Source organism: Hanstruepera ponticola, from assembly GCF_012931685.1.
Classification (GTDB): domain Bacteria; phylum Bacteroidota; class Bacteroidia; order Flavobacteriales; family Flavobacteriaceae; genus Hanstruepera; species Hanstruepera ponticola.
Genome location: NZ_JABANC010000008.1, coordinates 1 through 57,671, shown reverse-complemented (window position 1 = coordinate 57,671; position 57,671 = coordinate 1). Strand labels below are relative to the sequence as shown.

The following is a 57,671-nucleotide window of genomic DNA, read 5'->3' as shown; positions in this document are numbered from 1 at the left end:
ATTGGAATGACATCATGTCGCAGTTTGTTTCTAAAATATTTAGTTGATGCATTACTACTGTCCTCTCGCCAAACAAGATTATTACTTTCGGCATATTCTAGAATCATTTCACGCGAAAAAGGTAATAACGGACGTACAATATGATCATTTGTTTCAGGAATGCCTGTCAAGCCTTCCAAACCTGTTCCTCGTGTAAGGTTTATCAAAAAGGTTTCCAAGTTATCATCGGCGTGATGGGCTGTTAAAACGTAATCAAAATGCAGTTGAGTTGCCAATTCCAAAAACCATTGATAACGTAACTCACGAGCCGCCATTTGAATAGATAACTTGTTTTCATTAGCATAATTTTCAGTATCAAAGCTTTCAACAAAAACTTCTAAATTTAAATCTTCAGCCAAATTCAACACAAAATCTTCATCGGCATCACTTTCTTTGCCTCTTAAATTAAAATTACAATGAGCCAGACTGATTTGAAGTTTCAATTGATGACAAAGTTGTGTAAGTACCACACTATCCAATCCACCAGAAATAGCAATCAACAATTTGCTTTTTTTTAGAAAAGGAAGGTTTTTATTAATATGATCTTTAAGCGAATTAATCATGCTCAAAAATAGGGTTTAATTTTCTAAAACGTCACGCATTGCTCTTGCTTTTACCAAGCACTCTTCATACTCCTTAAGCGGATCACTTTTGGCGGTTATTGCACTCCCAACAGAATAACTGACGTACTGATTAGTTTTATTGTACAAAATACTTCTAATTACCACATTAAAATCAAAGTCACCAGTAGGCGAAAAGTAACCAACAGCTCCAGAATAAACACCTCGTTTAGTTTCCTCAAGGTCTTCTATAATTTGCATAGCCGAAACTTTTGGTGCACCAGTCATGCTTCCCATAGGGAAAGTTGATTGAATCACATCAACAGGATTTGTGCCTTCTTCAACCATTGAAGTTACAGTTGAAATCATTTGATGCACTTGCGGAAAGGTATATACTTTGCACAATTCTGTAACCTTGACACTGCCTTTAATAGCCGTTCTAGACAAATCATTTCGAACCAAATCTACAATCATAATATTTTCAGAACGTTCTTTATGGTCAATTGATAGATTATCACGCAGTTGATTGTCCTCTTCAATGTTTTCAGATCGTTTGGCTGTTCCTTTTATAGGCTGGGAAATAATTTTGCTTCCTACTTTTTTCAAATAGCGTTCGGGAGAGGCAGACAATAAATACTTATCATGTAGTTTAATAAAAGTGGCGAAAGGTGGTTTTGAAATGGCATTCAGATTTTGATAGGCCAATAACGGATTTATTGATGAGGATTCAGCATAAAATTCTTGACAAAAATTAGCTTCATAAATATCACCTCGATGAATATGGGCTAGCATTTCAGCTAACTTTTTAAAATAATCATCCTTATGAATTCGCAATTTTATTTTTATTGGTTGAATCTCATAATCTTCAACATTTAAGGATGTTTTTTTGATAGCATCAATATCATCATCCAATTCATCATCTACGCAATTCAAATAGTGAATTTCTAATACATTACCATTAATAAAAAAGAGCTTTTTAGGTTGAAAAAAATACAAGTCGGGAAACTGCAAGCCGTCAAAATTATTAGATTCTAACGCTTCAATATCATTTTTTAAATCATAAGAAAGATAACCAAAAATCCAATCTTTTGTAGTGCTTTGGTAGTCTTTTAACTTTGAAAATCCATCATGAAAATCTGTTTGAATACTTGTAAAAGCATCAACGGCAAGAACAGCATCAAAACTTGAATAATCCTCGGAATAGTTATTGGAATCCATCCATGTAACTTCAGAAAACTGCTGACTCCAATTCAACAATTTTTGTTTATATTGTTCTACATTTTTAAGCTGTAGTTTTCTGAAAGTTCGCAAATTATTTTGTTTTATAATTTTCAAATTTATTAAGAAACTATGTAACTTGAATACTTTTATATAATTATCTACATCAAATTACTCATCCATTTATGCCTTACAAATACTCCAGTAAAACAAAGAGCAGCCTGCTAGTATGCCTTTTACTTTTTTTTATTGCTTTTGGTTTTTCACAAGATCGATCCAGTTATAATTTACTTTGGAAAATAGAAGGTAAAAATCTAACAAAACCTTCTTACATATTTGGTACTATGCATGTTGATGATATTAGGGCGTTTAAATTTAGTGATGCCGTAATGCCAGCTATTGAAGAAACAGAAATGTTTGCCTTGGAAGTAAATCCAGACTCGCTTGTAATTGCTATGACGAACAAGGTAATAGATAGAGACCCAAAAGATGTTTTTAGAGACGTATTATCTGACGAAGAATATCAACTTTTAGTTGATCGTTTTGAAGAAATAAACACCTACTCGTTTGAAGATTCAGAATTAAGAGATCCCAATACCATTTTAGCATTATTGATGCCAGAGACAGAAAAAGATGATGACCAATCCACTTTTGTTGATTTATATTTATACAATCAGGCTAGAACTATGCAAAAATCAATAACTGGTCTTGAGGATATGTACGAGCAACTTAACTATTTTGAAAATTTACCGCCAAAATATCAACGCTTATATATTTTAGATCAGTTGGAAGATGACGTTGAAACTCTAAATAACGACCTAGAAAAATTGACTAAAATTTATTATACAGGTAATATTCAAGCTATTGATTCAATGATTCAAACCTACCATGGATATGATTCAGAATTAATATCGCGTAATCAAGTTATGGTTAATAGTATTATGAAAATTACCCGAGATAATAGTCTGTTTTCTGCAGTTGGAGCGGCTCATTTGCCTGGAGAGAATGGCATCATAGCACTGTTGCAAAAAGAAGGTTATGATGTTACACCAGTTGAAGCAACTTTTAAAGGTGTTGCTGATACATATGTTGTAGACGAATCAAAAATGCTGTGGTATATTTTCAAAGATGAGGAATTAGGATACAGCATAGAAGTGCCAAACAAGCCCAATTATAGTGAAGACTTCCCTGGTTTTACAATTCATATGTATCAGGGTCTTAATGATAACAACCTGTATTTATTTAGCGGAATTAATGTTTCTTTCTATGATGACGACATGGATTTCAAAGCTTTAATTGAAAACTTCGTTAACACACTTACTGAAAGCTATGAAGGGGAATTAAGAAGCCTAACTGAAGTAGATATTTCAGATGGCATTAAATACATTGCAAAAATTGACATGCCAGATAATAACCTTATGCAATTACATGTTTTGGTTAAAGATAAGATGTTGTATTACCAAGGTGTTCAATCGGAGGATGATGATATTGAAAATAACAAATCTGTGATTAGATTTTTCAACTCATTAAAAACCAGCAAACCAGAAGCCATAGAGAATAAAGCTTGGATACATCATCATGATAATGTTGGCGCGTTTTCAATTGAATTACCTGACGAACCAAAGAACGTGTCACGAGAGCAGCCAAATCCATATGAAACTGATAGTGAACCATATATTCTCAATATGTTTATGGCAACTGATTATGCCAATGACAACAACTATATAGTACGTTACAATGATCATCCTACAGGATATTATATGGAAGATATCCAAGTTGGTTTTGATGAAATCAAAAAAAGCTTTGAAACTAAAGCCATCATTCTTAACAACGAGAAAACTATTTACCTTAGCGGTTATGAAGGTAGAGAGTATGAATTGCTGTTACAAGAAAAATATCATACCATCTGTAGAGTATATTATAGGGGTAATCGCATGTATTTACTTATGCTTCAAAAGTTGAACGAAACTGAAAAGGCTGATCCTGAAAGCCCCTTTTTAACTAGTTTTAAGTTTGAAGATTATGAAAGCCCCAGCACTTTAACCGCATTAAAACCGAAAGACAGCAATTTTGAAGTACAGTTTTTTGAAAAAAATAGACTGATTATTGATACCGTTGACTATGATGATTCTCATATAAAAAACTCTCACGATTATTATACAAAAAATCCAAAATCTGGAGGTGTCTATCAATTTGGATATAGTGATTTACAGGATTATTTTAAAATAAAATCATACGCCGAATTTTACGAGTTAAACAAGAACCATCTCCTTGGGTGGAATGACAGCCTTGTTAAGCAAGACACTGTAAAAGTTGCAAATGGTACTGGCCTTGATTTTTACATTTTGAATAAAAATAACAACCTAAAAACCAGATACCGTATTTGGCTACAAGACAAGCAATTCTTTATGGTTTCTGCTTTTGTTGCGGAAGAAGAACTAAATAATGATGTTACCAATCGTATTTTTAATTCTTTTGAAGTCAAGAAACAAAACCCTAAACCCTTTGATGTATTTTCATCAAAATCAGAACAGATTTTCAAGGATTTGAAATCTAAAGACAGTATTATTTACAAAAGAGCTTTTGGATCACTAACTTATTACGATTTTGAAGAATCTGATATCGAAAGCATTCATAAAGCCTTTTCCACAACTTATTCTGATAGCTTAAAAAATAATCAAATAAAAAATAGTTTAGTTACTATTTTATCTAATTTAAATAATGAAAGCACTTTGAAGGTACTGCAAAATGAATATGAGAAATCAACTACGTCTGATGCATTAAAAACCTCAATTCTTGTAGCCATTCCTGATTTAGCAAATACAGAGGCTATTGCAGTTTACACTGATTTATTATTCAAAAAACCTCCTAAAGATAGTGATAGCTACAATTGGGGCACGTTATCACTTTTTAAGGATTCACTGGCTTACGCCAACTCGCATTATAACAAACTATTATCACTTCTAGACCATACTAAATTCCGTCGTGATGTTCTTAATATTTCCACTGGAATACTCAAGGATTCTACTCTAAACAATCAAGTTGTGAAAGACGGATTTGATTCAATAACCAAATGGACTATGACCGATTTGGCTACTTATATCAAAAATAGCGAAACCGAAGATTATGATTACACCTACAATTCACTTATGTATGCTTACACTGGTTTATTTCATGAAACACAGGATGATAAGCAAGTAATCAAAGATTTTACCCAAGACATCATTTCAAAAGATTCGAATGAATGGATGATTTCTGAAGCTATTGAAATTCGTATTAAACATAATTTACATGTAGAAGACACTTTAATCAACAACTATTTAAAGAGTAAAAACCATAGGCTTGATATTATTAGAGCTTTTCATGACGCTAATAAGTTTCATGAAATACCTGATAACTATTTGGATGAAGCTTCACTTTCAGAAATTATTTTATACAATTATACCAGTGACGATTACGACGTTGATAACATCACCAATCTTGGTATTGTGACGCACGAAAATAAGGATTATTATATTTACTCATTCAACCATATCGTTGAAGAAGGAGAATCATCAGAAGATTATATCGGCATTGTAGGACCTATATCGCCTATTTCGCAAGATTCGCCATTGAATTTTCCAGATGCCTATAGCAATTGGGACTCAATTGAGGATGATTGGCAGTCCCAAGGCCTTAAATTAATTCCAGATTTAATTGAATATGGTTATTAATTCGCATTAATAAACATATTTTTGCATCATGGAACAGCCAACAACTTTTCAAGATTTAAAGCTCAACACACCTCTATACAATGCGTTAGATGATTTAGGTTTTGTACAGCCTACACCTATACAAGAACAAGCATTTAATATTGTTGCTTCTGGGAAAGATGTTGTTGGTATTGCTCAAACAGGAACAGGTAAAACCTTTGCCTATATGCTACCTGTACTACGAAATTTAAAATTCTCAAAGCAAGACAACCCACGTGTTTTAGTATTAGTTCCTACAAGAGAATTGGTAGTTCAAGTTGAGGAGGAAATTGAAAAATTGGCTAAATATATTAACGTACGTGTGCTTGGAGTTTATGGTGGTGTTAATATTAATACCCAAAAACAAGCAGTTGCGCAAGGGTTAGATATTGTTGTCGCTACACCAGGACGCTTGTATGATTTAGCTGTTAGCCGTGTACTGCAATTAAAATCCATTCAAAAGCTCATAATAGATGAAGTTGATGTCATGCTTGATTTAGGTTTTAGACACCAATTAATTAATATTTTTGACATACTACCTGAACGCAGACAAAACATAATGTTTTCGGCTACTATGACAGAAGATGTGGATGACTTAATTAATGATTTTTTTATCGCGCCTCAACGGGTTTCAATTGCGGTTTCTGGAACACCATTGGAGAATATAGCACAAACAAAATATGCCGTACCTAATTTTTACACAAAGTTAAATTTACTTAAACATCTACTTCAAGAGTCTGAAACCTATAATAGGGTTTTGGTTTTTGTAGCATACAAAAAAATGGCAGATCGCCTTTTTGATGCTTTGGAAGCATACTTTCCTAATGAAACCTGTGTAATACATTCTAACAAAACTCAAAACTACCGCTTGAGAAGTATTGAACAATTTCAAGACGGTGAACACCGTATTTTGGTGGCGACAGATGTTATGGCACGTGGTTTGGACATTAATGATATTTCACATGTTATCAATTTTGATACGCCTAATTTTCCTGAAAACTACATGCATCGCATAGGTAGAACAGGTCGTGCTGAACGTGAAGGTAATGCCTTGTTGTTTTATACTGACAATGAAATGGAGTCCATGCAAAAAATTGAAGAATTAATGCAAATGACTATCCCAAAATTACCAATTCCTGATAACGTTATTATCTCAACAGAACTTCTTGAAGAAGAACGACCACAAATAAAAGAGCGCAACAATCCCTTGAAACGTAAAGATGACGATGAAGTTGGACCTGCTTTTCATGAGAAAAAAGAGAAAAACCAGAAAGAAAATTTAGGTGGTTCTTATAAATTTAAGATTGCCAAAAAGTATAAAAAGCCTAAAACTAGAGGCGATAAAAACTACAATAAGCGTAATAAACGGAAATAGTGCTTATTCAGCTATTTTCTGTAGCATATTCTTAAAAATCAATCCATGAAAAGGCCATACGCTATACCAATACAATCGTCCATAAATTCCTAAAGGTCTAAAAGTAGCTGTTTGTATTATTTTATTGTCTTTAACCTTAAATTCCAACCAAGCCTCACCAGGTAATTTCATTTCAGCTAAAAGCAATAAGCGTCCCTCTTCCTTATTTGCATACAATACGCGCCAAAAATCAAGAGCATCACCAACATGCAATGTGTTGATATTAGTGCGACCTCGTCTTAACCCAACTCCACCTACCATTTTGTCTAAATACCCTCTAATTTGCCACAACCAATTTCCAAAGTACCATCCTGTTTGTCCTCCTATACTCCATATTTTATTAATTGTTGCTTCACGATTATTGAAGTCCATTTCACGTTTATCAATAAAACAACCATAAGTTGGCACTTGTATGAAATGTGAAATCTTATTATTCATGCCACTACTTACATATGCATCTTTCCAACTAGAAACAATTTCATTATTTTCAATTTTACTAAAGGCACGTTTCAGACACTCTGTATATCCCAGCGGCTTTAAATTCAGTAGTCTGTTTAAGTCATCATTTCTACAAATAACTTCAACTTTCATGCTGTCAACCAAAGCAACAGCCAACCTATATGACGTAGATGTTACAAAATACAACCAATATGATGATAATCTCGGTGTCATTACTGGTACAGTATAAATAAAACGCTTTAAACCTCTAACCCTTCCAAACTCTAAAAGCATTTCCTTATAGGTTAAAATATCTGGACCTCCAATGTCATAATTGCTATTATAAGTAGCTTTATGAAATAGTGTTTTAGATAGAAATTTAATGACATCAGAGATTCCAATAGGCTGGCAACTTGTATTCAACCATTTAGGCGTTATCATTACGGGTAGTTTTTCAACCAAATCCCTAATTATTTCAAATGAAGCACTACCTGACCCAATAATGATTCCTGCTCGTAGTGCAGTGAAATTGAATTTACCACTGCTCAATATATCCTCTACTTTTTTTCGTGAGGTTAGATGTTTTGACAGTTCATCTTCATTGATGATTCCCGTTAAATAAATAACATGATCAATGTTTGTTTTTGAAACCGCCTGCATAAAATTATTCGCTGAATCGGCTTCCAGTTTTTCATAATCAGCCGAAGATGACATAGAATGCACCAAATAGAATGCACCATCAATATCATTTGGAACATTGGCTAATGTCTCTTTTTTTAGCAAATCCAATTGAATAACGGATATTTGCTTTCTTAAATATTCTGGTGGACTAAACCTACTTTCATCACGCACACAACAAACTACGTCATAACCTAAATCACAAAGCACAGGTAATAAGCGTTTTCCAATGTATCCCGTTGCGCCAGTAAGAAGTACTTTCATTATTAAATTTTAAGAAGTGTAAAGATACGGCTTAAAAAAAAGACTTAAATAACTGCTTAAGAAAGAAAAAATCCCTCGCCTAGCGGCAAGGGATTCGCAAATAACCTCGTTTGTATTCAAAACCTTCCTAACAATAACTTATTACCATACATAAGTTCGCTCTGAATGTCAACTTGATTATTCGCAGCTGCACTATTAATCAGTGTCTAATATCTTTAAATTTTATTAGACACCAAAATTTAATTAAACCTATATAAAAAAGATTTGAACACATCTATTAACATCTTGTAAAACAGACAGGTATAAAAAAAACGACCATTTTAGTCGTTTTTTGTTTTTCAAAAATTGTTTGTTTTACAACTTTTTTAATTTTTCAAGTCTTTCTTTATGATAATCCGAACCGCTTATTTCAAATGCCTTTGAAACGCATCTTAAAGCATTAGCATAATCCTTTTGAGATTCATAATAATCTGCCATAGAGTCATATACATTGGCACTTTCAGGATAATACTGTATAGCTTTTTCGAAGTACATTTTAGATTTATCGGGTTGCCCCATTTCCATATTCATATAACCAGACATATTTAAAAGATCTTCAGGATATGGTGCTACTGAATAACCAAAATGAGCTTTTAATTTCGCTTCTCGATTTTCAATTATTCTTATTAATTCACTAACTGATGTTTCTGGGTTATTAATAGCATCAGTATTTTCCATTTGGTACCACTGAAAAAGTGATATCAAACCATCTTTAATTGAAGGTTGCGGAATAGTTCCATGTAAATCGTTAGCATAGAATTGCCATTCGTAATTAAGTCCGATTGATTCGTTTTTATCAATAAATTGGGCTAATTCAATATTAGAACGTGCAAACAAAGTATATTCAGAAGAATCTTGCATGACGTTGTCTATAGTTATACCAGAATCTTGCATGTGCAATTGTCCTCCTAAAGACATAAATAAGCCTTTTCCATTGAAATTCTTATTCAAAAAATCTGATTTAGCTTGTTTCATAATTTTTTGATCATCCCAATCTAAACTAGGATCGATACTTATATAATTTGCAAATAAATCTGGCTGATTTAGCATAGTATATATAGCAAATAATCCAGCATAAGAGTGCCCAATTAATGTTCTGTAATTGGTAACTGGGTATTTGCCCTCTATGTACGGAATGAGTTCGGTTTTTATAAAAGATAAGAAATGTTTTGCCTCACCATGTTCTTCATTATAAGGCATTCCGCGTCTTGATGTGATTTTTGAAGTCGTTAAATCTCTAGTTCTGTTTACAGCATTAGAAATACCTACGATAATCATTTCTGGCATAAAACCGCCACTATAAAAATCGTGAATATTAACAACTGTTGGCAGTAGTACATCGCCATCTAAAATATAAATAACAGGGTACTTTTCATTTGAATTTGCATTATAACTATATGGCAGTTGAACATAAATATCTCTAGATTCATTAAGGATATTAGAATAGACGCTATCTTTTTTTCCTATTTGATACAAATAGTCCGATTGGGCGCAGATAGTTTGTTGTAAAACAAGGCCAATAATTACATATAAAACTGTTCGCATTTTGATTTATTTGATTTTGTAGATTAGTCTTTTTGTAAGCCTCTTAAGATTAGGATACCTACTCGAGCAATAATAAAGGTTAATAAGCCATATACTGCCGTTAGTAAAGATACTTTTAATCCACCTGCAAAAATAGATGGGTCAGGATCACCCATGGCTTCAACAGAATCAAAGGCCGTAATTAATCCTATTACAGAAGCAAAAAAACCAATAACTAAACCCAGCAAACTACTATCTATAGCTAGTGCTAACATTTTTTTTGATTGATTGATATTCGTTTTTGCACTTAAAAATCCTTTGATTAAAAATACAATAGATAAGATTAAGCAAATGGTTATTAACGACATCATTAACGGACCACCTTCATTAAATCTATCAATAAAAGGATTTAAGAGAATCGCAACTTTAGGAAACAAAACGTAAAAATTCATAGTTGATGTTTTTAAATTAGAGTATGGTCAAATTTATACAAGTTAACGTGTTTACATTTTTAAATGCGATGAACAACCAAATTAGTTCTTGTATTAACCTTTCTGTTGAAACAAGACTAAAATCCGTTATTCATCTACAATTTATAATATCATATTAAAAACATCGTATTATTGTATTCAAAATATTTTGCGTGACAACCCAGAAAGTTATCTTGAAATTTATTACTCGAGCATTTTTACATGCTATATTTTGGTGTGCTGTACTGGTTTTTTTTACCTATTTTTTTGGAGCAGACAGTAAAAATTTTAATGATACACTACAATTTTCACTCTTCTTAATGCCTATTACAATAGCTACCACCTATGTCTCTATTTATAAACTTATTCCAGATTACTTAATAAAGAAACGGTATTTGAGTTTTGGTGTCTATAGTTTGTACACACTTATTATTTCGGGATACCTGATAATGGTTTCTATTTTCTTTAGTTTGATATATCTGGCTAATTTTGAATACAAGGATATGAATCCGCTTACCAGAAACATGCTGTTTGTAGGAACTGGTGTTTATCTGGTAGTTATTATTGTTAGCGCTTTTAAATTGCTAAAATTGAATCTAAAAAACACAGAAAAAACAAAACAGTTAGAGACTAAAATCCTAGAAACCCAACTAAAGCTTAAAGAACAAGAGCTTAACTATTTAAAAATGCAAATACATCCGCATTTCTTATTTAATACCTTGAATACGCTATATGGTTTTGCTCTAAAAAAAGCCGACGAAACACCTGAAATGATTTTAAAGCTTTCAAACCTTTTGGATTATTTACTCTATCAAATCAACAAACCTTTTGTATTATTAACCGATGAAATAAACCATATAGAAGATTATATTGAGTTAGAAAAAATGCGTTTTAATAACACGCTCAATACTAGTTTTATATATCACTCAATAAGCGAAACAACAAAAATTGCACCTATGCTCCTACTGCCTTTTGTTGAAAATAGCTTTAAACACGGAAGCCTCGTTGAAGGTGTTCTGACATTAGATATTACATTAACAACTCATGATGATACCATTGAGTTCAACATTACTAATAGTAGTTTGAGTGAAGCTTCTGATTTAGAAAATGGAATTGGACTACAAAACATTAAAAAGCGTTTAGATATATTGTATCATACTAAGTACCAACTTGACATTTCACAAGATAATTCGTTATTTCATGTCAAACTTATTTTAAAAACCGAATAATTGTCAGTAAAAACAAACATTAATTGTCTTATTGTTGATGACGAAGCTATCGCTCGCGAAGTTATTGCCACACATCTTTCTAAAATTGATGCTATTACTGTTGTAGCTAGTTGCAGTCATGCCATGGAAGCCTTTAATATTATTAGTACGCATGACATCAACCTCGTTTTTTTAGATATTAATATGCCAGAAATTAGTGGTATTTCCTTTGCAAAATCTATCAATAAGGATATAAGAATCATTTTCACAACAGCTTACCGTGATTATGCTGTGGAAGGGTTTGAGCTTCAAGCGGTAGATTATTTATTAAAACCCATTTCTTTTGATCGCTTACTAAAAGCCGTGAATACCTATTTTGATATCTATGCTACTTCAAACCAATCTGTTTTACCACAACCAGAAGCAAACCCATTTATGTTTGTTCGTGCAGACAGACGTATGATTAAAGTTGATTTTGATTCTGTAATTTACATTGAAAGTTACAGCGATTATATTAAAATACACTTACCAAACGAAACCATAGTAACACGAGAAACCATAACGGCTATTGAAGCCAAATTACCAGCAAAATATTTTTTACGCATTCACCGGTCGTTTATTGTTTCTATTGCCAATATTACCTCATTTACCAATGAGCATGTTGTGGTTGGAAACCAAGCCTTAACCATTAGCAGAAGTTATAAAAAAGAGGTGTTAAAGGTTTTGGAGCAGTATTAAGATGCAAAATATGGGATTCGCTTATAGGTGTTGTATAAGAATAGTTGCGTGTAACTAATCACATACTTTTCCGACTAAAATACCGTTAATAAAGATGCAATACAAACTTGTTTGGCAAAGAATTAGCTATTTTTTATATACGTTGTTAGCCATAGTTATTTATATTTGTTAAATATTTTGTAAATTGAATTTATAAAACCGTTAGCCAAAATGGAATGTTTATCTCCTAAATCAGCGATTGTTGATACTTTTTCTAGTGTGAGAAGCTTTTCTTTCGAAGAGAAAAAAGCTCCATTGTTAGATGAAGAAAAAGTAAATTCTCTTTTGGATGCTATACTTGATTTTAAAAGTAATTTAAAAGATAAAACTCAAAAAATCTACGATATTAATCAGAGAATTGAAAGTATTACTTGGCTTAATGATTTAGATGAAGAATGTTTAATGGTTTTGAATGACATAATTTCTTCCGCTAAAGATTTAAGGACTTCTTTGATTCGACAATACATTTCAATGAATTATTTGAGAAGAAAAGGTATTGCAAAAGAAGAAGTTAAAGATTTTAAAAATTCCATTGATGAATTGAAAGAATCTTATGAGGATTTAGAATCTGTATTCTTCTTTCTACCTGAAATGCCAGATTTTATTGAAACTACTCAAAAATTGTCTCTTGTTTAAAAATGGAATTATATTGTTTAGAGGACTTTAAGGTTGAATTTGAAAAACTAAAATCTAAAAAGTCGTATCGAACAATAGAACAGGAAATAATCAATTATTTTTTTGATAAAACATTAGAACAACTTCGTTCGGGAACAAGACTTAACCATAGTGATGAAATCCCTTATATTAAAAAAAGACTTGGTGGTCGTGGTGGATTCAGAATTTATTTTTTGTTAGTAATCAAAAAGGAATCACTTTACTTAATGTTTGTTCATCCTAAAACAGGCTCTCAAGGTTCAGATAACATTACAGACGAGTCAAAGGCATATTTATATAAAAAAGTTTTAGAGTGTATTCAGTCAGAGGATTTATATAAATTGTCCTTAAATGAGTCCAATAAGAAAATCATATTCGACAAATTAGTTAGCGTTCAGTCATAATTATGGCTAACGACTTGATATGAAATCGTTTTAATGTTTTATATCCTATGATAAGCGAAGTTAGCTTTTTCAAAATTTATAATCAACAACATGCTTTTAAGAATTAAAAATAGTTATAAAGAAAAAAAGCAACCCAATAGGTTGCTTTTCAATATTTTGAGACACTTCGACAAGCTCAGTGTGACAATGCTTTTGTTAAATATGCAATGCTCTATCTTCAGTAGCAGCTAAAGCGGCTTCCTTAATGGCTTCGGTAAATGTAGGGTGTGCATGAGACATTCTGGAAACATCTTCTGCAGATGCTCTGTATTCCATAGCTACTACAGCTTCAGCAATCATATCCGCAGCTCGTGCGCCAATCATGTGAACACCTAAAATTTCATCGGTAGTTTTATCTGCCAATATCTTTACAAAACCATCTAAATCCATGCTGGCTCTACTTCTACCTAAAGCACGCATTGGAAATTGACCAACTTTATAATCCACACCAGCCTCTTTTAATTCTTCTTCTGTTTTACCAACAGCAGCAACTTCTGGCCATGTGTAAACAACACCTGGAATTAAGTTATAATCAATATGTGGTTTTTGTCCTGCTATAGTTTCAGCTACAAAAACACCTTCTTCTTCGGCTTTATGGGCTAGCATGGCACCTTTTATAACATCGCCAATGGCGTAAATATTTGATGCTGATGTTTGTAAATGCTCATTAACCTCAACTTGTCCTCTATCATTTAGCTTCACACCTGCTGCTTCAGCATTTAAGCCATCGGTATATGGACGACGTCCTACAGACACTAAACAGTAGTCTCCTTTTATTTCAACTTCTTCACCTTTCTTGTTATCAGCTTTAACGATAACTTCATCACCTTTTCGCTCAACCGATTTTACTTTGTGAGAAACATTCATGGTGAATTTGGCTTTCTTAAAAACTTTATTCAATTCTTTTGATAAACCAGAATCCATGGTTGGAATGATACGATCCATATATTCTACCACAGTAACTTCAGCACCTAAACGTCTGTAAACTTGTCCTAATTCTAAACCAATAACACCACCACCAATAACGATTAAATGCTTTGGAACTTCTTTAAGTTTTAAAGCTTCTGTTGAGGTTATAATGCGCTCTTTATCAATGTCTATGAATGGTAAATTTGAAGGCTTACTTCCAGTAGCTATAATAATATTTTTAGCTTCAATTTCTTCATCTTTTTCACCTTTAATCGTGATATGAGTATCATCCTTAAAGCTACCTAAACCTTGGTAAACATCAACCTTATTCTTCTTCATTAAAAAATCAATTCCTCCAGTAGTTTGATCTACAACTGACTGCTTACGTGCAATCATTTGCTTTAAATTCACCTTAACTTCACCAGGAATATCAATACCATGCTCTTCAAAATGCTTGACGGCATCTTCGTAATGGTGCGAAGAATCTAAAAGTGCTTTACTTGGAATACAACCTACATTTAGACAGGTTCCGCCTAACGTGGCATATTTCTCAATTAAAGCTGTTTTCATGCCTAATTGCGCACAACGAATAGCCGCAACATATCCTCCAGGTCCCGAGCCAATAATGGCTACATCATATGAATTCATATAAAAATAGTTATCAAGTTGATTAAAAAACGTTCCTGTTTTTACAGGAATGACAATTTACAATGGTGTTTACAAAAAATGTAAACCCTTTTTTGCGAGTACAAAAATACAAATGTTTTATGGGAAGACCATAAGAATTACACGTGAAGATAAGGTTAATTTTAATACTTAATTAATGAGCTTTTCCGCTTCCTGAATAACTCTTATCTTTTTCGATGTCCATTAAAATCCAATCCAATTCAGGATCCACATCATTTATCCTATCCTGTTGTGTAGGAACAATAAACACATCTGGCCTTACACCATAACCATCGGGTTTTGTTTTGTAAGGCGCATCAATATGCATTAATCCAATACGTACTTTTATTAAACTATTTGGCAAGGTATAGTACTTATAAATACCCGCAACGGTACCGTTGTAAGCACCTCCCGTTTCTTCACCTACAAAAACAGCACGATTTGTAGCTTGTAAATTAGTTGATAAAATAGATGACGCTGAAAAAGAGTTTCCATTAATTAGCACATAAACCTTTCCTTGATAGTTGTTTTCTTTGGGCTCCTTTAACTTGCTATACTTAAATTTATAATAGATTTTATCATCAACTTTTTTAGTTTTTAATAGGTTATGCGTGACTATTAGTGGTGATAATAAAATTGAAACAACCTTTAACCCAAACGGACTACCATTTGCCATAGCAAAAGTCATAAATGGCACACGACTATTAACCTCGCTTTCGTTGATAAACTGAAAATCATCTTGAGCTAAATAAGCATATAAATAGGCTATCTCCGAAATACGCCCTCCTCCATTATCTCTTAAATCAATTACTAAATATGGCGTTTTTAAAGAATCGAGCTTCTCAAAACTTTCATCATAATACGTTTTGAATTTTCCATTGGTAAAGCTGCGTATTTTCATGTAAGCGACCTCATTGTCCGAATCCAAGAAACTGAAATTTCTTGTGTATTCCTTCCTTGATGGTATATAGCCTAATTTTTTATTTTGTCGGCGCTTTTCCTTTGCTGCTAACTTTTTGGCGCGTTTTTCTGCTTTAGAAAGTTCAGCAACAACCGTAGTATCTTTTGGCTTATTGATGGAATCTGTCTTTTTGTTTTTGTCAACCAATCGTAATACTTTGGTAAATACTGAATCTTTGAGTTTAAAGGTCATTGGTAAACTATCCAGAAACCCTTTGTCTCTGTAATACATCCTAGTAAATCCTTTACTCATAGCTCTATCATAAAGCGTGGTGTTATAACCATCAGAAGCAATTTGCGTTTTATATTTTTTAATTAAATCATTTGGGTCCTCGTTGCCAATTTTTAAAACTTGACTTCCAATTAATGCAGAATCTTTTCTTGCGCCTTCAACCCAAAGTGTATTATCTAAATATTCAAAATCTAACTTATAAAACTCGAATTCCTTTTTTTGTAATGCTTTGCGTTCTTTCTTGGTAAATTTTTCTTTTGGCGGCACTACTGATATATGACCTTGTCGTACTTCCTTGATTACAGGAGCAATTTTTTCATAAAATTCTTGACTCGTTATTGGTTTCGTTATGGTAGTCTTTAAACTGTCAAATTTAAAATCTAAAACCTCCTTTGAGGTGTATTGATAGAGATGCGGATGATGTTTTTGCAACTGCTTATAAACAGCATCAACATCAGCTTTTAATGATTCAATACTGTGCAAACTAGTAACTTGCTGATTATATTTATCAACTGACTTACAAGAAGCAAATAACAATACTAAAAATATTAAAAAGATGTACCGCATAGGTTTAGTCCAGAAAATTTAGAATACGAATAAACTCTAATTTTATGAATTATTAAAATGCAACATCTTAAAAGTTTAATAAATTACGCTGGAAAGCCTAACATATCACCCATCCCAACTGTAAATAGCCAACAGCCATAAATAGCATGTTCAATACTCACTAAAAATGTAGATTTTGATGTTTTATAGGTGATTGCAAAAAGAATACCACCAATAAAAGTTAATAGTAAAACTAGTGTGTTTCTAAAAAAGATATGCGCCAATGAAAAAACTATAGCATTGATAAAAATTAATATGGCTTCAGATTTGAAAAGCACTTGATAACGCTTGAAGAAAAAAGTCCGATAAATTAATTCTTGTGGATATACTGAAAACAACGTGTAAACAAATAAAATACCCAGCCATAAAAGTGGTTTGTTTATTACAACCGCAAAGAGATTTTCTCTATCTACCAAAAACACATAAGGTATTGTGAGTGTTGTAATTATTAAAAATTTAACAGCCGTTTCTTTTAAAAATTTACTCCAATTTAAATTGGAACGTATGCCAAAATGAAGCTTCTCTATTTTAAGAAGTACAATTACAATGTAAACAAAACCGATTACACCCAATATTATTTTAATTGCAATACAGTAATCAAGCACCAAGGATAATGGAAAAACAATAAACAAAGTAAAAAACTCTGCTAATCTGTAATTTAATGACTGCATTTAAGATACGTTTATAGCTGTGGTGTGTTTAACTTCATTGATAACGAACATACTGTGCGTACTACCAATATGACTAATGGATGTTAACTTATTAACCATAAACTCTCTGAAATCCTCCATGTCTGATACCATCACTTTCAATAAATAATCATAATCACCACTTACATGATAACATTCCAAAACCTCGTCCAAATTGGTTACTTCGCGTTCAAATTTTACAACATAATCTTGAGAATGCTGGACTAATTTTATATGGCAGAATGCTACAAAATTTTTGTCAACTTTTTCCTTATTCAACAAAGCCACATAACGATCAATAACACCTTCACGCTCAAGCTTTCTAATACGCTCGTAAACAGCGGTAACTGATAGATTCAGCTTATTAGATAATTCTTTATTGGTTTGCTTGGAGTCTGCTTGTAAATAACTCAAAAGCTGCAGATCAATAGTATCAAATAACATAAATGAAAAATTTTCGCTTGAATCACAAATTTAAGACATTTTAATTACAATAATTAGCCTATTCATGAAGTATATAGTTTTTTTATCTAATTAATTACACATGTATTGATAATTAATCTAATTATTCGGATTTTTACAACATTATAAACTAAAACATTATCATTATGGCATTCAAACCAGCAAACAACATACAAGATTTACAATATTTTGGAGAATTTGGAGGTGTTAATCCATCCATTTCCGATTCATCAACCTATACGTTTTTATCAGCAAAAACGATGTTTGACACCTTTGAGGGCAATGCTGATGGATGTTATTTATATTCACGTCACTCCTCCCCATCTAATTTGTATTTAGGTGAAGCATTAGCTGCAATGGAGGGTACAGAAACAGCTAATGTTACGGCTTCAGGAATGGGAGCCATTACACCAGTTATTATGCAACTTTGTGACGCTGGCGACCATGTTGTTTCAAGTAGAACAATTTATGGCGGAACTTACGCCTTTCTTAAAAATTTCACACCTCGATTTAATATAGAAACTAGTTTTGTAGATATTACAAAATTAGATGTAGTAGAAGCTGCAATTAAACCAAATACTAAAATTCTTTACTGCGAATCAGTAAGCAACCCTTTGTTAGAAGTTGCAGATATAGCAGGATTAGCAAAATTGGCAAAAAAATACAATCTAAAATTAGTTGTTGACAATACGTTCTCGCCATTATCTATTTCACCAGCTAAATTAGGAGCTGATGTGGTAATACATAGTTTAACAAAATTCATTAATGGTAGCAGTGACACTGTTGCTGGTGTAGTGTGTGGAACTCAAGAATTTATAAACGACTTAAGGAATGTGAACGATGGCGCTTGTATGTTATTAGGCTCCACTATGGACAGTTTGCGTTCTGCTTCGGTTTTAAAAAATTTGAGAACCTTGCATATTAGAATGCAACAGCATAGTCACAATGCAAGCTATTTAGCTAGCAAATTTGAAGCTGATGGCTTGAAAACGGTTTATCCTGGATTAGCATCTCATCCATCGCATGAATTATTTAAAAGTATGATGAATGACAAATATGGTTTTGGTGGCATGCTGACTATTGATGTAGAATCTATTGATAAGGCCAATGCACTAATGGAAATGATGCAACATAAAAATCTTGGTTATTTAGCTGTAAGCCTTGGTTTTTACAAAACTTTATTTTCGGCTCCAGGAAGCTCTACCTCCTCTGAAATACCTGAAGATGAGCAAAAGGAAATGGGATTAAGTGATGGTTTGATTCGTTTTTCAATTGGTTTAGATGCTGATATTGAAAGAACTTATAACGTGATGCGAAGTTGTATGGAAGAACTATCAATTTTGGATAAAAGAAAACAAACAGAATTAGCATAAAAGAATTGAAGTAGCGCTTTATTTAATTATAAGGCGCTATTTTTTTCCTTTCATTCTTTCCCATAACTCCTTTACAGCTTGAGATACATTTTCATCATCTCTCACAAAAGGCTTCATATTCAAAGCGCCATCATCGTGAAAAAGAATAAAACTAAATACTGATGAATTTGGATTGTTCTTATCTGATAACGGATACCGTAAATCATTATATTGATACCTATTGTCGCCAATTCTATAAATACTAAAGTAATCATTACTAAACCAGGCCAGTTTATTGAGTCGTTTAAAATCTTCTGAAGATATATCTCTTACTTTAGGAATTTCAAACCAATCAGAAAAGCGATCACCTTCATCTAACAATGAATAATAACCAACACGATAAGTTGTTTCTGATTCTAATACACCATACCAGAGTATATTATTAAATATGGTTGGTTGTGTAAAATATCTTTGATAGCCGATATTTTCTTCTTTTAATGACGTCTTAAAAACAGAATCAATATATATTTTGTTCCCTAATGTAAAAAGCATGTAAGCCGAACTAATACCAAGTCCGAGTTGTAGCCAGAGTTTTCTAGAAGGATTGTTTCGTTTAAAAAACATCATAACAATTAAACAAAGTAAAAAAGGTACTGTATAAATAGGGTCAACTACTGCTATATTATTAAATGCAACTCGGTAATTACTAAAAGGTGCGAATAATTGCGTGCCATATGGTGTAAAGGCATCTAAAATTGGGTGTGTAAACAATGATAGAAAAAAGAGCCATATCCAATCTTTTACGTTAGTGGTATATTTTCTTTTTCCTGAATCATACATTTTAAAAAATAGCAAACCAAACAGAAAAGCTCCCATAATTGAAAACAAAATAGAATGCATAAAACCTCTATGAAACAGCATAGCATCTATCTCATTTCCATAAAGCCAACTTCCAACAAATACATCTAAATCAGGAATAGTACCACCAATAGAACCAAAAAGCAAGGCCTTGTTGCCAATTTTTTTACCAAGTGCTGCTTCGCCACATGCAGCTCCCAATACAATTTGAGTGAGTGAATCCATATGGATACAAACATACCAACAAAAGGATTAATTAAGATAAAAATCCTTAATCTTTATTCAGGAACCTTTTGATTTCATCAATCTGATGCTGTTGCTTTTCTAATTTTTCTTTTAGCAAATCATTTTCTTTTTTTAATTCTATGATGTACAAATAGGCTTCTTCAATTTTTTCTAGGTTTGTTACTGTCATCTCTCCAACATCTATGGTCATTCTATTATCTTTAACTTCTTGATAAGACTTTACATTAGGAAGATGACCATTTTCTTTTATAAAAGTTTCAACTTCAGCTAGAGTTTTAAACGTATAATCAGTATTCAGTTTAGAATATCCTTGAAAATAGGATTCAAAAACATAATCTGGATAGGTAGTTGTATCCGATTCGAAATTGACGGCTCGAGCCGTTCCATAAACTCGTAAAGGATAACCTCCAGCAAGATCTATCTCTACGCGCTCTTGAGTAGAAGATTTAAAGATGAAACTATCTGTAGCATCCTCATACTCCAATCCCCAGGCAGGAAAAGCTGGTGAATGCGACAACACCATTCTATCTACATTTCCAGCACCTTGAAACATATACATCATAGAGCTTGGTGTACCATTGGTGTTTGGAAATATAATACTGGTTTGATCACTTGTAAAACTAATATCGTCAGCAGCAGTAGCAACATCTAAAGTATTCCCTGTTCGTGACCAATATGAAACGGATGGGTTGTTAACCCAGCTTACATTTCCAATACCATCTGTTTGCATGATTTGTCCGTTTGTACCTCTTGAAGCTGGTAATATATAATTGTTTCCTGTTGTAGTTCCAATTGATACATTTCCTAAAAAGTAACCTGCATAACTTCCTGCTTTTAACACATTGGAATAAACACCATAGTGCGTACCGCCTGCTGAATTTGCAATAGTATTGAAAGACCCGTATTTAGTACCACTTCCACTACCACTTATTTGAGAGTAAACACCATATTTATTACCATTACCATTATTTGAAATAGTTGAATACATCCCATAATGAGACCCTTCACCTTGGCTATAAATCTCATTAAATAAACCATATTGAGGGTTTGAAGCACCATTATTAAAAAAATAATTCTTTACACCATATTGAGGTCCATTTCCTGTTCCAGAAAAATTATTATCTAAGCTTATATGATTACCATTACCTGAATTAGAAATGTTTGCTCTAAAACCTGTTTGATCTCCAGTACCTGTTCCTGATAGCGAGATCACAGAGCCATAGTGGACTCCAGAGCCACTTCCATTTAAAACAATAAATTCTCCCCAATGATTACTATTTCCTGAATTATCAATATAAATATAATCACCTATTTGTAATCCCGTACCTGTACCTTGTAATCGAATCCAATCTCCATAATGTGGACCACTTCCCGTACCAGACAAGACATTGTAAGAGCCATAATGATCACCATTACCGGTATTATTTATATAATTGTAAGCACCTATTTGATTCCCAGTACCAGCACCTTCTAATCGCACCCAGTTTCCATAGTGTGAACCTGATCCTGTTCCGGTCAAGGCACTGTAAGATCCAAAATGATTTGCATTACCACTATTATCTATTTCATTGTAAACACCATATTGTCTTCCTGTCCCAGAGCCGCCTAAAGTATTGTATAATCCATAATGAATTCCAGAACCAACTCCTTCTAAATCAACATACCCTCCATAATGTATAGCATTGCCAGTATTTATGATGTTTACATAGTTGCCATATTGCTCTCCAGTACCAGTACCTTGTAGTCTTGTCCAATTTCCGTAATGCAAACCACTGCCCGTATTATCAATAAAATTAATAGTTCCATACTGAATACCTGTACCTGTTCCAGACAAGAAATTATATGAACCATAATGATTGTCAGATCCTGAATTATTAATTAGATTATAAATTCCGTACTGCCTGCCATTTCCTGATCCTGAAAGAGAATTATAAGTACCATAATGAAAATCATTTCCATTATTAGTTACTCTATTTCTTACGCCATATTGCTCTCCAGAACCTGAACCACTAATTAGATTATCAACACCATAATGATTACCACTTCCACTATTGTTTATTGCAGTTCTAACACCAACTTGTGTTCCATTTCCTGTACCTTGCAGTTGAGCATATAAACCTCCATGTTCACCTGCACCTCCTCCGTTCAAACCTGTATTTATACCATATTGCCTTCCGTTTCCTGAATTTGTGATTAAAGAATATATACCTGTTCTATTTGAATCATCAATACCGCCTAAAGATAGATAAGTACCAATATTCGCATCATTATCAAGAATGTCTAACGGATAGTCTGCTGTATTTTTACCAATGGCTAAATGGCCCATTGTAAATAGATCATCATTAATATCATCTGGTGCTGTTGTGGTACCCTCTTCATAGAAATCATGGTCGTCTCCTTGACTTTGTTGAATAGGCGTCCATTGCGTTCCGTTAAAGAAGTAAAACCCAACACCATTTCCGCCTGTGGTACCAGCGTTTGTATTCCAAACTAACAAACCGGTTGCAGGTGAAGCAACTGGCGCTGTTGTATTTGTAACATCGGTTAAATTAACTCTGGGAACAAGTACTCCTTTGTCTGAAGCCGTAATATCTAAAATTGATGAAGCATCAGGATTAGTCGTCCCTATTCCAACTTGAGCCACAATATTGATAGTAAAACAGTAATAACAGAATAGAAATAGGACTTTGAATTTCATTTTAGTTGGTTTATGATAATGACCATGCTCAAAATTGCAATTTTATTATATAAACACACCTAACCCTATGGGTTAGTTTTAAAAACATAAATGCCAACTAATTGTTTTTAAGATATTTAACGTAGTAGCCAATGAAGTATTATAAAAATTTCATTCCCTATTAACTAACTATTTAGCTTGTTTATTTTTTAATAATTGATGAGTAGATTAGACCGGAAATTAATAAAAAAATGAGTAGATTAATTATATGGATTTAAGCATATACTTGAATGCTTCTTTTCTATTGTTAACACCTAACTTGCTGTAGGCATTTCTTAAATGAAATTTGATAGTACTCACCGACACAAATAATTCACCTGCAATCTCTGAATTTGTTTTCCCTGCTATACAAAGTTTAAGTGCTTCAAACTCTCTGTCTGTTAAAGGTGTTTCCAGTTTTTGGTTCAATTCTTGCATTTTTAAATCAACCGATAATTCAGCTGGACTACTATGCAATTCTATAAATCGCTTTTGAAGAGCCTCTACCTGTAATGACTGTGCAATACGCTCTGCTTTTTCTTTTTTATGCTTCGAAACGAAAAATATGATAATTATTAAAATAACTGCAAAACCGCTAACGGCAATTATTAATTGTTTATTTCTAGCCTTTTCCAAATAGGCTTTATTTAGTTGACTTTCAAAAGTTAATTTTTGTATTTCTTTTTCTTTTTTTGCCGTTTCATATTGAGTTTCAAGAGCAGCAACTCGTGCTTTCACTTCAACACTACTTAAAGAATCAGCTAACTTAATATAAGCGTTTCTAAAGTTTAATGCTTCATTTGGTTTTCCTTTTTTCAAAGCTATTTGATATAATAAATCATAGGCTTGCTGTTCACTATTTGAAAAACCATTTTTTTTGGCAACAAACAGGGCTTTTTGGGCATAATCTGTAGCCTTATTAAGCATATCCTGTTCCAGTTTCACGCTAGACATAGCGAGTAATGTGGTAATGTATTCTTCTTGTTCACCGAGAGTTTTGGCATATTTGTGAGCTTCTTGATAATGAACAAAAGCACTATCTAAATTTTGTTTTTTCTTAAACACCTTACCCAAATTACTTTCAGCATATACAAGCATAGTTGCATTATTTAGATTCTTGAAAAAAGTCCGGGCTTTATTTAGGTGTTCTATACCATTATCCAATTGGTTCATATCATTATAAACCATTGCAAGCCGTAAATGATTGAGTGCAATATCGGTTGTGTCATTTATAGTTTGAGAGAGTGTTAAGCATTTTTTAGTGGTTTCCAACGCTTTGTCCATTTGTCCTAACTGATAGTAAACACCACCTAAATTACCATAGGTTTTACTCAACACATCATTAAGCCGCTTATCATTTTTCCCTTCAGCTAGTCTCATCACTTCTTGATAAGCAGATAAAGAAGATTCATATTCTGCCTTACCCATGTAAACCAATCCACGAGTATTATTGATCATTGCCAATAAAAAATTAGATGGAATTTGATTGGCTATTTTTTCAGATTTATCTAAAAAATAAAAGGATGAATCGGCATGGTTAATTTGACCATAAGCAATACCCAAATTCAAATAAAAATGCCCTTTTAACGAGTCATTTACTTGCTCGACAACGACTTGATGTTTCAGTAAATCTTGAATACCTTCTCTAGGGTTTTCTGTAGTCATAAACTGTTCTATGGCATCACTTACTTTGCGCTCGCTTGTTTGACAATACATGACAGCTGGAAAAATTAAAGCAATAAATAACTTGATACTATTGTTTGAAGTTTTTAGCTTATAAATCATTGTTAATTATGGTTTTAACTCTCAATGTTTAAATATACCAAAATGATTTAACTGAAATGTCTTAAAACAAAAGATTTAAAACTAGCCTTTCCATTTTTGCATAGATTCGCATAAAATTGTAACATTACAAATCAAAAAAACAAACTAACTACAATAAATAAATGGAAAGCCAAGATATAAAACCCAGACAACCACAAGACGAAAATATTGTAACAAACAAAGAATTGAATATATGGGAAGCATTAATTCCTGTTTTGGCATTGGTTGGAATGCTTGCCTTTAACGTATTGATCTATGGTGATGATGCTGTGAGCGGCAGTAATCAATTTATATTACTATTGGGAGCAGCAGTAGCTGCAATTGTTGGGTTTTATAATAAAGTTACTTTTAACCAAATGCTTGATGAAGTTGCCGAAAATGTTAAATCGACGACTGGTGCCATATTAATACTTTTGATGGTAGGCGCCTTGGCAGGAACATGGTTAATAAGTGGTATAATTCCCGCAATGATATATTATGGTTTGCAAATCTTAAATCCAACAATATTTTTAGCAGCTTGTGTTATAATATGTGCTATAATATCAATAGCTACTGGTAGCTCTTGGACAACTTCTGCAACGGTTGGTATAGCGCTAATTGGTATTGGAGAAGCTCTTGGAGTTTCTTTAGGAATGACAGCAGGAGCCGTATTGTCTGGGGCTTATTTTGGGGATAAAATGTCTCCGTTAAGTGATACCACAAATTTAGCTCCTGCCATGGCTGGAGCAGAATTGTTTGACCATATAAAATATATGGCACTTACAACAGTTCCTACAATCACAATTACACTTATAGTTTTTATCTTTTTAGGGTTTATGCAAGATTCATCTGGTGTTACCGACACATCTTTATTACTTAATGATATTAACAACACTTTTAACATTAATGGTTGGCTGTTTTTAGTTCCAGTAGCAGTTATTATATTAATTATAAAAAAAACACCACCATTAATTGCGCTTCTTGTAGGAACACTTTTAGGTGGGATTTTCGCATTAATATTCCAGCCCAACATTGTTGCCCAAATCACTGGAGCTGACTCATTAACTTTAACATCAGCTTACAAAGGCATAATGAATGCTATTACAGTAAAAACTACAATTATTACAGAAAATGAAACTCTACAAGAGTTATTTTCGGCATCTGGCAAAGGCATGTATGGAATGTTAACCACTATCTGGCTTATCATTTGCGCTATGGTTTTTGGCGGTGTTATGGATGCTATTGGTGCGCTATCACGAATTAGCGCTGCTTTATTAAGTTTAGCATCATCTACCTTTGGTTTATTTGCTAGTACTGTTGCCAGCTGTTTAGCTTTAAACGTAACAGCTTCCGATCAATATCTAGCAATTGTAGTTCCTGGAAAAATGTTTAAGAAAGCTTATGAAGAAAAAGGTCTAGCACCAGAAAATTTAAGTAGAACATTGGAAGATTCAGGAACAGTAACTTCAGTACTTGTGCCTTGGAATACTTGTGGAGCATATCAAAGCGGTGTTCTTGGCGTTCCAGTTATCGATTATTTCTTCTTCGCTATATTCAACTGGTTAAGCCCGTTTATGACTTTGTTATTTGCCGCTTTCAATATTAAAATAAAGCAGTTAAGAGGTAAATTGGCATAAACTATCGCTTTATAAATTTTTAAAATATTAATGCATGGTTAAGGTATGAGTAATATGTATCTTTGCAGCTGAAAATTAATTTTTAACACAAAAAGTAAATTAAAAAATGGCTGTATTAGTAGGAAAAAAAGCACCTCAATTTAATGCACAAGCAGTGGTCAATGGTGGCGAATTTGTTTCAGATTTTTCATTAGAACAATTCATTGGAAAAAAGCACGTCGTATTATTCTTTTACCCAAAAGATTTTACGTTTGTTTGTCCAACTGAACTACATGCGTTTCAAGAAAAATTAGCAGAATTTGAATCTAAAAATACTGCTGTAGTGGGTGTTTCAACAGATACTGAACAATCACATTGGGGTTGGTTACAATTAGATAAAAATAATGGAGGTATTAAAGGTGTAAAATATCCTTTAGTAGCAGATACCAATAAAACTATTTCTAAAAACTATGATGTTTTAGCTGGTGATTATTTTTATGATGAAAATGATATGTTACAAGCTGATGGTGAATTAATCGCTTACAGAGGTTTATTCCTAATTGACAAAGAAGGTATTGTACGTCATCAAATTGTTAACGATCTACCATTAGGTAGAAATGTTGATGAAGCGTTACGTATGGTTGATGCTCTACAATTCGTAGAAGAAAATGGTGAGGTTTGCCCAGCTAACTGGAATAAAGGAAAAACTGGTATGCAAGCAACTCACGAAGGTGTTGCAGAATTTTTAGAAAAGCACGTTAACTAAATTATTGATTAGTTCAATAAATAAAAAAGTCTGCTCAATGGAGCAGACTTTTTTATTACTCTACTTTCTATTTTAAATCAAAGCGATCTAAATTCATCACTTTGGTCCATGCAGCTATAAAGTCCTTAACAAATTTTTCTTGCCCATCACTAGCACCATAAACTTCACAAACTGCTCTTAGTTCCGTGTTTGATCCAAAAATCAAATCGGCTCTAGTTCCTGAAAATTTCATAGCACCAGTCTTACGGTCGCGACCAATAAATTCTTTTTCTTCAGAATTTACAGCCTTCCAAGTGATTGAAAAGTCTAATAGGTTTGTAAAAAAATCATTAGTTAAACTACCAACGGCATCTGTAAAAACACCATGTTTAGAACCGTCATAATTAGCTCCTAAAACACGTAACCCACCAACAAGCACAGTCATTTCAGGGATGGAAAGTGTAAGCAAATTGGCTCTATCAACAAGTAAATCTTCTGCTGCAACTTTCAAATCCGATCGCATATAATTTCTAAATCCATCTGCTAGGGGCTCTAAATAACCAAATGATTCTAAATCTGTTTGTTCTTGAGAAGCATCACCTCTACCTTGCTCAAAAGGAACAGTGACCTCAAATCCAGCATTTTTTGCTGCTTGTTCAACACCTAAATTCCCACCTAACACAATTAAGTCTGCAATAGATACAGAGCCATCAAACGCGTCTTGAATATTTTCATAAACCTGAAGTACTTGTTTCAGTTCAGCTGGGTTATTAACTTCCCAATTTCGCATGGGCTCCAAACGAATTCGTCCACCATTGGCACCACCTCTCATATCCGATCCTCTGTAAGTTGATGCCGAAGCCCATGCAGTTCTTACGAGTTGAGAAACTGTCAATTCAGAAGATGCAATCAAACGTTTTAAGGTCGCTATATCTGAATCATTTAGTTTATAATCAACTTTTGGAATTGGATCCTGCCATAATAATTCTTCTTTCGGAACTTCTGGCCCCAAATATCGATCAATAGGACCCATATCCCTATGAGTTAATTTGTACCAAGCACGAGCAAAAGCATCTTCAAAAGCCTTGTGATCTTTATGAAAGCGTTTTGATATTTCTAAATACGTTGGATCCATTTTAAGAGCCATATCAGCCGTTGACATCATTAATGCTTGCTTACCATTTGGATCACCTGCTTTGGGAGCCATTCTAGCGTTTGATTCTGCCGTTGGTGTCCATTGATGTGCTCCAGCTGGACTTTTGGTTAATTCCCAATCATAATTTAAGAGCACGTCAAAATAATCATGATCCCACTGAATAGGATTTGGTGTCCAGGCGCCTTCAAGACCACTCGTAATAGTGTCATCCAAAACGCCGGTTCCAAAAGTATTCTTCCAACCTGTACTCATTTCTTCAATAGTCGCGCCATGAGGTTCAACACCAACATATTTATCAGGGTCAGCAGCTCCATGTGCTTTACCAAAGGTATGACCACCAGCAACTAAAGCAACCGTTTCTTCATCATTCATTGCCATTCGACCAAATGTTATTTTTATATCATGTGCTGATTTTAAAGGGTCAGGATTTCCATTTGGACCTTCTGGATTAACGTAAATCAATCCCATATGAACAGCTCCTAAATGACCTTCCAGATCACCATCACTAGTATCATAACGTTCGTCATTTCCAAGCCACTGATTTTCAGAACCCCAATATATATCTTCTTCAGGTTGCCAAACATCTTCACGTCCGCCAGCAAAACCAAACGTTTTTAACCCCATAGATTCTATGGCACAATTACCTGCTAAAATCATTAAATCTGCCCAAGATATTTTGTTTCCATATTTCTTTTTTACAGGCCATAATAATAATCTCGCTTTATCCAAATTCCCATTATCAGGCCAACTATTTAAAGGTGCAAAACGTTGAGATCCAGAAGCAGCTCCTCCTCTTCCATCACCTACCCTATAGGTTCCAGCACTGTGCCAAGCCATACGAATCATAAAAGGGCCATAGTGTCCATAATCAGCTGGCCACCAATCCTGTGAATCAGTCATTAAATCTATTACATCTTGTTTAAGTTCATCATAATTTATACTATTGAATGCTTCAGCATAATTAAATTCAGCACCTAAAGGGTTTGACTTAACATCATTTTGACGTAGAATATTTAATTTCAATTCATTGGGCCACCAATCTCTATTTCGTGTACCTCCACCAGCACCTTTTTTTTGTGTACCACTAGCAAAAGGACACTTACTAGCACTAGACTCATTGATATCCCAAACATTGCCGTTTTGATTATTGTTACTTTCCATGTTGTTATTTACTTTAAATTATTTTTTTAAAATTACCATTTTAAACACCATCATCAAAATTGATTGTACCTATATTTAAATAGAAAATGCTTATTTAATTAAAAGTGTATAAATTATTAAAAGGTAAGTAAAATCAGTATTTTTACTTATTCATTAAAAAAGATATTATGGCAAATATAACTTTGGGTGGAACACCCGTTGAAACTTTAGGTTCTTTACCAAAAATTGGAGAAAAAGCCCCAAGTTTTAAATTAACTGTTAGTGATTTATCAACACAAGAATTATCTGATTTTGAAGGACACAAGGTTGTTCTAAACATATTCCCAAGTGTAGATACTGGTACATGTGCACAATCTGTGCGAACTTTTAATAAAGAAGCATCAGAATTAAATAACACAAAAGTGTTGTGTATTTCAAGAGATCTACCCTTTGCTCAAGCACGTTTTTGTGGTGCAGAAGGCATTGAGAACCTTGTCATGTTATCAGATTTTAAAACTGGCAGTTTTGGTAAGGATTATAATTTAGAATTTAAAAATGGAGCTTTTGAAGGACTTCACTCTCGTTGTGTAATTGTTTTGGATGAAAATGGCACAATTAAATATACTGAACAAGTCCAGGAAACTGCTGATGAACCAAATTACAAGGCTGCTTTGGAGGCGCTTTTAGATGAATAAAAAGGAACCCTTTCTTGTCAACCGAATTAAAAGCATTCGCTACGCTTTTAAAGGCGCATGGATTTTAATAACCACAGAAAAGAGTATTAAAATCCAAATTGTTATAAGTCTTTTAATGACTGTAGCTGGATTTTATTTTGAACTTTCATTGACTGAATGGGCCATCCAATGTTTAACCATAGGTGCTATTTTGGCTATTGAAGGAATCAATACTGTTATTGAGGAAATCGCAGATTTTATTCACCCTGATTATCACCCCAAAATAGGTTTGATAAAAGACATTTCAGCAGGTGCAGTTTTTATTATAGCAATCACAGCAGTTACGGTTGGTATGATAATATATTTTCCAAAGATTTTTTAAATACTATTTGCTTTAGGATAAACGTTTGTAATTTGTATTTTTGAAAAATATAATACCTCGTGAATGGCGAAGAAAAAATCTAAATCCAAAAAAGAATCTAAAACAAAATTAAAAGCCCCAAGTTTTAAACTATCCAATCAGCAAAAGTTAGTTTTTGGTAGTTTTCTTATTATTTTGGGATTACTCTTATTTATTGCGTTTGTTTCTTTTTTCTTCACAGGAAAAGCTGATCAAAGTACACTTTCCGAATTTACTTCCAGAGGTGTCCAAACAGAGAACTGGCTAAATAAAACAGGTGCTTGGTTAAGTGATTTTTTTATACTTCGTGGGTTTGGTGTCGCCTCTTTTATTTTTGCAGGTTTAATTTTTACATCGGGAATTTACGTACTTACCAATACCAATAAATCCAGATTGCGTAAGCATTGGTTTTGGGGAACGTTAATTGTAGTTTGGTTTTCTGTATTATTTGGATTCTTCTCTGAAAAACTGGACATTCTGGGTGGAACAATTGGTTATGAAATCAATTTTTTCCTTCAAGAATATTTAGGCAAAATTGGAACAATCTTACTATTGATATTTGCTCTTATCACCTATTTAGCCATCCGCTTTAAAATGACGGCAGAAACATTTAAAAACGTGTTTGCTTCGGCTAAAAAAGATCTTAAAGAAAGTCTTGGTGAAACTGCTGAAACCAATAATAATGAACCTGTAATATCTCTTGATAATGACTTATCAGCTGAAGCTGAAGATATAAAAACTGCCTTTGATTTAACAAATGACAAACCAGAAGCCACAGAGATCACAGCACCCCAAACACCGAAGAAAACTGAAAAACCAATCAACAATAATGAGGATGAAGTTAAGATTGAAGTTGAGCATGTAGAAGAAGAACTATCAGAAACTGACAATCTAGCCAACAAGCTTGTTGAAGACTTTGGACAATTTGATCCTACTCTTGAATTAAGTAATTATCAATTCCCTTCTTTAGAACTTCTAAAAAAGTACGAAACTGAAGGTATAACTATCAACCAAGAGGAATTAGAAGAAAATAAAAATAGAATTGTAGAAACGCTCAATAATTACAAGATTGGGATTTCAAATATAAAAGCCACAATTGGTCCAACTGTTACGCTCTATGAAATTATCCCTGAAGCAGGTGTCAGAATTTCTAAAATTAAAAACCTAGAAGATGATATTGCCTTATCGCTATCAGCATTAGGAATAAGAATTATTGCACCTATACCTGGTAAAGGAACAATTGGTATTGAAGTCCCAAATAAGAATTCGACCATTGTTTCTATGCGATCGGTTATTGCCTCTCAAAAGTTTCAAAAAGCTGAAATGCAATTACCAATTGCCCTAGGAAAAACTATCAGCAACGAAACCTTTGTTGTTGATTTGGCTAAAATGCCACACTTATTAATGGCTGGAGCAACTGGTCAAGGTAAGTCCGTTGGTTTGAATGCCGTTTTAACATCTTTACTTTACAAAAAGCACCCAGCAGAAGTGAAATTTGTTTTGGTTGACCCAAAAAAGGTTGAATTAACACTTTTTAATAAAATTGAACGTCACTATCTCGCTAAACTACCAGATAGTGAAGATGCCATAATTACTGACAACACAAAAGTAATTAATACTTTAAATTCGTTGTGTATTGAAATGGACAACCGATATGAGTTGTTAAAAAATGCTTTATGTAGAAATATTGCAGAATACAATGCAAAGTTTAAGGCCAGAAAGTTAAATCCTAATGATGGTCATCAATTTCTTCCATACATCATATTGGTTGTTGATGAGTTTGCCGATTTAATCATGACAGCTGGAAAGGAAGTTGAAACACCTATAGCTCGTTTAGCGCAATTAGCACGAGCTATTGGAATCCACTTGATTATAGCAACTCAAAGACCTTCGGTAAATGTGATTACTGGTATTATAAAGGCGAATTTCCCTGCCAGAATAGCGTTTAGAGTAACTTCAAAAATTGATTCTCGAACCATTTTAGACGGATCTGGTGCTGATCAACTTATAGGTCGTGGTGATATGCTTTACACTCAAGGAAATGATATGATTAGAATTCAATGTGCCTTTGTTGATACGCCAGAAGTTGAAAAAATAACAGATTTTATTGGCTCACAAAAAGCTTATCCAGATGCTTATCAGCTACCGGAATATGTTGGTGAAGAAAGTGGCACAAGTCTTGATATAGATATTAACGATCGTGATGCGCTTTTTAGAGAAGCAGCTGAAATAATTGTGACAGCACAACAAGGTTCAGCCTCATTGTTACAACGTAAACTAAAATTAGGTTATAATCGTGCTGGAAGATTAATTGATCAATTGGAAGCTGCTGGTATTGTTGGTGGCTTTGAAGGTAGTAAAGCACGTCAAGTTTTGGTTCCAGATCTAGCTGCGCTCGACCAACTACTGGCAAACGAAGGACAATAAAAAAATAACAACGATGAAAAAAATAATTACACTTTTATTAATGCTAACATGCAGCATTACTTTTGCTCAAGATAATGAAGCCAAGACATTGCTTAAAAAGGTATCAGATAAAGTAAAAAGCTATGACAACATAGCTATAGATTTTAAATATGTATTGCAAAATATTGCTGAAAATGTAAACCAAGAAACACGTGGTGATGTTGTTATTCAAGGTGATAAGTATAAGCTAAACATTTTAGGCGTTACACGGATTTTTGATGGAAAAACATTGTACAGCATAAGTCCAGAAGATGAAGAGGTAACAATTTCAAGTGATAATTCAGAAGACGAAAACAGCATCACACCTAGCAAAATGCTTTCGTTTTATGAAGATGGTTACACGTACAAAATGGACATTGTTCAAAACGTGAAAGGAAGAAAAATTCAATACGTCAAATTAACTCCTATTGATTCAAACTCCGAAATTAAGCATATACTTTTAGGGATAGATGCTAACACTAACCATATCTATAATTTAATAGAAATTGGCAAAAATGGTATTCAAACCACCTTAACTGTTAATTCTTTTAAAACAAACGAACCATTATCAAAAACCTTATTTACCTTTGATGAAAGTAAGTATAAAGATTACTACATCAATAAATTGGATTAGGTAAATTGAAAATATTAGATAGATACATACTAACCACTTATCTAAAAACTTTTATCAGCGTGTTTGTCATTCTCATGCTGATTTTTGTATTACAGACCATTTGGCTTTATATCAAAGAATTAGCTGGAAAAGATTTAGATATCGTTGTAGTCGGAAAGTTTTTATTCTACTTCTCTCCTAAACTTATACCTCTTGTACTTCCGCTAACCATTCTTTTAGCTTCAATTATGGTTTTTGGGAATTTTGCTGAAAACTATGAGTTTGCAGCCATGAAGTCAACAGGCATTTCATTACAAAGGTCTATGGCAGGTTTAAGTATTTTTATAGTCTTGCTAGCCATTACTACTTTCTTTTTTGCAAATAATGTCATTCCTTGGGGTGAATATAATTCCTATAATCTACGTAAAAATATTCAGCAACTAAAACCAGCTATGGTTATTGCGGAAGGACAATTCAATCAAATTGGCGATGAATACAACTTGAAAGTAGCCAAAAAAAGTGGTGATAGAGGTCAATTCTTGGATCAAGTCATTATTCATAAAAAAACAGGAAAACGAACACCTGGAAACCATACAACAATAGTTTCTAAAACTGGGGAACTTGTAGGTGATGAAGATTCCAATATCTTAAAGTTCATTCTACACGATGGCTATTTTTATGATGACTCACCTCCTAGTGACCCCAAAGACAGGTCAAAATATCCAATGACAAGAAGCTACTTTGAAAAATATACTATCAACATTGATTTATCTGAACTAAACAACAAAGATCTTGACGAAAAGAACATTACTGATAAGTATAACATGCTTAACATTTCAGATCTAAATTATAGTATTGATTCCCTTAGAACCTCATTGGATAATGATTATAATGATTTTGCCAGTAGCCTATACAACCGTTCCAATTTACCAGTACTTAATACAGGAATTAAAGCAAAAAAAGATACAACTTATACGGGTGACGTATTAGATCTTTTTACTCATAAGAAAAAAACACAATTAATTGATATGTCTATCAATTCAATTAAGAGTTCAAAACAAATTATTGAAATAAAGGATAAGTATTTCCAAGAAAGAAATATTTGGCTTAATAAACATATTATTGCGCTTCATGAAAAATTAGCATTAGGTTTTGCATGTATAATTTTATTTTTTGTTGGTGCACCTCTAGGCGCATTAATAAGAAAAGGTGGTATTGGTTTACCAATGGTAATAGCTATTCTATTATTTTTAACCTATCATTTTATAGGGATTTTCGCTAAAAACAGTGCAAAAGATGGTAGTCTAAACCCTGTAATTGCATCGTGGTTTTCAACAGTAATTATGTTACCGCTAGGCTATTATTTAACCAAAAGAGCTACAGCTGATAGAGGCCTATTTGAATTTGACCATGTTTTTGAACCGTTAAAAAAATTATTTAGTACAAAAAACAAAAAAACGGATAGCGACATTGACATAGTACAAACATCAGACGCTAGCTTGAAATTTACTTCATTTTACAAAAACTATAAGGTTATAAGTAATATTGCTGTGATATTTTATTTTATTGCGACAATTACACTGATTTTGTTTTTTGTATTCAAGAACAATAAATTACCAGATTTTGCAGAAATGAGCATTCAATTAAGTCTTATTTCTTGGATTGTTTATATTGCTTATTTCTTTCAAGAGCGTACAACAATTTCGAAAATTTTTGAATTGGTAAAATCAAGACTCTACATAAATGGTGTTCTATCTAATATTTTAGCTTTGTTGTTTTATCCAGTTGTTCACTATGTAAGGCGAAACAAATTCAAAGAAGTCCTACCAAAAAGTATAAAATAAGCAATATCTTTGCAAAACTAATTTGTTATGATATGCTTAACACCACTGAAGAAGCTGTGAAAATTAAATTAAATACCATAGAAGAAGCCATTAATGACATTAGAAATGGCAAAGTCATTATTGTCGTTGATGATGAGAACCGTGAAAATGAAGGCGACTTTTTGGCAGCTGCCGAAAAGATTACTCCGGAGACCATCAACTTTATGGCTATGCATGGTAGAGGCTTAATCTGCGCGCCACTAACCGAAAATCGATGTAGAGAATTAGACTTACATATGATGGTTAATAATAACACGGACCCTATGGAAACCGCTTTTACGGTGTCGGTTGATTTACGTGGTAATGGTGTTACAACAGGAATTTCAGCTAGCGATCGTTCTAAAACCATTCATGCCCTTATAAATCCAAGTACCAAGCCATTTGAATTGGCTAGACCTGGTCATATTTTTCCACTTGTTGCCAAGCAAGGAGGTGTATTACGTAGAACTGGACATACCGAAGCTGCTATTGATTTCGCTCGATTAGCTGGACTAAAACCTGCAGGCGTCATTGTTGAAATTATGAATGAAGATGGGTCGATGGCCCGCTTGCCACAACTCATAAAAGTAGCAGAAAAGTTTGATTTGAAAATTGTTTCAATTGAAGACTTGGTGGCTTACCGCATGCAACACGATTCTCTTATTGAAAAGAAAGAAGACTTTGATATTGAAACGCGTTTTGGGCAATTTAGATTACGTGCTTATCACCAAACAACTAATAAACAGATTCATATTGCCTTAACCAAAGGCACATGGACTAACCAAGAACCTGTGCTAACTAGAGTTAATGCCACATTGGTTAATCATGACATTTTAGGAACTTTAACCAATAATGCTGATAAAAAGTTGGACGACATGTTTAATGTTATTAATGAAGCAAGAAAAGGTGCCATTATTTTCATCAATCAGCAATCACAGTCTATGAATTTACTAAAACGTCTTACTGCCTTAAAAGAATCTCAAACACCTGGTGAAGTTGTTAAAGCTCCTCGTATCGAAATGGATAGCAAAGACTTTGGGATTGGTGCACAAATTTTACATGATTTAGATATTCACAAACTGCGATTAATTTCCAATAGCGAGCAGACCAAACGTGTTGGTATGATTGGCTATGGTTTAGAAATTGTGGAGTACGTCAATTACTAATCTAGTATTTCAAAAACCTTAAATAAACCTTTGCTTTTAGAATTTGGGACTTCAGATATAAAAGCATATTTACCCGGTTTTAAATCGGCATAAAAATAACCGGTTCGACCTGCTGGCATATCGTTGACACCACCTAAAAATGTGACACCACTTGGAACTGGTGTTATTAAGCCTTTAGGATCTGCCCAATTCATCCAAGCTTCCAAAGCTTCTTCGCTTGCATTAGCGTCGAGTTTAACCAAATTAATATCATGCCAAATAAAATTTTCATGGGGTTTTTGATCTTTAACAAATACCGAGAATATTTGCTTGCCTTTTGTAATGGCTTTATCATAGCTAATTCCCTCTTCACCAGATAATGTGATATTAATTGTTGGTTCAGGCGGCTGGTTTCCACTGTCTTTGTCCAATACAATCAGTGGCTTTGCCATTCCCATAGATGTATGAAATTTACCATTAGGCATTTTTACATAACATTCCATTATGTAATAACCAGGATCTAATTTAACCGTAGTCGTTGCTGTATGTTTTGGTGCAATTAAGCCAGAGCCTCCCGAAAAAACTATTTTTCCAAACCATTCTGGCAGTTTACCAAAAGCAGCAAAACCTTCTTCAGATTTTCCCTCATTAATTAAATCCATACCTTCTTCAAAAACAGGTGCTACATCAGTAAGCGTGTTTTCAACAGTTTTACCTTCTGGATATTTATCTAATAAAAAGAAATGGGTTTCATTTGATAAATTTCTGTATTTAAAGGTGTTCCATCCTGATGGAATCGTATCCACACTTTGAAATTCCATACTTCGGGTTACAATTTCAATAACATTTTCGGGTTCTTGAATGGTTTCTTCAACTTCTATTATTTCCTCTGAAGCTGGTTCCGTTTTCTTATTATCATTTTTACAAGCAAGTACTAAAAATAGAATTAGAATGGGTAATAAAATTTTTGATTTCATGTTTTTAGTTATTTGGTTAATGTTTACTAAATATAATTAAAAAAGAGGAAAGACACTCAAAATGAGCAGCCTATCCCCTTTCTCCTCAATTAATTAATAGCATTTTTAATATTATTCGATAATTATTTTTTTTGTGATCACATTGTCATTTGATTCTAATTTTACTAAATATACACCTGATTTATAATCACTGACATTTATCTGATTTATAGCTGAACTTTGAAACACTAGTTTCCCTAAAACATCATACATCCTTACCGATTCAATTTGTTTTTTTGTTGAAATATTTAATATGGTTGAAACAGGGTTTGGGTAAACTTTAATAACATCGCTTATAAAATTATCATCAATTCCTAAAGTTTCAGCTTCTAATTTTACAACCCAAAAATCATAATTTCCATGATTTCCAGAAACATCATAATTATTAGAAGATGCACGTCCAGCAACAATATATCCTCCATCTGTGGTTTGATGTATTGAATTTCCAAAATCACTACTTCCACCTCCTAAACAATTCTGCCACAGTAAATTACCCGTATTATCTATTTTTATAGCCCAATAGTCAAAAACAAATGATCCAGGATTACCACTAACATCATTATCGTCGGAATTTGTTTGTCCTGTAATCACATAACCACCATCAGAAGTTAGTTGGATTTCATTAGCAAAATCATTTTGTGTACCTCCATAGTTTTTTTCCCATTCAAGCTCACCCAATGCATTTAGCTTTAATACCCAAAAATCCTGTCCACCATAATTATTTGTTACATTACCATCACTAGATTGTGTCATACCAGCCACTATATAACCACCATCCAAAGTTTGCCTAACAGACCTTCCGTAATCTGCATTTGTTCCTCCATAAGTGTATTCCCATTCAACATTTGATGAGGGGTCCAATTTTATTACTTTTAGATCTGGGGTCAACCCATAATGGCCAGTAACAATATATCCTCCGTCTGATGTTTGCTCTGCCCACCAGGCTTGAGCACCTCCAAAAGTGGTATTAGTCCAACCGCTTGCTATATCACCATTAGTGTCCAATCTTGCAACCCATATTCCACCATTTGAGCGAAACCCAGATGCAATAAAACCACCATCAGATGTTTGTGAAATACTGTGTCCGCGGTCAGCACCCATTGTTCCATATTTCTTTCCCCAAAGTATATTTCCATCACTATTTAACTTCACAATTAAAATATCATCATCACCAATATTTTCTCCATAGAAATCATCTGAATCAGACATACCAATTAAGATATATCCACCGTCTGTAGTTTGTTGTATAGCATAAGCTTCTTCATCTCCTATGGAACCAATACTTTTATCCCATTCAATAGTTCCTGTACTATTGAGCTTAACAACCCATATATCTCTACCTCCATTGTTTTCTGAAACATCTCCATTTACAGAAACAGTGTATCCAGCAACAATATATCCTCCGTCATCTGTTTGCCTAACAGATCTAGCAGCATCTGTTCCTGAACCTCCTAGAGATTTTTGCCAAGTAATATTTGGTTGAGCAAATGATACCCCAAAACTTAACATTAAAATAGCTGTCAATAAATATTTAATTTTCATCCCTTAACTGTTTTTGATTAATAGCATAAATGTTTTTTTACTGTCTTGTCCATTCTTGGTAATTGCCTGCGCCACCAGCATCTACAATAATCCAAATAACATTATCTGATTGAAAGTCTATAGTAGCACTGTAGTAATTATAATCACTCCCCAATTCAGAGTGTGTAAAATCACTAGTGTCATTAGTCACAATATTCATCCACTTGACATCATCAACCTCGAAACCAGAATCTATTGGATCAACGATAACACCATCATTGTCAGTAACTTCTATAACCATACCTATGTTACCTGTATGATTACCACCTGTACGTAGCCATGTCCCTTGTAAATCAGCAATGGTATAGGTTACGTTATTGTTGTTATTGTTATTTCCATTATTGCCATTGTTTTGTCCATTTTCAAATAAAGGGCTGTCCTCTGAACATGAAAATAATGTAATGAGCACGATGCATATAGCATGAATAAATTTTGATTTTGTTTTCATAATGATGTTTTTGATAATTAGATTTTCTGACTTTATTAATCTCTCTTAATACAATCTTTAGTGTACTTAAAAACAAAAGGTTAACATCATTCCTGAATTTTTAGTAATTTTCTTACTTTTAAATAACTTTTTTCAATTATTGGTTAACCTTTTACTTTTTTATTAACTAAATGAATAGACATACTGAAGAGCTTTTTACCAAAATTAGACAGGGCGACAGTAAAGTATTAGAAGCTATTTATGTAGATAATAGGTTAGCTTTTCTCAATTTTGGATTAAAATATAATTTGAATGAAGAGGCTCTATTGGATATTTATCAAGATGCCATTATTGCATTTGTTGAAAATGTGACCAATGGCAAAATAATAGCTTTAAACAGTTCAGTTAAAACTTATTTGTTTTCAATAGGTAAGTATATGATTTTCAAAAAACTAAAAAAGGAAAGTAAGTTAGAGACATTAGACCTTGATGATAAAAGACTAGAGTTGTCAATAAAATTAATTGATAATATTAATGACGAAACTGATAATGAACACAATAAGCTCATTGAACATTGTTTAGATAAACTAGGTTATCAATGCCAAACCGTGCTTAAGCTTTTCTATTATAACGGTTTAACTTTGGAAGAAATACAGAAGCATCTGGACTATAGTAATTACAATACCATAAAAAGCCAAAAATCACGTTGCCTCAAGAATTTAAAAGAATTGATTAATGATCATTTAAAAAATGAATAAGGAAGAATTAATAGCGAAATATATTCGGAATGAGTTATCAGAATCCGAAATAAAAGAGATTGAAGAATTACTAGATTCCGATACTCATTTTAAAGAGCAGTTTGAATTTGAAACGCAAATTCAAAAAGCAATTTATAGGCGTGAGCATAATAAAAATAAACAATTTTTAAAAGATATAGAAAGTAAGGTTTCTTCTAAAAACTCAAAAACAAATTGGTTTTTAATTGCTGCTTCAATTATACTGTTGGCTTCTTTAGGCTTTTATTGGAAACAGTACACTACAAGCCCTGAAAGGCTTTTTTCAAACTACTACTCAAAAGCCAGTAACACCTCACACCCTATTACAAGAAACCAAAACGATACTGATGAGCTGACAAAAGCTTTTATAGCTTATGAAAGAGAAGTTTATGATCAAGCTCAAAAACTTTTTAATAATCTTTATAAAACCTCAAATAATTCTGAATTATTGTTTTATGAAGGTATTTGCTATTTGGAAATTGGACAGATAGATAATGCTATTAAAACATTTTTAAAACACCAGAAGTTCAAAGATAAACTTCTAGGAAAAAGCAAATGGTACCTTGCATTAGCATACTTAAAGAACAATAACCAAATTGAGGCGCAAAATATTCTAGAAAAAATCACTAGTTCTTCCTCAAATTATAACTTTGAAAAAGCAAAAGAGTTACTTTCTGATCTTTGATTTTTTAAAATAAAACAAAGCCATTGCTGGAAATGCAAGTATTAACACCCAAAATAATTTATAATCTCTTTGTGGCTTAAACGGTGTGGTATTACCAGAAATCACAAAGCCAGACCAGTAGTAAGGATGTTTTAGTTCTTCATCAATATTGGAATTCAGATAATCTTTCTTTGCTAATTTTAAGGCTAAATCTTTTGGCTTGCCATCATTCAAGTATTTATAAAACAAAGTCATAAGCGTAGCTGTGGCTTTGTCATCAACTTTCCAAAGACTCATAACCGTACTTGGAACTCCTGCATAGGTAAAAGCTTTAGATATACTCTGTACACCCTCTCCATTAATAAAGCGTCCATTTCCAGTATCACAGGCACTCAAAACTGCTAAATCTGCCTTAAGAGCAGTATTATATAATGACCCAATTAATACACCGCTCTCTGCAAAATTCAATACCGATAATTCCGGAGTATCTATGTCTATGGTAGTATGTATCCCAAAATGCAAGACATTGTGTGATCGCAGATGTTCTAATAAATCATCTTGGTCTTTAATGTAGTAATCTGTTGCATGAACATTTTCTTTAATACCATTGATTTCTCTATCCAGTTCTGGAAGAAACCCTTTCTGGTTGAAATTATTTTTGTTTTGTGCTACAAAAATTCCGACATCAATATTTTTGATGCTACTTTGAACTTTTGTTTGTTCTAAATAAATTTTAAGACTATTTGAATAAGATAACGCATTCTTCGAATTGAAATAATCTGGCAGCAACACTTCAAAAGGTAATAAATTGAGTAATCCAGAATGGATAATTACAACATGTTCCAAGTCTGTCTTTATAATCGAATTAGCCAATTTTTTTAATAAATCTGGTATTAATACCTCGGAATTGAACGTGGAAATGGCGTCTACAAAATTTTTAATCTCTTTTGTAAAGTTGTCACCAATGTGTATTTTTTGTAAGTCTATTTGCTTGTTGGTAATAGTAAAAACATATAAATCTTCTTGAACAAGTATATATTTCACGACTGCTTCATTATATTGAAGCAGTTTTTTTAAGTCTTGTATATTAAAATCATTACTAGAAGACTTGGCATATTGAATGAAATTATCATGGATAAACTTTTGATGTTTTCGTAATTGATTATTTAAATCGGTTAAATGAAGCTTTAAAGTATCGGTATTTTCAATCTGTGATTGTTTTTCTTCATAGATACGCTCTTGATAATAATTGACAAGAGACTTCAACTTTTCTTCTTCTAACAATAAGCTATCCGGAACATTAATTTTTGCTTGATTACCATATAAGAATTTAGACCATTCCAGCTTGGAACTATTGTTCTCTATAGCTTCAACAGTTGTTTCCAATAATTGTGTAGATGGTTTTAATAAGGCGCATTTGAGTAAGCCTTCTTGAATCAATGTAAAGCTTTGATACAAGTTGTCATTAAAGGCGTCTCCTTTGTAAATTCGGTCAAAGAAACTTGAAGACAACTTATAAAGATTAATGGCTACCGTTAAAAACGCATCATTATTGGACACATTATACCAGTCCAAATATTGGTTAGCTACTTCAAGAATATTGTTGAGAATTTCGAAAGTATAAAACTCATTTAAATCACTAATTTCCAAACTAGCCAAATTGGATGAAGAATTTTGATTTTTTAACAAAGATGCAAAAGCAGTTTTAAACTGAATTTCTAATTGATCTTGAGTTAATGATTCTTTTAACAAGAATGATTTTTTGAACAATAAATTTAACTTGTCGTGCTTTGTTAACTCTTCGTTCTTTAGAATTGTTTCCATTAGCTCCAAAGCCTTTTCTTTCTTATTGTGGGCGACATACAAATCAAATAATTCAATTTGGTATTTTAAAGGCCTTATAAAATAGTCCTCTTTATATGTTTCTAGTAATAGCAAAGCATCAACAATTAGTTTCTCTGCTGTTTTAAATTCTATACTCGGAAGTTTTGCTTCAGTTAAATTCAAATTAGCTTTGCTTTCTATATTCCATCGATACTTGTCTAACGAATCTTTTAAAATTTCTTGGGTTTCGTCAATAAATTGCTTGGCTTTATCATAATCCTTGTGTTTTAAATACAGTTTTATGTAGCTCTCATTCATTAAAACCCGTTCTCTTTTGACTAAAGTAATTTTTTCAGTTTTTTTACGAGAATTAGCAACAGAATCAAAAAGTTCTTCTTTTTTGTATAAATAACTTTCTGCCAATTCTTGGTTACCATAGTTTAAATACCAATTTGCCAATTCCCCGTAAATGGTGAATTTTTGAAAAAAAGCGTCCTCTTCATTATAAATATTTGCCCAATAATTCTCTGACTCCTCCAATAATTTAAATTCCTCGTTTTTTAATCCTAACTTTCTGTAATTATTAATTATCCTATGATTATTAAGATAAACGTCCTTCAAATTTTTAGGATGATATTCTTTATAAAGCTTGAATGAGCGTTCATAATATTCATTGGATTTTTCAGGGTTATCTAATTTATTATTTATGAACCCTAAATCGTCTAATACATATAGAATCTCAATTTTATATTCTGGAAAAGTGTCTCGTAGAACTTCGTAATTCTTTTTCGCCTCAATTAATGCCTCTTGCCACTGTCCAGTATAACCATATTGATGATAAATTCTATTTAAAATTAAATGCCTAAAGAACAGCTTCCTGTCATCCTTTGAAACGATATTATTAACTAAACTGTAAGCCTGTTTAGAATGTTCAAGACCTTCCAAAATATTTTTTCTTCCTCCATTTGTTTCCAGAATACAAGATTTGGTATAATACCATTTGGCCTTTAAAAAGGATTTATAATGTGAAGTGTGATTCGGTTCATTTAACGCTAATTCTCTAAACTTTATAGATTCATCATACTCACCAATATTGTCCAGAGAATCAGCAATTGAAGTATTGGTAGTAATGATGCTTTCTTGAGAAAGCCCAAAAAAAGGCAAAAAATAAAAAAACAATATCCTTAAGTAACTCATTAGTAGTTGGTTCGTTACTTAAAGTTATGAAAAAGTTTAGAAAAACCTATTTTAGAACAGAAGTAATGGCTTTTACCATTTTTTTGGCGCGTTCCCTTACCTCTTCTTCTGTCCAAGATAATTTAATTAAGCATGAAATATTACGGCCAATGTAATGGTCTGATTGCTCAAAAGTCTGTGACTTAAGATATTCCAATCCTTCTTTGACTTCCATAGAAAGTGGATATAGAGTTTTAAGTGTTTTGAGGTGCTCCCACTTTCTAATGTAATGCCAATTGTTGTCATAGTAGTTCCAACAGGCATCAATGCCGTTTTCTTTAAAAGCCTGAATGACCTTTCTAGAGGTTTCTAAATCTAGTAAAAAGAAACTTAAGAACGAATAGCTTTCTTCACCACCTTCTGGAACAGTCCTAAAAGTAACTTGAGGAATATGAGATAACGCTTCTCTAATTATGCTGTAATTTTTCTTCTGAATGGCAACAAATTCGTCCAACCGTCTCAATTGTGCTAAACCAACAGCTGCATGTAATTCTGAAATTCTGAAATTATAACCCAAAAACGGATGAGTTTCTGCCCCTCGATCATTACCTACATGGTCATGTCCATGATCAGAATAATGATCCGCATGACGATAAAAGGCTTCATTATTTGTTAATACAGCACCTCCTTCACCTGCAGTAATAATCTTAACAAAATCTAGAGACAAACAACCTAAATCACCAATACTTCCTAATGGTTTACCATTGTAAGTTGCACCTGTTGCTTGAGATGAATCTTCAATAAGAATTAAACTATGTTTATTACAAATGTCTTGCAAGGCATGTAAATTGGCCATACTACCGCACATATGTACTGGCATAATGGCCTTTGTTTTATTGGTTATTGCATCTTCAACTGCTTTGGGGTCTAAAGTTAATGTATCGTCAATATCTACCAGAATGGGAATGGCTCCCAACATCATAATAGCTTCAAAACTTGCCACGAAGGTAAAAGTCGGCATTATAACTTCATCACCTGCTCCAATTCCTGCTGTAGCCAAAGCAACAGATACTGCCGCTGTTCCGCTAGACACCAATTGCGCATGGTTAACTTGCAATTTATCCTGAAGTGCTTTCTCTAACTCTTTGGCTTTCCAATGGCCATTACGCATACCATCAAAGCCATAGCGCATCAAAACACCATTATCTAATACATCTTGCAATTCTTTGCGTTCCGAATCTCCAAATAATTCAAATCCAGGCATAGTTTATTTTATAAAGTAATTATAGAATCTTTTAATTGCTTTCTAACTTTTTTAAAATCGGCAAACATGTCATCTTTAGCACGATAACCAATTGGTAATAACAAAACCGATTTCAATCCGCGTGTTTTTAACCCTAAAATCTCATCATATTTTTCCGGATTAAATCCTTCCATAGGACAAGAATCAATACCTTCCAATGCACAAATTGTCAATATATTTCCCATGGCTAAATAGGCCTGATTAGTTGCCCATTCTTCAATAAGTTCTTGCGGTTTCTTTTCAAAATCTGAAATTAAGAAATCTTGAAAAGGCTTTAAAACAGATTTTGGTGTTTTTCTTATATCATGAACACGATTGAAGTATTCAACCACGAAGTCTTCGTCAATCACACGTTCAATACAAAACACTAAAACATGAGAAGCTTCAGCAATTTGCTTCTGATTCATGGTATCTGGAATCAGTTTGGACTGCAATTCTTTATCACTAAACACAACTAATTTTATAGGTTGCAAACCGTATGACGTGGCTGTTAAATTAAAGGCTTCCTTTATGACTTGAAGTTTTTCCTCATTAATTAATCTGTTAGGATTAAAAGCTTTGGTAGCATAACGCCATTGTAAATGTCCAATAACATCCATGAATATTAATTTAGAATAGCAAAAATAGTAATACTGTTTTGGTTCAACTAACGGATTAGAAATTTTGTATAAAAATTTCAGTCTTTTATTTGAAAGAAACGAAAAAGGGTTCTATATTTGCATCCGCATTTAGGGAATACCTAATGAGGCACTCAAGGAGAAATGGCAGAGTGGTCGAATGCGGCAGTCTTGAAAACTGTTGAGGGTCACACCTCCGGGGGTTCGAATCCCTCTTTCTCCGCTAAAACCAGAACTAAATGTTCTGGTTTTTTTTATTTAAAATTCTAATTATAAATTAGTTAACGATTCAAATGATAATCGTGCACTTCATCGAGTTATTTTGATAGCCCTATATATTGATAGTACATTTATTTTCCCAATTCCTATGAGTAAATAACATAAACATCAAATACTACAATTACTTGATTTTTGATGTTTATACGGCTATGGGTAACAATATAATCAACCAATAACTTTAATTTAAGTGGGATTTAAGAGTCGATTCTTGTTTTTTACTCTTACTTTGCTATCATTTGCAAGTATACATGGGCAATGCTCCCCTGATGTAACGCCTCCTACTATTACATGTCCTAGTGATATTATTGTTGGATGTCCACAAGAAGTTCCTTCACTAACTCCAACAACTTCCGATTTTTGCGGAGCCATTTCTCTACAAACATATACTTTAACTGGTGCCACTACAGCTACTAGTGCTACAACTGGAATTAATGATGCTAGTTCCGAGGACTTTTTGGCAGGTACTACAACCGTCACCTATTATATTGAAGATGCTTCTGGTAATTCTGCTACTTGTAGTTTTGATGTTACTGTTAATGATTATACTGATCCAATTATTGTCTGCGAAGATGCTGTTGTTACGGTAAATGATACTGGCGACTGTACTGCTGTAGTTAATATGTATGCCATTGGTGTTTATCCTTCTGCTTTCGACTCCTGTTCTGGGTTATTCATTGTTCCGACTGGTATTCCTCCTGGTGGTGCATTTCCCGTAGGAACCACTACGGTAACTTGGACTGTTACTGATAGGGCTGGTAATTCTGCTTCCTGTACTCAAGATGTGACTGTTACTGATGAAGAAGATCCTACTATAAACTGTCCATCAGATGTTATTGCTAATACTGATCCCGGACAATGTAATGCGACAATTACGATTCCTTTGGCAGTGCCAATGGACAATTGTTCTATCGTATCTATTACCAACGATTATAATTCTGGAGGAGCTGATGCCAGTGATACCTATCCCATTGGAACTACTACTGTAACTTATACAGCTATAGATTCTGCTGGTAGGACAGCAACATGTTCTTTTGATGTTACTGTAGTGAACTCACAAGATCCAGTTATCACATTAAATGGAAGTAACCCACAAACTTTTGAAGCCTGTAGTAGTTATACTGAATTAGGAGCTACTGCCATAGATAATTGCTTTGGTGACATTTCCAGCAATTTGGTTATAGATACATCATCTTTAGATATGAACACGGTTGGCACCTACAATGTCACCTATACAATCACCAATGCCAATGGTGGACAAACACAAGTTATTAGGACAGTTACTATAGTTGATACTACAGCTCCTACTCTAACTTTTGTAGGTCCAAATCCGCTAACTGTTGCAGATTGTTCTACTTATACAGAATTGGGAGCTACGGCTTTTGACCCATGTTTTGGAGATATTTCGGCTAGTGTGGTCATCGATAATTCTGCTGTTGATACTAGTACCATTGGAAGTTATACAGTTACTTACAATGTCACCGATGCGAGTGGTAATTCAGCAGTGCAAATCATTAGAACAGTTCATGTTGCTGATGTTAGTGGTCCAATTTTAACCCTAAATGGTGCTGACCCCCAAATTATTGAAGCCTGTGATGTCTATACAGATTTAGGTGCTACGGCTATTGACCCATGTTTTGGTACAGATTACACCGCTAATATTATTAATGATACCTCAACACTTGATACAAGTACTCCAGGAACCTATATAGTTACTTACAATGTTATGGATGCTGAAGGCAATGCTGGTTTAGAAGTTATTCGTAACATAACCGTAGTAGATACCACTGGTCCCCTTATAACTCTTATTGGTGACGACCCACAAATACTAGAGGCCTGTACACCTTATACAGAGTTAGGTGCAACAGCCATAGACCCATGTATTGGTACTGACTATACTGGTGATATTATTATTAATGCTTCAACAGTTGACACTAGTATTGTTGGCTCATATAGTGTGACCTATAATGTTATGGATGCTGAAGGGAATGCTGCAATAGAGGTAATCAGAACTGTAACTGTTGTTGATACTACCTCACCAACCATTACCTGTCCGGCAGATATTGCGGTCGATAATGATGCTGGACTGTGTTCAGCTTTAGTAAACTATTCGGTAACAGCAAATGATAATTGTTCTGGAGAAACCATAACCCAAACGGATGCAACTGGATTATCATCAGGTGATGCCTTTCCAATTGGAACGACTGTATTAGAGTATACAGTTACAGACCCTTTTGGAAACACCGATACGTGTTCGTTTTCAGTAACGGTCAATGATGTGGAATCTCCTAATATTGTGTGCCAAGATTTTAGTTTGGGGCTAGATCCTTCAACTGGTATGGCTACATTGTTAGCAAGTGATATAGATAATGGGTCGACTGACAATTGCGGTTTCACCTTATCACTTTCTCAAGATGTGTTTGACTGTAGCCATATAGGTAGTAATACAGTAACCCTCACGGCTACAGATGCTGATGGAAACATTAGTAGTTGTAGTGCTACTGTTACTATAACGGATTTGGCTGACAATGCCACCGTTAGTATTGCTACACCAAATACAACCATTTGCCAAAACCAAGAGGTTACTTTTACAGCAACACCTACTATTGGTGGAACTACACCTATATACCAATGGCAAATAAATGGTATTGATGTAATGGGTGAAACAGGTGATACTTTTACTACCAGTGTTTTAAATGATGGTGATGAAGTAACAGTCATTATGACGTCAAGTGCCTCTATTTGTACACAACCAATAACCAGTAATACTGTAACCATAACCGTAAATGATTATAATGCACCTGCCGATGCTGGTGCTGATGTTACTAATACCGTTTGTGTTGACACAACCATTACTTTGAGTGGTAGTGCAGTAAATGGTGTGAATGCTATTGGAACTTGGACTGTGACTTCTGGGCAAACCAGTGGTTTTTCATTTTCGGATGCCAATAGTCCGACATCTGATTTTACTGGTGATATTGGCGAAACTTATACTTTAACTTGGAGTATTGACAACCCAGAACCATGTATTGATACTAGTGATAGCATAACAGTTACTATGATTGGTTGTAATGCTTTAGATTTTGACGGTGTGGATGATAACATCACCTTTAGAGATAACTATAACTTAGGCAATGCTTTTTCTATTGAAGTTTGGGTGAAGTCTGATTCTCAAAATTCAAATATTCAAACTATTTTTTCAAAGCGTGAAGCTACCAACTTGGTTAATGGTTACGACTTAAGATTGGTGAATAATGTGGTGTCATTCCATTGGAATAATGGGCAATCGGTATCATCTGGTGGTATTCAAATTACCAATAATCGCTGGTATCATATTGCCGTGACTTATGACGGAAGTGATTATAGTCTTTACATTGATGGTATTTTTATCAATAGTACTTCTGATTCTAATGAACCTATTGACAACACAGTTGATTGTATTGCAGGTGCTATGGATCAAACCATTAATGCTCCCTATTTACCAGTCAACTATTTTGATGGTGGTTTGGATGAACTCCGCATTTGGGATGTAGCACTTACCGAATCACAAATCCGTAAGATGATGAATCAAGAAATTGAAGATAATGCTGGAGTTGTTAGCGGGTCTGTAGTGCCTTTGGATATCACAGGATTGAATTGGAATGATCTTAATGGTTATTACCAAATGAACCAAAATACAGATTTATCTGGTGGCAATTTAGTTTCTAATAGCAATGCTATTAATGGCGTTTTAAGATATATGACCACCCTACAACCAGAAACAGCACCTCTTCCCTATCAATCAGTTGCTGATGGTGATTGGATAAATAATAATACATGGCTTTATGGTAATTCACAAGCACTGCCAAACAGTATGGGCATTGATGGTACTACCAAAGTAGATTGGAATATTGTAAGAAGTTCACACAATATTTCTTCTGGAAATAATAATTTGACACTATTAGGACTTGAAGTGAATGCCAATACACTTCGTATTGAAAATACAAATCCAACTGATGGGCAGAGTCTTCGAGTTACAGATTATTTATTTATTGATGGTACGGACACTGTTTTAAAATTAGTGGGCGAATCACAATTACTTCAAGATACTGGCAGTATTGTAAACTATACTGGAACTGGAGCCTTGCATAGAGATCAACAAGGTACTAACAATTACTTCAATTATAATTATTGGGGTTCACCTGTTAGTACTGATGGCCTTTCCTATTCGGTTGGTGGTAGCCTCTACGATGGCTTACAACCAGTTCAATGGACTACTGGTTATGACGGCATTGGAAGTACTACGCCAGTAACTATGAGTAGTAGATGGCTTTATATTTATGAAAACTATCCAGTTAATTCCTATGCAGACTGGGTTCGTATTGACCAAACTTATGCGGTAACCGTACCTTTAGGTTTTTTAATGAAAGGTAGTGGAACAACTGATCCACAGCAAAATTATACTTTTGTGGGGCAACCAAATAACGGAACTTATATTTCTCCGATAACTGCTGATTATGAAGCTTTAGTATCAAATCCATATCCCTCTGCTATTGATGCCCATACTTTCATCAATGATAACAGTGCTAGTACATTAGGAACACTATATTTCTGGGAACATTATGTGTCAAACGCTACGCACATCACAGTTGAATACCAAGGTGGTTTTGCCGCTTATAATTTAACTGGTGGTAATGCAGCAATTTCTCCACCTGAAATTAGTGGTTTAGGTGCACCATCCAAAATCCCTGAGCGTTATATTCCAATTGCACAGGGCTTTAATGTACGCGGTAATGCAACCGGAGGCGACGTAATTTTTAATAATGACCAACGTGTGTTTGTTAAAGAGGCTGTTACTGGAGCAGCGGATAATGGTTCTGTGTTTATGCGTATACAAAGTCATGCTGAAAACAGACCAGAAACCCAACCTATTCAACGTGTCCGTGTTGACTTTATAACTCCTGAAGGAGCTTTGCGCCCTATTATGATTGGGTTTGTTCCAAACAATTTGGCTACAGATGGTGTAGATTACGGCTATGATGCTCTTAATACGGAAGATTTACCTAATGACATGTCTTGGATGATTGAAGACCTGCCTTACATCATACAAGGTGTTGGCGCGTTTGATATAAGTAAGCGCTATCCATTGGGTATTTTCTTGGAAGATGCAGGTACTTTTGAGATATCGTTACGTGGGTTGGAGAACTTTGAAGAAGACATAACTGTTTATGTATATGATGCATTAACGGATAATTATACCCTCATAAATGATTTTAACTATACTAATACTTTAGACAGTGGTGATTATTTAAACCGTTTTTATATTGCCTTTACACCTGACAATATACTTTCGACAGTGGATAATGATATGGATACTTTGATTGTTAATTACCTAAACGATTCAGACGTTATTTATATTAGCACGCCTTATTCTTCATTGATAGAAGACGTTACGTTATTTAACATGCTGGGACAACGAATAATTACCTGGGATGTTAGTGATATGGACCAAAGTACAGCCCTGCGTATTCCTGTAACGGATTTGGCCGAAGGGAACTATATTATTAAATTGGTCAGTGTTGATGGCACAATCTCAAAGAAAGTTATTGTTTCTAAAAAATAGTATCAATTTCCAATAATATTTTACTTATTTCTTGAATGTATGCATAGTTAGCGATATGCTGTTTTGCCCTCATTTTTACTGATATTCAAGTACTTATTTAAAAAATACGTATAAGTACGTATATGCTATTTCATTTTTTTGTTCTACCTTACACAAGCTATTAATCAACAAATCTCTTTAAACGGATAGGTTGAAACCAACCAAAGTCTATCTTATATTTAATGTTTTCTAACATGTAATGCATTTTTCTATTGCATTATGTCTGTTGTGTTTTGGTATTAATATTAACCAATATCCAAAACATTATGAAAACTAAATTATCTTCATTATTTCTTATTTGTTTTTTAACAAGTATTACCATTTTTGCCCAAGCCCCTGAAGGCATTCCTTATCAAGCTGTCGCTAGAGATGCTTCAGGAAGTTTATTAACCAATCAACCTATTTCACTTCGATTTAATATTCACGATAATACATCTGGAGGAACTGTTGTTTATAGTGAAACGCATAATGCAAACACTAATGCATTAGGTTTGTTTGACGTAAATGTTGGATCAGGAACGCCAACCACAGAAGCACTATCAAGTGTTGATTGGGGTAATGGTGCCAAATTTTTAGAAGTAGAATTAGATGCCACAGGTGGCACTAGTTATACCAGCATGGGTACAACTCAAATGATGAGTGTTCCTTATGCTTTGTTTGCTGCATCAAGCGGTGATTTACCTGATGGTGTGACTCCTGGAAATACGCTTTATTGGGATGGTTCAGCATGGGTTGCAAATAGTAACCTATTTAATAATGGTGGGAATATTGGTATAGGTACAACCAACCCTTTATATAATCTTCACATTTCATCAACTATTGCAGGCATGTATGTTGAGGATACTGATACAAATTCAAACATATCCATTTTTGCGCCTGGTGATACATACAGTGGAGGAATTGGAACGGCAAGTAATCATGATTTGCCATTCTTCACAGATAATGTCGATAGAATGATAATTAAATCTGGAACTGGTAATGTTGGCATTGGGACTGACTCTCCATCTGAAAAACTAGATGTTGTTGGAAATATAAATCTTAATGGCAATATATATTTAAATGGGACAAAAACTATCAGTGACAATTTAGCAGGTAGAACCGAATTCTTTCATGTTGACAATGGTGTAGAGCATATGGAATTCAATGGTTTTAATACAACTTTTTCAAATAGAAATGTTTACATAATAGAAAATTTAGGCATTGGACTGGATCCTGCTTTGGATCCTATCACTGCGGATTTACATGTTAATGGAAGCGTTAGACTACAAATTGGGAACGAAGGCATTGGTAAGGTTTTAACTTCGGGTGTAGATGGCACAGGATCATGGACAGATGCAAGTGCTTTAACTGTAACTGAAGTTGATCCAGAAGTAAGTAGTGCTACAACCAATATCGTTCCAAAATGGGATGGTTCTTCACTTGTAGATGGTTTAATTACAGATGACGGCACTCATGTTGGAATTGGTATTTTCCCTCTTGGGTTCCCAGAAAGATCGTTACATGTAGCAGGAAGTCCAAACCAATCTGTTTTTGTTCAATCGGCTACTGGTGACGCTTCTATTGAATTAATGAGTGATAATGTTTCATTTACAAGAATATATGCTCCTTCAGGAACGAATGATTTTAGAATAGCTCAAGAAGGATTTGGAGATGTTTTTTCTATTTTACAAAATGGCAATACTGGTATTGGAACTAACACACCTAGCACAAAACTTGAAGTTGCTGGTATTGCGTCTTTAGGTTCAACAACTACACAAGAGGGTGGTGAATTACGCTGGAATCAAGCTCCAGGAGGAGGAACAGGCTACTGGTTCATGGACAATTTCTGGTCAGGAGCTGGTGGAAATAAATTTAGATTAATTACAAATATAGGGCAAACCCCTTTTACTGTTATGGATGATGGCCGAATGGGTGTTGGAAATTTTCCTTGGAATGTACAACCCACTGCCGATTTTCATGTAAATGGAAGCATGAGAATACAAAATGGAACTGAAGGCAATGGTAAGGTCTTAACGGCTGATGCTAGTGGAAATGCTACTTGGCAAACACCTGCCGTTAGTGTAGAAACTGACCCGCAAGTTAATGTGTCAGCTACTGATAGAGTTCCGAAATGGAATGGTAGCACCTTAATTAATGGGACTATTGTTGATAATGGTAATATCGGTATTGGTGTACCATCAGGTTTATCTAAATTACATGTTTATAGCACTACTGGAGCTAGTTTAACTAACAATGGCTCTATGATGCTTGGTGCTATTTCAGGATCTAATATGGTATTCGATCCAAATAAAATTCAAGCAAGAAACAATGGCGGTTCAGCAAATTTGGCCATTCAACTTTACGGTGGACAAACTAACATCGGTGCTGGCGGTGGTAATGTATTACTTACTCCAACTACAGCTGGAAGAGTTGGTATTGGAACTAACGCTCCTAATTATAAATTTGATTTAAGAGGAACTGGCCTTTTCTATCATACACAAACAAACTCTAGTTTTCAAAATACTGGGTTAATTGTCAGAAACCCAGGAGGTTTTGCTAGAATTTCAGTAGTAGGAGCTTCTACAGATAATAATAGAGGCTTAACATTAGTAGGAAACAATAATTTGGGAGGTGGATTAAATGTTTTAACTACATCCAGTGGATTTTGGGCACCGGTCAGAGCGTCTCAATTTGTTGTGTCTAGCGATAGGAGGATGAAAAATAATATCAAAGAAATTTCACTATTAGAATATGATGACTATTTAAATAAGATAAGAAACATTGAAACGGCTACATTCTCATATAATTTTGAACCTCATAGAGGACCACAACATATAGGTGTAATCTCTCAAACTTTACCAATTGAATTACAAGCTAAAATTTCAGGGGATACAACTAAAGATGAAGAAGATATGATTGGTGTAAGTCTGGCAGACATGGCAGGGTTAAATACTGTTGGAATAAAAGCTCTAGACCATAACCAGCAAGCATTGCAAAAAACTATCAAAGAACAAGATGAAAAAATTGATGACTTAACAGAACTTGTTTTGGCATTAAAAGCAGAGGTTGAATCCTTAAAACGTTCAATAAAAGAATAAAACTGATACAAGTTTATTGTTGAACAGATTTAAATCTCAAAAAATGAAAAACATAATAAAAATAATAATCATAATCACGCTGTTTACCGGAATCAGTTTCGGGCAAACTATTAGTCGTGATGTTTCACCAGCTTCTGGAGGAGTTTACTCGAATAGTTCGGGTTCTCTTTCATGGACATTAGGTGAAACAATGACCCAGACCTTTCAGGTTGGCAACACTATGCTAACCCAAGGTTTTCAGCAACCCGAAAGTCAGTTGGCCACAGGTTTATTAGCTGGCGATTTTTGCCCAGGTAGTACAATATACGTGCCTTACATGGCCATTGATATTTTTCCTGGTAATATTTTTACAGCACAATTGTCTGATGCTTTTGGAAGTTTTTCCAACCCAGTTAACATAGGTACTTTGGAAAGTAGTGCTTCTGGTTTGATTGAAGCTGTTATTCCGCTAGGAACAGTAACTGGAACCGCTTATCGTGTTCGTATAGTTAGTTCCATGCCTTACATAATTGGAGCTGATAACGGCACAGATATAACCATAAATGATGCGCCTGTAATTAGTTGTCCAGCAGATGTTTCAGTAAATTCTGATCCAGGCATATGTGGTGCTATTGTAACTTTCGATGCAACCAGCACTGGTTTACCAGAACCAGTAATTACCTATAGCCCAGAATCAGGTTCTGTATTCCCAGTTGGAACGACTATAGTAACAGCTACGGCTACTAATGATTGTGGTACCGATGAATGTACATTTACGGTAACTGTCATAGATACCGAAGCACCAATAATATCATGCCCCGAAAATATTATTGTTTCTACAGATCCAGGAGCGTGTTCAGCTTCAAATTTAAATCTGGTAACACCAATAACCATTATTAATCCAGAATTTGAAATACTTTACAAAGCTGGCTCTACAACTGTAACGGCTCCAGCACTTCAAAATGGTTCCTTTGCTACTGGTCCAACTGAAACTAATTTATCTGGACCCAATGTAACATTCAGTGATGGTTCAACCGGTAATCAGTTTGATATGGCTGGATGGATATGGAATGCTGTTATGGGTGTAACACGTTATGATAATTCTGGGAACTTTAGTGTGAATAGAGGCAACATTGGCCTGATTAATGGGGCTTCATTTGGAGGTGGAACAGCTGAAAAAACAATGACTCAAACACTTTCAGAAGATCTACAACAAAATGTAACCTATACGCTGACAGCAGATTTTGGTTGGAGAAATGATAATTCTAGGGCTACAAATCCTCCTGTATTAAGACTCTATGCTGGAAACACAGAATTAATTCCAATTGCATCAAGCAGTCCAAATTTAGTTCAAGGAAACTTTGTTACATACTCACGCACTTTTGAAATAAACAATGCGTCTATTTCAGGTCCTTTAACCATAGAGTTAGGTTTAGGTGCAAATACTAATGGGCAACAACTTAATATTGATCGTGTTACTTTAAACGCTAATACTCAAATAGCCAATGATAATTGTGCTATTTCATCAATAGTTGCCACTCTTAATGGTGATGTTGTTGATGCTTCGACAATTTTTCCTGTTGGAGATAATGATGTCTTATGGACAGTTACAGATACTTCTGGCAATACAGCTACTTGTATCCAAATCGTAACCGTTGAGGATACTGAAGCACCAACCATAAGTTGTAATTCTAGTGATGCACCAAATCTGTTAGTAAATAACAATTTTGAAGATAATGCTAACCATGATGTTTATGGTTCATTTGGTTGGGTTTCATTTAGTGATGCTTGGGGTAGTGTACGAAGTTTGGATGACAATCAAATTGGGTCAGCACAAAGTGGTGATTTCTTTATTAAGATGTTTGGACCACTTTCTGGGATGTATCAAGACTTTCCTGTGAATGAAGGAGATTTCATTACAAGTTCTGTCTATATGCAAAATGCCTCTTTTGACCCAACCAATCCTGATGGTAGTGCTCAAATTAAGTTGGAATGGTTCAATAATGTTGGTTCTTTAATTGGCGTTGAAACATCACCTTTCTTTACAGCAGCGAATCCGCAAGATGTTTGGACTGAAGTTAGTTTAAATTCTGAAGTTCCTGATGGAGCAGCAATTGTTAGATTTGTTCTTATTTCGCAACAACCTACAGGAGGTGCTATTATGTTTGATAATGCCAAGCTGATCACAAATGCTTCGAATCCAGGAATTATAACGGCTGATAATGATTTAGGAGCATGTGGTGCTCAATTAGTTATTCCTACTCCTCCATTAAATGATAACTGTTCAATAGTTTCAATTACAAATGACTATAACAATACGGATAATGCTAGTGATTTTTATCCTGTTGGTACGACTACGGTTACGTGGACTGTTGAGGACAGCGCTGGATTAACAGCAACTTGTTCGATAGATATAATAGTTGAAGACAACGAAGCACCTATTGTTAATTGTTTAAGCTTACAAGTACAATTAGACGAATTTGGTAACGGAAGTATCACTGAAGATGATATTGATGGTGATTCGTACGACAACTGTGAGATTGCTAGTATTTCGCTATCACA

Annotated in this window: 39 protein-coding genes and 1 tRNA gene (1 of these 40 running past the window's edge); 21 read left to right on the top strand and 19 right to left on the bottom strand. The window is 33.9% G+C overall.

The features are described 5' to 3' along the window. Positions 1 to 602: the beginning of a tRNA lysidine(34) synthetase TilS gene (gene tilS, locus HGK31_RS13835; protein ID WP_191860846.1), read on the bottom strand. The gene continues 715 nt to the left of window position 1, outside the view; only the first 602 of its 1,317 coding nucleotides appear in the window; it begins with the start codon at positions 600 to 602; its stop codon lies beyond the left edge, outside the window. A gap of 15 nt (positions 603 to 617) precedes the next feature. After that, entirely contained in the window at positions 618 to 1,910 is a 1,293-nt protein-coding gene (gene pabB, locus HGK31_RS13830; RefSeq protein WP_233451134.1) for an aminodeoxychorismate synthase component I, read from the bottom strand. A 92-nt stretch (positions 1,911 to 2,002) separates the two neighbouring features. On the opposite strand from pabB, the gene HGK31_RS13825 reads away from it, so the two are divergent. Next, the gene (locus HGK31_RS13825) at positions 2,003 to 5,530 is read left to right on the top strand and encodes a TraB/GumN family protein (RefSeq protein ID WP_191860844.1); all 3,528 of its coding nucleotides are present in this window, start codon (positions 2,003 to 2,005) and stop codon (positions 5,528 to 5,530) included. 28 nt (positions 5,531 to 5,558) lie between these two features. Further along, on the top strand, positions 5,559 to 6,923 hold the full coding sequence (locus tag HGK31_RS13820) for a DEAD/DEAH box helicase (protein WP_191860842.1): 1,365 nt from the start codon (positions 5,559 to 5,561) through the stop codon (positions 6,921 to 6,923). A gap of 3 nt (positions 6,924 to 6,926) precedes the next feature. On the opposite strand, the gene HGK31_RS13815 is transcribed toward HGK31_RS13820, so the two are convergent. The 3 genes from HGK31_RS13815 to HGK31_RS13805 all read right to left on the bottom strand — a co-directional run bounded on the left by HGK31_RS13815 (position 6,927) and on the right by HGK31_RS13805 (position 10,357). Further along, entirely contained in the window at positions 6,927 to 8,342 is a 1,416-nt protein-coding gene (locus tag HGK31_RS13815) for an SDR family oxidoreductase (protein WP_191860840.1), read from the bottom strand. A gap of 354 nt (positions 8,343 to 8,696) precedes the next feature. Then, complete coding sequence (locus HGK31_RS13810) at positions 8,697 to 9,926, bottom strand: alpha/beta hydrolase-fold protein (RefSeq protein WP_191860838.1); 1,230 nt, start codon at positions 9,924 to 9,926, stop codon at positions 8,697 to 8,699. A gap of 23 nt (positions 9,927 to 9,949) precedes the next feature. Then, a complete protein-coding gene (locus HGK31_RS13805) occupies positions 9,950 to 10,357 on the bottom strand; it encodes a MotA/TolQ/ExbB proton channel family protein (RefSeq protein ID WP_191860835.1) in 408 nt (135 codons plus the stop codon). 212 nt (positions 10,358 to 10,569) lie between these two features. Between HGK31_RS13805 and HGK31_RS13800 the strand changes: the two genes are divergently transcribed. The 4 genes from HGK31_RS13800 (at position 10,570) to HGK31_RS13785 (ending at position 13,418) form a co-directional block, all read left to right on the top strand. Beyond that, positions 10,570 to 11,604 (top strand): sensor histidine kinase, encoded by a 1,035-nt coding sequence (locus tag HGK31_RS13800; protein ID WP_223115353.1) that lies wholly within the window; start codon positions 10,570 to 10,572, stop codon positions 11,602 to 11,604. Next, positions 11,605 to 12,321 (top strand): LytR/AlgR family response regulator transcription factor, encoded by a 717-nt coding sequence (locus HGK31_RS13795; protein ID WP_223115352.1) that lies wholly within the window; start codon positions 11,605 to 11,607, stop codon positions 12,319 to 12,321. Between the two features lie 210 nt (positions 12,322 to 12,531). Beyond that, positions 12,532 to 12,996 (top strand): hypothetical protein, encoded by a 465-nt coding sequence (locus HGK31_RS13790; RefSeq protein ID WP_191860831.1) that lies wholly within the window; start codon positions 12,532 to 12,534, stop codon positions 12,994 to 12,996. Between the two features lie 2 nt (positions 12,997 to 12,998). After that, positions 12,999 to 13,418, top strand: coding sequence for a hypothetical protein (locus HGK31_RS13785; RefSeq protein WP_191860830.1), 420 nt, complete (start codon positions 12,999 to 13,001; stop codon positions 13,416 to 13,418). Positions 13,419 to 13,613: 195 nt separating this feature from the next. On the opposite strand, the gene lpdA is transcribed toward HGK31_RS13785, so the two are convergent. From lpdA to HGK31_RS13765, 4 genes are all read right to left on the bottom strand, one after another. Next, the gene (gene lpdA, locus HGK31_RS13780) at positions 13,614 to 15,014 is read right to left on the bottom strand and encodes a dihydrolipoyl dehydrogenase (RefSeq protein ID WP_191860828.1); all 1,401 of its coding nucleotides are present in this window, start codon (positions 15,012 to 15,014) and stop codon (positions 13,614 to 13,616) included. A gap of 172 nt (positions 15,015 to 15,186) precedes the next feature. After that, positions 15,187 to 16,791 carry a S41 family peptidase gene (locus HGK31_RS13775; RefSeq protein WP_191860826.1) on the bottom strand — a complete coding sequence of 535 codons (1,605 nt, stop codon included), beginning with the start codon at positions 16,789 to 16,791 and terminating at the stop codon, positions 15,187 to 15,189. An 83-nt stretch (positions 16,792 to 16,874) separates the two neighbouring features. Further along, entirely contained in the window at positions 16,875 to 17,501 is a 627-nt protein-coding gene (locus HGK31_RS13770) for a CPBP family intramembrane glutamic endopeptidase (protein WP_191860824.1), read from the bottom strand. Next, the gene (locus tag HGK31_RS13765; protein ID WP_104733954.1) at positions 17,502 to 17,963 is read right to left on the bottom strand and encodes an Lrp/AsnC family transcriptional regulator; all 462 of its coding nucleotides are present in this window, start codon (positions 17,961 to 17,963) and stop codon (positions 17,502 to 17,504) included. Positions 17,964 to 18,127: 164 nt separating this feature from the next. Here HGK31_RS13765 and HGK31_RS13760 point away from each other — a divergent pair, with 164 nt between their 5' ends. Further along, positions 18,128 to 19,354, top strand: a complete 1,227-nt coding sequence (locus tag HGK31_RS13760; RefSeq protein ID WP_191860822.1) for an aminotransferase class I/II-fold pyridoxal phosphate-dependent enzyme — start codon at positions 18,128 to 18,130, stop codon at positions 19,352 to 19,354. A 36-nt stretch (positions 19,355 to 19,390) separates the two neighbouring features. Here HGK31_RS13760 and HGK31_RS13755 read toward each other — a convergent pair whose 3' ends face one another. From HGK31_RS13755 to HGK31_RS13745, 3 genes are all read right to left on the bottom strand, one after another. Further along, positions 19,391 to 20,416 (bottom strand): metal-dependent hydrolase, encoded by a 1,026-nt coding sequence (locus HGK31_RS13755; RefSeq protein ID WP_191860820.1) that lies wholly within the window; start codon positions 20,414 to 20,416, stop codon positions 19,391 to 19,393. Positions 20,417 to 20,462: 46 nt separating this feature from the next. After that, the gene (locus HGK31_RS13750) at positions 20,463 to 23,135 is read right to left on the bottom strand and encodes a beta strand repeat-containing protein (RefSeq protein WP_191860818.1); all 2,673 of its coding nucleotides are present in this window, start codon (positions 23,133 to 23,135) and stop codon (positions 20,463 to 20,465) included. 243 nt (positions 23,136 to 23,378) lie between these two features. Beyond that, positions 23,379 to 24,938, bottom strand: a complete 1,560-nt coding sequence (locus HGK31_RS13745) for a LuxR C-terminal-related transcriptional regulator (protein ID WP_191860816.1) — start codon at positions 24,936 to 24,938, stop codon at positions 23,379 to 23,381. A gap of 161 nt (positions 24,939 to 25,099) precedes the next feature. Here HGK31_RS13745 and nhaC point away from each other — a divergent pair, with 161 nt between their 5' ends. Beyond that, complete coding sequence (gene nhaC, locus HGK31_RS13740; RefSeq protein ID WP_191860815.1) at positions 25,100 to 26,593, top strand: Na+/H+ antiporter NhaC; 1,494 nt, start codon at positions 25,100 to 25,102, stop codon at positions 26,591 to 26,593. A gap of 106 nt (positions 26,594 to 26,699) precedes the next feature. Continuing rightward, complete coding sequence (locus HGK31_RS13735; protein ID WP_191860814.1) at positions 26,700 to 27,338, top strand: peroxiredoxin; 639 nt, start codon at positions 26,700 to 26,702, stop codon at positions 27,336 to 27,338. A gap of 67 nt (positions 27,339 to 27,405) precedes the next feature. Here the strand turns inward: HGK31_RS13735 and katG are convergent, their stop codons facing one another. Continuing rightward, positions 27,406 to 29,634: a catalase/peroxidase HPI gene (katG, locus tag HGK31_RS13730; protein ID WP_191860812.1), complete on the bottom strand. Its 2,229-nt coding sequence runs from the start codon at positions 29,632 to 29,634 to the stop codon at positions 27,406 to 27,408. A 167-nt stretch (positions 29,635 to 29,801) separates the two neighbouring features. On the opposite strand from katG, the gene tpx reads away from it, so the two are divergent. From tpx to ribB, 6 genes are all read left to right on the top strand, one after another. Beyond that, a complete protein-coding gene (gene tpx, locus HGK31_RS13725; protein WP_104733962.1) occupies positions 29,802 to 30,308 on the top strand; it encodes a thiol peroxidase in 507 nt (168 codons plus the stop codon). Beyond that, positions 30,301 to 30,669: a diacylglycerol kinase family protein gene (locus tag HGK31_RS13720; RefSeq protein ID WP_104733963.1), complete on the top strand. Its 369-nt coding sequence runs from the start codon at positions 30,301 to 30,303 to the stop codon at positions 30,667 to 30,669. Before tpx ends, HGK31_RS13720 begins: the two co-directional genes overlap by 8 nt. Before the next feature lie 63 nt (positions 30,670 to 30,732). Then, the gene (locus HGK31_RS13715; RefSeq protein WP_191860810.1) at positions 30,733 to 33,114 is read left to right on the top strand and encodes an FtsK/SpoIIIE family DNA translocase; all 2,382 of its coding nucleotides are present in this window, start codon (positions 30,733 to 30,735) and stop codon (positions 33,112 to 33,114) included. 13 nt (positions 33,115 to 33,127) lie between these two features. Then, a complete protein-coding gene (locus HGK31_RS13710; protein ID WP_104733965.1) occupies positions 33,128 to 33,766 on the top strand; it encodes a LolA family protein in 639 nt (212 codons plus the stop codon). Between the two features lie 5 nt (positions 33,767 to 33,771). Next, positions 33,772 to 35,589 carry an LptF/LptG family permease gene (locus HGK31_RS13705; RefSeq protein ID WP_191860809.1) on the top strand — a complete coding sequence of 606 codons (1,818 nt, stop codon included), beginning with the start codon at positions 33,772 to 33,774 and terminating at the stop codon, positions 35,587 to 35,589. A gap of 32 nt (positions 35,590 to 35,621) precedes the next feature. Next, entirely contained in the window at positions 35,622 to 36,773 is a 1,152-nt protein-coding gene (gene ribB, locus HGK31_RS13700) for a 3,4-dihydroxy-2-butanone-4-phosphate synthase (protein WP_191860807.1), read from the top strand. Here the strand turns inward: ribB and HGK31_RS13695 are convergent. The 3 genes from HGK31_RS13695 to HGK31_RS13685 form a co-directional block, all read right to left on the bottom strand. Then, positions 36,770 to 37,729, bottom strand: a complete 960-nt coding sequence (locus HGK31_RS13695) for a hypothetical protein (RefSeq protein ID WP_191860805.1) — start codon at positions 37,727 to 37,729, stop codon at positions 36,770 to 36,772. The two genes, ribB and HGK31_RS13695, sit on opposite strands and share 4 nt — an antisense overlap. A gap of 111 nt (positions 37,730 to 37,840) precedes the next feature. Further along, positions 37,841 to 39,310, bottom strand: a complete 1,470-nt coding sequence (locus HGK31_RS13690; protein ID WP_191860803.1) for a T9SS type A sorting domain-containing protein — start codon at positions 39,308 to 39,310, stop codon at positions 37,841 to 37,843. A gap of 37 nt (positions 39,311 to 39,347) precedes the next feature. Continuing rightward, a complete protein-coding gene (locus tag HGK31_RS13685) occupies positions 39,348 to 39,797 on the bottom strand; it encodes a hypothetical protein (RefSeq protein WP_191860801.1) in 450 nt (149 codons plus the stop codon). A gap of 170 nt (positions 39,798 to 39,967) precedes the next feature. Here HGK31_RS13685 and HGK31_RS13680 point away from each other — a divergent pair, with 170 nt between their 5' ends. Next, positions 39,968 to 40,534: an RNA polymerase sigma factor gene (locus HGK31_RS13680; RefSeq protein ID WP_191860799.1), complete on the top strand. Its 567-nt coding sequence runs from the start codon at positions 39,968 to 39,970 to the stop codon at positions 40,532 to 40,534. Next, positions 40,527 to 41,237 carry a tetratricopeptide repeat protein gene (locus tag HGK31_RS13675; RefSeq protein WP_191860797.1) on the top strand — a complete coding sequence of 237 codons (711 nt, stop codon included), beginning with the start codon at positions 40,527 to 40,529 and terminating at the stop codon, positions 41,235 to 41,237. Before HGK31_RS13680 ends, HGK31_RS13675 begins: the two co-directional genes overlap by 8 nt. On the opposite strand, the gene HGK31_RS13670 is transcribed toward HGK31_RS13675, so the two are convergent. From HGK31_RS13670 to HGK31_RS13660, 3 genes are read right to left on the bottom strand one after another with little or no spacing between them, the layout of a single operon-like run. Beyond that, the gene (locus HGK31_RS13670; RefSeq protein ID WP_191860795.1) at positions 41,220 to 44,237 is read right to left on the bottom strand and encodes a CHAT domain-containing protein; all 3,018 of its coding nucleotides are present in this window, start codon (positions 44,235 to 44,237) and stop codon (positions 41,220 to 41,222) included. The genes HGK31_RS13675 and HGK31_RS13670 overlap by 18 nt on opposite strands. Before the next feature lie 46 nt (positions 44,238 to 44,283). After that, the gene (locus HGK31_RS13665) at positions 44,284 to 45,480 is read right to left on the bottom strand and encodes a DegT/DnrJ/EryC1/StrS family aminotransferase (RefSeq protein ID WP_191860793.1); all 1,197 of its coding nucleotides are present in this window, start codon (positions 45,478 to 45,480) and stop codon (positions 44,284 to 44,286) included. Positions 45,481 to 45,488: 8 nt separating this feature from the next. Then, positions 45,489 to 46,118, bottom strand: coding sequence for an NAD(P)H-dependent oxidoreductase (locus HGK31_RS13660; RefSeq protein WP_191860792.1), 630 nt, complete (start codon positions 46,116 to 46,118; stop codon positions 45,489 to 45,491). A gap of 156 nt (positions 46,119 to 46,274) precedes the next feature. Between HGK31_RS13660 and HGK31_RS13655 the strand changes: the two genes are divergently transcribed. The 4 genes from HGK31_RS13655 to HGK31_RS13640 all read left to right on the top strand — a co-directional run. Beyond that, a tRNA-Ser gene (locus HGK31_RS13655) sits at positions 46,275 to 46,359 on the top strand. Positions 46,360 to 46,641: 282 nt separating this feature from the next. Next, positions 46,642 to 52,014, top strand: a complete 5,373-nt coding sequence (locus HGK31_RS13650) for an immunoglobulin-like domain-containing protein (RefSeq protein WP_191860790.1) — start codon at positions 46,642 to 46,644, stop codon at positions 52,012 to 52,014. Between the two features lie 305 nt (positions 52,015 to 52,319). Beyond that, positions 52,320 to 55,130, top strand: coding sequence for a tail fiber domain-containing protein (locus HGK31_RS13645; RefSeq protein WP_191860788.1), 2,811 nt, complete (start codon positions 52,320 to 52,322; stop codon positions 55,128 to 55,130). 43 nt (positions 55,131 to 55,173) lie between these two features. After that, positions 55,174 to 57,671: HYR domain-containing protein (locus tag HGK31_RS13640; protein ID WP_191860786.1), on the top strand; the 2,498-nt coding region annotated here is incomplete at its 3' end.

Excerpts from the sequence above, each read along its gene's own strand:
- HGK31_RS13750 (WP_191860818.1), bottom strand. The coding sequence starts at position 23,135 with ATGAAATTCAAAGTCCTATTTCTATTCTGTTATTACTGTTTTACTATC.
- HGK31_RS13815 (WP_191860840.1), bottom strand. The coding sequence starts at position 8,342 with ATGAAAGTACTTCTTACTGGCGCAACGGGATACATTGGAAAACGCTTA.
- HGK31_RS13825 (WP_191860844.1), top strand. The coding sequence starts at position 2,003 with ATGCCTTACAAATACTCCAGTAAAACAAAGAGCAGCCTGCTAGTATGC.
- HGK31_RS13670 (WP_191860795.1), bottom strand. The coding sequence starts at position 44,237 with ATGAGTTACTTAAGGATATTGTTTTTTTATTTTTTGCCTTTTTTTGGG.
- nhaC (WP_191860815.1), top strand. The coding sequence starts at position 25,100 with ATGGAAAGCCAAGATATAAAACCCAGACAACCACAAGACGAAAATATT.
- HGK31_RS13820 (WP_191860842.1), top strand. The coding sequence starts at position 5,559 with ATGGAACAGCCAACAACTTTTCAAGATTTAAAGCTCAACACACCTCTA.
- katG (WP_191860812.1), bottom strand. The coding sequence starts at position 29,634 with ATGGAAAGTAACAATAATCAAAACGGCAATGTTTGGGATATCAATGAG.
- HGK31_RS13695 (WP_191860805.1), bottom strand. The coding sequence starts at position 37,729 with ATGAAATCAAAAATTTTATTACCCATTCTAATTCTATTTTTAGTACTT.
- HGK31_RS13760 (WP_191860822.1), top strand. The coding sequence starts at position 18,128 with ATGGCATTCAAACCAGCAAACAACATACAAGATTTACAATATTTTGGA.
- HGK31_RS13790 (WP_191860831.1), top strand. The coding sequence starts at position 12,532 with ATGGAATGTTTATCTCCTAAATCAGCGATTGTTGATACTTTTTCTAGT.
- HGK31_RS13775 (WP_191860826.1), bottom strand. The coding sequence starts at position 16,791 with ATGCGGTACATCTTTTTAATATTTTTAGTATTGTTATTTGCTTCTTGT.
- HGK31_RS13765 (WP_104733954.1), bottom strand. The coding sequence starts at position 17,963 with ATGTTATTTGATACTATTGATCTGCAGCTTTTGAGTTATTTACAAGCA.
- HGK31_RS13770 (WP_191860824.1), bottom strand. The coding sequence starts at position 17,501 with ATGCAGTCATTAAATTACAGATTAGCAGAGTTTTTTACTTTGTTTATT.
- HGK31_RS13675 (WP_191860797.1), top strand. The coding sequence starts at position 40,527 with ATGAATAAGGAAGAATTAATAGCGAAATATATTCGGAATGAGTTATCA.
- HGK31_RS13690 (WP_191860803.1), bottom strand. The coding sequence starts at position 39,310 with ATGAAAATTAAATATTTATTGACAGCTATTTTAATGTTAAGTTTTGGG.
- HGK31_RS13720 (WP_104733963.1), top strand. The coding sequence starts at position 30,301 with ATGAATAAAAAGGAACCCTTTCTTGTCAACCGAATTAAAAGCATTCGC.
- HGK31_RS13755 (WP_191860820.1), bottom strand. The coding sequence starts at position 20,416 with ATGGATTCACTCACTCAAATTGTATTGGGAGCTGCATGTGGCGAAGCA.
- HGK31_RS13660 (WP_191860792.1), bottom strand. The coding sequence starts at position 46,118 with ATGGATGTTATTGGACATTTACAATGGCGTTATGCTACCAAAGCTTTT.
- HGK31_RS13645 (WP_191860788.1), top strand. The coding sequence starts at position 52,320 with ATGAAAACTAAATTATCTTCATTATTTCTTATTTGTTTTTTAACAAGT.
- HGK31_RS13785 (WP_191860830.1), top strand. The coding sequence starts at position 12,999 with ATGGAATTATATTGTTTAGAGGACTTTAAGGTTGAATTTGAAAAACTA.
- HGK31_RS13810 (WP_191860838.1), bottom strand. The coding sequence starts at position 9,926 with ATGCGAACAGTTTTATATGTAATTATTGGCCTTGTTTTACAACAAACT.
- HGK31_RS13745 (WP_191860816.1), bottom strand. The coding sequence starts at position 24,938 with ATGATTTATAAGCTAAAAACTTCAAACAATAGTATCAAGTTATTTATT.
- tpx (WP_104733962.1), top strand. The coding sequence starts at position 29,802 with ATGGCAAATATAACTTTGGGTGGAACACCCGTTGAAACTTTAGGTTCT.
- ribB (WP_191860807.1), top strand. The coding sequence starts at position 35,622 with ATGCTTAACACCACTGAAGAAGCTGTGAAAATTAAATTAAATACCATA.
- HGK31_RS13665 (WP_191860793.1), bottom strand. The coding sequence starts at position 45,480 with ATGCCTGGATTTGAATTATTTGGAGATTCGGAACGCAAAGAATTGCAA.
- HGK31_RS13710 (WP_104733965.1), top strand. The coding sequence starts at position 33,128 with ATGAAAAAAATAATTACACTTTTATTAATGCTAACATGCAGCATTACT.
- HGK31_RS13735 (WP_191860814.1), top strand. The coding sequence starts at position 26,700 with ATGGCTGTATTAGTAGGAAAAAAAGCACCTCAATTTAATGCACAAGCA.
- lpdA (WP_191860828.1), bottom strand. The coding sequence starts at position 15,014 with ATGAATTCATATGATGTAGCCATTATTGGCTCGGGACCTGGAGGATAT.
- HGK31_RS13680 (WP_191860799.1), top strand. The coding sequence starts at position 39,968 with ATGAATAGACATACTGAAGAGCTTTTTACCAAAATTAGACAGGGCGAC.
- HGK31_RS13685 (WP_191860801.1), bottom strand. The coding sequence starts at position 39,797 with ATGAAAACAAAATCAAAATTTATTCATGCTATATGCATCGTGCTCATT.
- HGK31_RS13715 (WP_191860810.1), top strand. The coding sequence starts at position 30,733 with ATGGCGAAGAAAAAATCTAAATCCAAAAAAGAATCTAAAACAAAATTA.
- HGK31_RS13805 (WP_191860835.1), bottom strand. The coding sequence starts at position 10,357 with ATGAATTTTTACGTTTTGTTTCCTAAAGTTGCGATTCTCTTAAATCCT.